The sequence below is a fragment of the Polaromonas sp. P4_F6 genome (assembly GCF_056401275.1).
In genome coordinates, this window is the sequence record NZ_JBFUJQ010000001.1 from 54487 (window position 1) to 109754 (window position 55268).

Annotated in this window: 54 protein-coding genes and 3 tRNA genes (2 of these 57 only partly in view); 22 read left to right on the forward strand and 35 right to left on the reverse strand. The window is 64.9% G+C overall.

The genetic code is table 11. The features are described from left to right. From AC1DUN_RS00295 to AC1DUN_RS00330, 8 genes are all read right to left on the reverse strand, one after another. Nucleotides 1-154, reverse strand: partial view of a GFA family protein gene (locus tag AC1DUN_RS00295; protein ID WP_477712225.1) — the beginning only. Its footprint begins 224 nt before the window's first position; the window shows 154 of its 378 coding nt (coding positions 1-154); the start codon lies at nt 152-154; its stop codon lies beyond the left edge, outside the window. A gap of 29 nt (nt 155-183) precedes the next feature. Beyond that, nucleotides 184-648 (reverse strand): hemerythrin domain-containing protein, encoded by a 465-nt coding sequence (locus tag AC1DUN_RS00300; RefSeq protein ID WP_477662285.1) that lies wholly within the window; start codon nt 646-648, stop codon nt 184-186. Nucleotides 649-803: 155 nt separating this feature from the next. Further along, nucleotides 804-2255: a DHA2 family efflux MFS transporter permease subunit gene (locus tag AC1DUN_RS00305; RefSeq protein WP_477712226.1), complete on the reverse strand. Its 1452-nt coding sequence runs from the start codon at nt 2253-2255 to the stop codon at nt 804-806. Between the two features lie 57 nt (nt 2256-2312). Next, the gene (locus AC1DUN_RS00310; protein WP_477712227.1) at nt 2313-3110 is read right to left on the reverse strand and encodes an SDR family NAD(P)-dependent oxidoreductase; all 798 of its coding nucleotides are present in this window, start codon (nt 3108-3110) and stop codon (nt 2313-2315) included. Between the two features lie 250 nt (nt 3111-3360). Further along, a complete protein-coding gene (locus AC1DUN_RS00315; protein WP_477712228.1) occupies nt 3361-4140 on the reverse strand; it encodes a DUF899 domain-containing protein in 780 nt (259 codons plus the stop codon). A 31-nt stretch (nt 4141-4171) separates the two neighbouring features. Next, a complete protein-coding gene (locus AC1DUN_RS00320; RefSeq protein ID WP_477712229.1) occupies nt 4172-4549 on the reverse strand; it encodes a VOC family protein in 378 nt (125 codons plus the stop codon). A 48-nt stretch (nt 4550-4597) separates the two neighbouring features. Continuing rightward, on the reverse strand, nt 4598-5053 hold the full coding sequence (locus tag AC1DUN_RS00325; protein WP_477712230.1) for an SRPBCC family protein: 456 nt from the start codon (nt 5051-5053) through the stop codon (nt 4598-4600). Next, nucleotides 4945-5403, reverse strand: a complete 459-nt coding sequence (locus tag AC1DUN_RS00330) for an ArsR/SmtB family transcription factor (protein WP_477712231.1) — start codon at nt 5401-5403, stop codon at nt 4945-4947. The genes AC1DUN_RS00325 and AC1DUN_RS00330 overlap by 109 nt, the downstream gene beginning before the upstream one ends. A 211-nt stretch (nt 5404-5614) precedes the next feature. On the opposite strand from AC1DUN_RS00330, the gene AC1DUN_RS00335 reads away from it, so the two are divergent. Next, complete coding sequence (locus AC1DUN_RS00335) at nt 5615-5998, forward strand: EF-hand domain-containing protein (RefSeq protein ID WP_477712232.1); 384 nt, start codon at nt 5615-5617, stop codon at nt 5996-5998. 75 nt (nt 5999-6073) lie between these two features. Here the strand turns inward: AC1DUN_RS00335 and AC1DUN_RS00340 are convergent, their stop codons facing one another. Next, complete coding sequence (locus AC1DUN_RS00340; protein ID WP_477712233.1) at nt 6074-7630, reverse strand: ABC transporter substrate-binding protein; 1557 nt, start codon at nt 7628-7630, stop codon at nt 6074-6076. 234 nt (nt 7631-7864) lie between these two features. Here AC1DUN_RS00340 and AC1DUN_RS00345 point away from each other — a divergent pair, with 234 nt between their 5' ends. Together AC1DUN_RS00345 and AC1DUN_RS00350 are read left to right on the forward strand one after the other, a co-directional pair. Continuing rightward, nucleotides 7865-8746 carry a helix-turn-helix domain-containing protein gene (locus AC1DUN_RS00345; protein ID WP_477712234.1) on the forward strand — a complete coding sequence of 294 codons (882 nt, stop codon included), beginning with the start codon at nt 7865-7867 and terminating at the stop codon, nt 8744-8746. A gap of 33 nt (nt 8747-8779) precedes the next feature. Beyond that, nucleotides 8780-9235 (forward strand): VOC family protein, encoded by a 456-nt coding sequence (locus tag AC1DUN_RS00350; RefSeq protein ID WP_477712235.1) that lies wholly within the window; start codon nt 8780-8782, stop codon nt 9233-9235. A gap of 22 nt (nt 9236-9257) precedes the next feature. On the opposite strand, the gene AC1DUN_RS00355 is transcribed toward AC1DUN_RS00350, so the two are convergent. Together AC1DUN_RS00355 and AC1DUN_RS00360 are read right to left on the reverse strand one after the other, a co-directional pair. After that, nucleotides 9258-14429, reverse strand: coding sequence for a PAS domain S-box protein (locus AC1DUN_RS00355; RefSeq protein ID WP_477712236.1), 5172 nt, complete (start codon nt 14427-14429; stop codon nt 9258-9260). A gap of 367 nt (nt 14430-14796) precedes the next feature. After that, the gene (locus AC1DUN_RS00360) at nt 14797-15735 is read right to left on the reverse strand and encodes a rhodanese-like domain-containing protein (RefSeq protein ID WP_477712237.1); all 939 of its coding nucleotides are present in this window, start codon (nt 15733-15735) and stop codon (nt 14797-14799) included. Between the two features lie 148 nt (nt 15736-15883). Here AC1DUN_RS00360 and AC1DUN_RS00365 point away from each other — a divergent pair, with 148 nt between their 5' ends. Continuing rightward, nucleotides 15884-18220 carry an ATP-dependent DNA helicase gene (locus tag AC1DUN_RS00365; RefSeq protein WP_477712238.1) on the forward strand — a complete coding sequence of 779 codons (2337 nt, stop codon included), beginning with the start codon at nt 15884-15886 and terminating at the stop codon, nt 18218-18220. Between the two features lie 324 nt (nt 18221-18544). On the opposite strand, the gene AC1DUN_RS00370 is transcribed toward AC1DUN_RS00365, so the two are convergent. The 5 genes from AC1DUN_RS00370 to AC1DUN_RS00390 all read right to left on the reverse strand — a co-directional run bounded on the left by AC1DUN_RS00370 (nt 18545) and on the right by AC1DUN_RS00390 (nt 21503). After that, nucleotides 18545-19252: a hypothetical protein gene (locus tag AC1DUN_RS00370; protein WP_477712239.1), complete on the reverse strand. Its 708-nt coding sequence runs from the start codon at nt 19250-19252 to the stop codon at nt 18545-18547. Between the two features lie 365 nt (nt 19253-19617). After that, on the reverse strand, nt 19618-20433 hold the full coding sequence (locus AC1DUN_RS00375; protein ID WP_477712240.1) for a hypothetical protein: 816 nt from the start codon (nt 20431-20433) through the stop codon (nt 19618-19620). 97 nt (nt 20434-20530) lie between these two features. Further along, on the reverse strand, nt 20531-20752 hold the full coding sequence (locus AC1DUN_RS00380; protein WP_477712241.1) for a hypothetical protein: 222 nt from the start codon (nt 20750-20752) through the stop codon (nt 20531-20533). Nucleotides 20753-20973: 221 nt separating this feature from the next. Continuing rightward, complete coding sequence (locus tag AC1DUN_RS00385; RefSeq protein WP_477712242.1) at nt 20974-21147, reverse strand: hypothetical protein; 174 nt, start codon at nt 21145-21147, stop codon at nt 20974-20976. Continuing rightward, nucleotides 21144-21503, reverse strand: coding sequence for a hypothetical protein (locus tag AC1DUN_RS00390; protein ID WP_074576691.1), 360 nt, complete (start codon nt 21501-21503; stop codon nt 21144-21146). Before AC1DUN_RS00390 ends, AC1DUN_RS00385 begins: the two co-directional genes overlap by 4 nt. 398 nt (nt 21504-21901) lie before the next feature. On the opposite strand from AC1DUN_RS00390, the gene AC1DUN_RS00395 reads away from it, so the two are divergent. Together AC1DUN_RS00395 and AC1DUN_RS00400 are read left to right on the forward strand one after the other, a co-directional pair. Beyond that, nucleotides 21902-22516: a DUF502 domain-containing protein gene (locus AC1DUN_RS00395; RefSeq protein WP_477712243.1), complete on the forward strand. Its 615-nt coding sequence runs from the start codon at nt 21902-21904 to the stop codon at nt 22514-22516. 137 nt (nt 22517-22653) lie between these two features. Further along, nucleotides 22654-24009: a dicarboxylate/amino acid:cation symporter gene (locus AC1DUN_RS00400; protein ID WP_477712244.1), complete on the forward strand. Its 1356-nt coding sequence runs from the start codon at nt 22654-22656 to the stop codon at nt 24007-24009. 86 nt (nt 24010-24095) lie between these two features. On the opposite strand, the gene infA is transcribed toward AC1DUN_RS00400, so the two are convergent. The 4 genes from infA to AC1DUN_RS00420 all read right to left on the reverse strand — a co-directional run bounded on the left by infA (nt 24096) and on the right by AC1DUN_RS00420 (nt 29694). Then, nucleotides 24096-24353, reverse strand: coding sequence for a translation initiation factor IF-1 (gene infA / locus AC1DUN_RS00405; protein WP_007874777.1), 258 nt, complete (start codon nt 24351-24353; stop codon nt 24096-24098). A gap of 62 nt (nt 24354-24415) precedes the next feature. Next, a complete protein-coding gene (locus AC1DUN_RS00410) occupies nt 24416-24652 on the reverse strand; it encodes a hypothetical protein (RefSeq protein WP_074576687.1) in 237 nt (78 codons plus the stop codon). 469 nt (nt 24653-25121) lie between these two features. Beyond that, nucleotides 25122-26183 carry a response regulator gene (locus AC1DUN_RS00415; protein WP_477712245.1) on the reverse strand — a complete coding sequence of 354 codons (1062 nt, stop codon included), beginning with the start codon at nt 26181-26183 and terminating at the stop codon, nt 25122-25124. Continuing rightward, nucleotides 26167-29694: a hybrid sensor histidine kinase/response regulator gene (locus AC1DUN_RS00420; RefSeq protein WP_477712246.1), complete on the reverse strand. Its 3528-nt coding sequence runs from the start codon at nt 29692-29694 to the stop codon at nt 26167-26169. The genes AC1DUN_RS00415 and AC1DUN_RS00420 overlap by 17 nt, the downstream gene beginning before the upstream one ends. 169 nt (nt 29695-29863) lie before the next feature. On the opposite strand from AC1DUN_RS00420, the gene AC1DUN_RS00425 reads away from it, so the two are divergent. From AC1DUN_RS00425 to ureG, 7 genes are read left to right on the forward strand one after another with little or no spacing between them, the layout of a single operon-like run. After that, on the forward strand, nt 29864-30166 hold the full coding sequence (locus tag AC1DUN_RS00425) for an urease subunit gamma (protein ID WP_007874763.1): 303 nt from the start codon (nt 29864-29866) through the stop codon (nt 30164-30166). Between the two features lie 46 nt (nt 30167-30212). Continuing rightward, nucleotides 30213-30830, forward strand: coding sequence for a HupE/UreJ family protein (locus tag AC1DUN_RS00430; protein WP_477712247.1), 618 nt, complete (start codon nt 30213-30215; stop codon nt 30828-30830). Between the two features lie 9 nt (nt 30831-30839). Continuing rightward, nucleotides 30840-31145 carry an urease subunit beta gene (locus AC1DUN_RS00435; RefSeq protein WP_477662309.1) on the forward strand — a complete coding sequence of 102 codons (306 nt, stop codon included), beginning with the start codon at nt 30840-30842 and terminating at the stop codon, nt 31143-31145. Next, nucleotides 31145-32863 (forward strand): urease subunit alpha, encoded by a 1719-nt coding sequence (gene ureC, locus AC1DUN_RS00440; RefSeq protein ID WP_477712248.1) that lies wholly within the window; start codon nt 31145-31147, stop codon nt 32861-32863. Before AC1DUN_RS00435 ends, ureC begins: the two co-directional genes overlap by 1 nt. Nucleotides 32864-32895: 32 nt before the next feature. Further along, complete coding sequence (gene ureE, locus AC1DUN_RS00445; RefSeq protein WP_477712249.1) at nt 32896-33543, forward strand: urease accessory protein UreE; 648 nt, start codon at nt 32896-32898, stop codon at nt 33541-33543. Nucleotides 33544-33550: 7 nt separating this feature from the next. Further along, the gene (locus tag AC1DUN_RS00450; RefSeq protein WP_477712250.1) at nt 33551-34267 is read left to right on the forward strand and encodes an urease accessory protein UreF; all 717 of its coding nucleotides are present in this window, start codon (nt 33551-33553) and stop codon (nt 34265-34267) included. Between the two features lie 40 nt (nt 34268-34307). Further along, nucleotides 34308-34979, forward strand: coding sequence for an urease accessory protein UreG (gene ureG / locus AC1DUN_RS00455; RefSeq protein WP_074576668.1), 672 nt, complete (start codon nt 34308-34310; stop codon nt 34977-34979). 56 nt (nt 34980-35035) lie between these two features. On the opposite strand, the gene AC1DUN_RS00460 is transcribed toward ureG, so the two are convergent. Together AC1DUN_RS00460 and AC1DUN_RS00465 are read right to left on the reverse strand one after the other, a co-directional pair. Beyond that, complete coding sequence (locus AC1DUN_RS00460) at nt 35036-35344, reverse strand: hypothetical protein (RefSeq protein ID WP_007874756.1); 309 nt, start codon at nt 35342-35344, stop codon at nt 35036-35038. Between the two features lie 440 nt (nt 35345-35784). Then, nucleotides 35785-35874: transfer RNA gene (locus AC1DUN_RS00465), tRNA-Ser, on the reverse strand. Between the two features lie 245 nt (nt 35875-36119). Between AC1DUN_RS00465 and AC1DUN_RS00470 the strand changes: the two genes are divergently transcribed. Beyond that, nucleotides 36120-37319 (forward strand): acyltransferase family protein, encoded by a 1200-nt coding sequence (locus AC1DUN_RS00470; protein ID WP_477712251.1) that lies wholly within the window; start codon nt 36120-36122, stop codon nt 37317-37319. 134 nt (nt 37320-37453) lie between these two features. Beyond that, on the forward strand, nt 37454-37762 hold the full coding sequence (locus AC1DUN_RS00475; RefSeq protein WP_477712252.1) for an I78 family peptidase inhibitor: 309 nt from the start codon (nt 37454-37456) through the stop codon (nt 37760-37762). A 22-nt stretch (nt 37763-37784) separates the two neighbouring features. Here the strand turns inward: AC1DUN_RS00475 and AC1DUN_RS00480 are convergent, their stop codons facing one another. The 6 genes from AC1DUN_RS00480 to AC1DUN_RS00505 form a co-directional block, all read right to left on the reverse strand. Then, on the reverse strand, nt 37785-38000 hold the full coding sequence (locus AC1DUN_RS00480) for a hypothetical protein (protein ID WP_477712253.1): 216 nt from the start codon (nt 37998-38000) through the stop codon (nt 37785-37787). Nucleotides 38001-38017: 17 nt separating this feature from the next. Beyond that, on the reverse strand, nt 38018-39208 hold the full coding sequence (hemW, locus tag AC1DUN_RS00485; protein WP_477712254.1) for a radical SAM family heme chaperone HemW: 1191 nt from the start codon (nt 39206-39208) through the stop codon (nt 38018-38020). Nucleotides 39209-39216: 8 nt separating this feature from the next. Then, complete coding sequence (gene rdgB, locus AC1DUN_RS00490) at nt 39217-39837, reverse strand: RdgB/HAM1 family non-canonical purine NTP pyrophosphatase (RefSeq protein WP_477712255.1); 621 nt, start codon at nt 39835-39837, stop codon at nt 39217-39219. A 13-nt stretch (nt 39838-39850) separates the two neighbouring features. Continuing rightward, nucleotides 39851-40579, reverse strand: coding sequence for a ribonuclease PH (gene rph, locus AC1DUN_RS00495; protein WP_477662319.1), 729 nt, complete (start codon nt 40577-40579; stop codon nt 39851-39853). A gap of 99 nt (nt 40580-40678) precedes the next feature. Next, entirely contained in the window at nt 40679-41581 is a 903-nt protein-coding gene (locus tag AC1DUN_RS00500; protein ID WP_007874749.1) for a PP2C family protein-serine/threonine phosphatase, read from the reverse strand. Further along, nucleotides 41578-42585 (reverse strand): serine/threonine protein kinase, encoded by a 1008-nt coding sequence (locus AC1DUN_RS00505; RefSeq protein WP_007874747.1) that lies wholly within the window; start codon nt 42583-42585, stop codon nt 41578-41580. The genes AC1DUN_RS00500 and AC1DUN_RS00505 overlap by 4 nt, the downstream gene beginning before the upstream one ends. A 77-nt stretch (nt 42586-42662) precedes the next feature. Between AC1DUN_RS00505 and AC1DUN_RS00510 the strand changes: the two genes are divergently transcribed. From AC1DUN_RS00510 to AC1DUN_RS00525, 4 genes are all read left to right on the forward strand, one after another. Beyond that, complete coding sequence (locus tag AC1DUN_RS00510) at nt 42663-43580, forward strand: YicC/YloC family endoribonuclease (RefSeq protein WP_477712256.1); 918 nt, start codon at nt 42663-42665, stop codon at nt 43578-43580. Between the two features lie 46 nt (nt 43581-43626). Next, complete coding sequence (gene gmk, locus AC1DUN_RS00515) at nt 43627-44247, forward strand: guanylate kinase (protein ID WP_074576638.1); 621 nt, start codon at nt 43627-43629, stop codon at nt 44245-44247. A gap of 41 nt (nt 44248-44288) precedes the next feature. Further along, the gene (rpoZ, locus tag AC1DUN_RS00520; RefSeq protein ID WP_007874743.1) at nt 44289-44492 is read left to right on the forward strand and encodes a DNA-directed RNA polymerase subunit omega; all 204 of its coding nucleotides are present in this window, start codon (nt 44289-44291) and stop codon (nt 44490-44492) included. A 109-nt stretch (nt 44493-44601) separates the two neighbouring features. Continuing rightward, nucleotides 44602-46848, forward strand: coding sequence for a RelA/SpoT family protein (locus tag AC1DUN_RS00525; protein WP_477712257.1), 2247 nt, complete (start codon nt 44602-44604; stop codon nt 46846-46848). Between the two features lie 18 nt (nt 46849-46866). Here the strand turns inward: AC1DUN_RS00525 and greB are convergent, their stop codons facing one another. From greB to hrcA, 5 genes are all read right to left on the reverse strand, one after another. Then, nucleotides 46867-47436 (reverse strand): transcription elongation factor GreB, encoded by a 570-nt coding sequence (greB, locus tag AC1DUN_RS00530; protein ID WP_477712258.1) that lies wholly within the window; start codon nt 47434-47436, stop codon nt 46867-46869. A gap of 44 nt (nt 47437-47480) precedes the next feature. Further along, nucleotides 47481-47732, reverse strand: a complete 252-nt coding sequence (locus AC1DUN_RS00535; protein WP_477662322.1) for a hypothetical protein — start codon at nt 47730-47732, stop codon at nt 47481-47483. 158 nt (nt 47733-47890) lie between these two features. After that, nucleotides 47891-47967 (reverse strand) — tRNA-Arg (locus AC1DUN_RS00540). Between the two features lie 27 nt (nt 47968-47994). Further along, nucleotides 47995-48071 (reverse strand) — tRNA-Ile (locus AC1DUN_RS00545). A 45-nt stretch (nt 48072-48116) separates the two neighbouring features. Further along, nucleotides 48117-49136, reverse strand: coding sequence for a heat-inducible transcriptional repressor HrcA (gene hrcA, locus AC1DUN_RS00550; protein WP_007862828.1), 1020 nt, complete (start codon nt 49134-49136; stop codon nt 48117-48119). A 48-nt stretch (nt 49137-49184) separates the two neighbouring features. Between hrcA and AC1DUN_RS00555 the strand changes: the two genes are divergently transcribed. The 3 genes from AC1DUN_RS00555 to rapZ are packed head-to-tail and all read left to right on the forward strand — an operon-like array spanning nt 49185 to nt 52588. Beyond that, nucleotides 49185-50060: an NAD kinase gene (locus AC1DUN_RS00555; RefSeq protein ID WP_007862829.1), complete on the forward strand. Its 876-nt coding sequence runs from the start codon at nt 49185-49187 to the stop codon at nt 50058-50060. 18 nt (nt 50061-50078) lie between these two features. After that, nucleotides 50079-51722 (forward strand): DNA repair protein RecN, encoded by a 1644-nt coding sequence (recN, locus tag AC1DUN_RS00560; RefSeq protein WP_477712259.1) that lies wholly within the window; start codon nt 50079-50081, stop codon nt 51720-51722. Further along, nucleotides 51722-52588: an RNase adapter RapZ gene (gene rapZ, locus AC1DUN_RS00565; RefSeq protein ID WP_477712260.1), complete on the forward strand. Its 867-nt coding sequence runs from the start codon at nt 51722-51724 to the stop codon at nt 52586-52588. Before recN ends, rapZ begins: the two co-directional genes overlap by 1 nt. A 25-nt stretch (nt 52589-52613) precedes the next feature. Here rapZ and mutY read toward each other — a convergent pair whose 3' ends face one another. Together mutY and AC1DUN_RS00575 are read right to left on the reverse strand one after the other, a co-directional pair. After that, nucleotides 52614-53672, reverse strand: a complete 1059-nt coding sequence (gene mutY, locus AC1DUN_RS00570) for an A/G-specific adenine glycosylase (RefSeq protein ID WP_477712261.1) — start codon at nt 53670-53672, stop codon at nt 52614-52616. 3 nt (nt 53673-53675) lie between these two features. Next, on the reverse strand, nt 53676-55268 hold the 3' portion of the coding sequence (locus AC1DUN_RS00575; protein ID WP_477712262.1) for a dynamin family protein. 387 nt of this gene lie beyond the right edge of the window; the window shows 1593 of its 1980 coding nt (coding positions 388-1980); its start codon lies off the right edge, out of view; its stop codon occupies nt 53676-53678.

Below are 55268 nucleotides of genomic sequence, written 5' to 3' on the forward strand. Positions count from 1 at the left end.
TGGTGACATGGAACTGTTCGGGCGTGTAATACGCCAGTAATGCCCCGCGCTTGCTGCAGAACGAGCAGGTGCAGCGTGTGAGTTGCGCGGGGATGTCGCCTTCGATGCGAAAGGCGTTTTTGCCGCAATGGCAGCTTCCGGTGATGGTGGCCATGGGCCGTCTCCTGCCGTGAACCGGGCGCCTCAGGCGGCGGCCATGAGTTCCTGTTTGCGGGCGCTGATCTGCGCGCCCAGCTCGGTCATGTCCAGCCGGGTGGCGCGGGCCTTGGGGAAGATTTCGTTCTGCTCTTCCTTGACGTGGTGCTTGACGTATTCGGACATGACCTTGATCTTGGCGTCGAACATTTCACCGTCGGGCTCCAGGCCCTCGACCTGGGCGATCAGGTCCTTGAGGGTGGCGTGCTCGACGCTGGCCTCGGGAATCAGCTCATGGTCCTTGAGGGCGGCCTTGACGGCGGGGTAGAAAATTTCTTCCTCGACCTGCGCATGCACCGTGAGCTCCTTGCAGATCTGGGTGACCAGTTCCTTCTTTTTGGCGGGGGAGCGGCTTTTTTCGTACTGTTCAAAAAGCTCGCTGACCAGCTTGTGGTCGGCCCTGAGCATGGCGGTGGCTTCCTTGTGCACGGGTGTGGCCTTGGTGGTGGGCATGGTATTTCCTTTAATGGGGTGGTGCGGATGGGTCGCAACCCGGGGCGGGCTGTTACGCGATTCTTGGGAAGCGACCGCCGCCTCGGGGTAGGCCAAGCTTGCCAGCGCATGTAGGAAACCGCGCGCCACGGCGACGGCGGCCTTGGCCCTGCGGCCTAGCCCGGCGAATTGGCGGGCGAGGGTTCGCCGGCCCCGCCCAAGGCCGCGCCGGGCCTGAGCAGCACAGCGCCCAGCACGGCGGCCACGGCCGCGAAGACCGCGCCGATCACAAAGGCCAGCTGGTAGCCGCCGTTGAGCGCCGCGGTCGCGTCCAGCCCGGCACCGCCCAGCGACGTGGTGCGCGCGGCCGCGAGGCTGGCCAGCACGGCCAGGCCCAGGGCGCCGCCCATCATGAAAGAAGTGTTGACCACGCCGGAGGCAATGCCGGATTCGCTGGGGTCCACATCGCTCATGGCGGCCAGCAGCACGGGGTTGAAGGCCATGCCGGCCCCCAGGCCCAGCAGCAGCATGCCGGGCAGCACGTCGAGCGCGAAGCTGCCGGCCACGGGCGCGCGCGCGAACAGGGCCAGGCCCACGGCGGCCAGCAGCAGGCCCACGGCCAGCGGCGCGCGTATGCCGAAGCGCATGACGATCTTGGCCGACAGGCCCAGCGAGAAGGCGGCCATGATGAGGTTGGCCGGCAGAAAGCCCAGGCCCACCTGCAGGGCGCTGTAGCCCAGCACCAGCTGCATGTAGAGCGCCGAGATAAAAAACCAGGCGAACATGGCGGCCGCCCAGAGCACACCGACCACATTGGCGGTGGCGACGTTGCGCAGGCGGAACAGGCCCAGCGGCATCAGCGGCGTCTGTACCTTGGATTCAATCGCCAGGAAGACGGCCATGAGCACCGCGGCCGCGCCCAGCAGGCCCAGGGTCTGGCCCGAGAGCCAGCCGGCCTCGTTGCCGTTGACGATGCCGTAGACGGCCAGCATCAGCGAGCTGGTGACGGTGACGGCGCCGCCCACGTCAAGCCTGGCGCCCGTGGCCTGGCCCTTGCCGCCGGGCAGCAGCAAGAGGCACAGCGCGAAGACCGCGCCGCCTATGGGCAGGTTGACCAGAAAAATCCAGTGCCAGCTCAGCGAGTCGGTGAGCACACCGCCCAGCAGCACGCCTATGCTGCCGCCGCCGGCGCAGACAAAACCGTAGACACCCATGGCCTTGGCGCGCTCGGCCGGCTCGGTGAAGAGGTTCATGATCAGCGAGAGCGAAATCGCCGACACCACCGCGCCGCCCAGGCCCTGCACCGCGCGCGCGACGATGAGCAGCGCCTGCGAGTTGGCGATGCCGCAGGCCAGCGAGGCCAGGGTGAAGAGGCTGAGCCCCGCGAGGAACAGCCGGCGGTGGCCGTACAAGTCACCGAGCCGGCCGCCCAGCAGCAGAAAACCGCCGAAGGTCAGCATGTAAGCGTTGACCACCCAGACCAGCGAGGTTTCGGTGAAATGCAGGTCGGTGCGTATGGAAGGCAGGGCGACGTTGACGATGGTGGTGTCGAGCACGATCATCAGCACCCCGAGGCACAGAACCATCAGGGCCCACCAGCGCTTGCGGCTGTCCATGTGTTGTCTCATTGGCGATTTCTCCTCTGCTTGAATGAATGTCTCAGGTCAGGTTCACATCAATCCGGATCAATCCAGCACCGTGCCGCTGGTCAGGTTCACGACGGTGCCCGTCATCGCGCCGGCCGCCGCCGAGGCCATGAACACCGCCGTATCGGCCACCTGCGCCAGGGTGGGCAGGCGCTGCGTCAGCGTGGCCGCAGCGGCGCCGGCCAGCCAGTCGTCCATCCCCATGCCGGCGCTGCGGGCGTTGGACCTGAACACCTCGCCGGTGTAAGAGCCCATCTCCACCGCTTCAGGAATGGCGTGCGGCCTGAGACAGATGACGCGTATGCCGCCGGGCGCGAGTTCGGCGGCAAGCAGGCGCGAAAACCATTCCGTGGCCGCGGATGTTACGCCATTGCCGATAAAGCCGCTGCCCGTCATTTTGGCGCCGGGCGTGGACAGGGTGAGGATGACGCCGGACTTGTGGCGGGCCATGTGCCGGGCCACGGCCTGGGCGGTGATGAAGTAGCTGCGCAGGTAGGCATTGATGGGCAGCGCGAAGTCTTCCAGCGCGAGCTGGGCAAAAGGCGTGCCCTGCACATGCGGGATGCCGACGGCATTGAGCGCGATGTCGATGCGGCCGGCGCGGGCCGCCACGCTGTCGGCATGGCGGTGCACGGCCTGCTCGTCAAGCGCATCCAGCGGCGTGACCTCGGCCGCGCCGCCCGCCGCCGCGATGTCGCGCGCGACGGCCTCCAGCCGGGCCGGTGTGCGCCCGGCCAGGAACACACGGGCGCCCTCGCGCGCAAACGCGCGGGCAGTGGCGCCCCCGATGGCACCGCCGGCGCCGTAAATGACCGCGACCTTGTCCTTGAGCTGCATGGGTCCTCCTAGTCTGTGATGGTCAATTGCTATTAATTTGGCAGCACCTCACAGGCATGCCTAATGGGCTACAGCCATTTCTCTCTTGAGGGTATTTTGGATTTCCGATGGGCCGGACGGTTGCCGGTGCGGTGCTGAGCTACGGCCTGACCGATACCGACCTGCGCTACGAGGGCAACAGCAAGGCGCGCTTTCACGTCAAGCTCAGGGGACCGTCGGCTTTCCTCAAGTTGCGTTTCCAGAGGGCCCTTCATGCAACGGGAGCCTCGGCGTGGCAACAGGCCGGGGCGGCCTGCGCCGTGGGCTCCACCGCGCCGTATTTGTCGTGGTGGCGCACCCAGGCCATGGGAAAGGGCTGGCCATCTTCGTCGCGCCCCTTGGACGTGAGGTCCATGTACTGGTAAGTGCCCACCAGGGCGTCCGCGCCGCGGGCGTAGCTTGAATAGGTGTGGAAAACGTTGCCCTGGCCGTCGCGCGCGAAGACGCTGAAGCCGTGCAGGTCCTCCATGCCGCCGACGTCTTCCATGCGGTAGTTGTAGTCCACCTTTCCGCCCGCGAGTGCTTCGGGTGTGAAGGAGACGTGGTAGTCGTAATTGAAATCGCCGCCAAAGGAGGACACCCACTTGAATCGCCAGCCCATGCGCCGCTTGAAGGCGGCGAGCTTGTCCAGCGGCGCACGCGAGACCACGGCCAGCGTGATGCCGCGCGCGGCCAGGTGCGGCAGGGTGGCGTCGATGTGGTCCGCCAGAAACGAGCAGCTGCGGCAGCCCTCTTCCCAGTCCGGGCCGAACATGAAGTGGTAGACGATGAGCTGGCTGCGCCCGTCAAACAGCCCGGCCAGGCTTTCGCTACCGTTAGCGCCGTCGAACACATAGGCCTTGTCGACCGCCACCCAGGGCAGGCGGCGCCGCTCGGCGCTCACCAGGTCGCGCTGGGCGGTGAGTTCTTTTTCGCGGGCCAGCAGCAGGCGGCGGGCGGCAAGCCATTCTTCTCGGGACACGATGGCGTGCATGGCGGTGTGGGTGTTCACGGGCGGGACTCCTTGGGAGGGATGGGAGGAATCAGCGGTTGAGGATGTGCAGGATGTTGCCGTCCGGGTCCTTGAACCAGGCGCCCTTGAAGTCACCGGCCACATGGGCGTCGCCCTGCAAGGTCATGCCGGGCAGGTCGTAGTGCTCAAACACCACGCCCTTGGCCTTGAGGGCCTTGAGGACGCCGTCGAACTCGTCGCCCACCGACCAGGTACAGGCGGTCGCCTGGTTGGTGCCCGCGAACTGCGAGACGTAGACGACCAGGGTGGCGGTGCCGCTCTGGTAAGTGAGCACGCCCTCTTCCGTGCTTTCCAGCGGCGTGAGGGCCAGCTTGCCCTCATAGAACTTGCGGGCGGCGGCCAGGTCCTTGACGGCGATGGTGGGCATGGCGTTTCGGTTGGCGAGCATGGTGGACTCCTTTCAGGGGGATGCGCTCCAGGCGGCGGACGGCGCGGACTATGCAGCGGGGAAAAGTTTGTCGAGTTTGAGGAAGGCGCCGGCCCAGCCCTGGTTGTGGCTGTCGCGTGCGGCCTGGTCGAAGAATTTTTCATGCATGAACACGAGCTCAGTGCCGCCGCCCGAGGGCCGCAGCGTGACAGTGACCCGCGACACACGTTCGGGCGTGCTCTGCCAGCCCCAGTCGAACACCAGCTTGTGGGGCGGCTCCACTTCCAGGTAGGTGCCGGCCACGTTGTGGGTCTCCTGGCCCGGCACGCCGAAGCGGATGTGGTAACGGCCGCCCACGCGCACGTCCATCTCGGCCAGGGTCACCACGCCGGCCGGGTCGGGGCCGAACCACTGGGCTAGCGCTTGCGGGTCGGTCCACGCGCGCCAGACTTTTTCGCAGCTGGCGGGGTAGTGCCGGGTGAAGTGGACGGAGGTCGGCTTGCCTTGCGTTGCGCTTCTTTCCATGGCGGGTTCAGCTCCTCTTGGTGGTACAGGTAGCGGCCCAGCGCGTCCAGGCGCTCGGACCAGAACTTCTCGTAACGGGACAGCCACATGGCGGCCTCCTGCATGGGCTCGGGCGACAGGGCCAGGTTGACGACACGCCCGTCCTTGGCGCGGGTCACCAGGCCGGCATCCTCGAGCACGCGCAGATGCTTCATGAAGCCGGGCAAGGACATGCCGTGCGGCTGGGCCAGCTCGCCGACGGAGAGATGGCCGCGCTCCAGGTCTTGCAGCACCTTGCGGCGTGTCGGGTCCGCCAGCGCGGCGAACACGGCGCTCAGGGCCTCATCGGCATTGTCTTGATACTTAACCATTTGGCTTAGTATTGAGCAAGCGGCCGTGGGCTGTCAACCGGGGCCCGGAACAAAGATGTTTTTTTGTGTGATCGCGCCGCCCGCCGGCCTGCAAAGAAGTGTGTCCCCGGCGCACGCGCAGGTAAAGCGGCGCAACACCCTGCAAGAACACTGGTATTGGGGGCGGGGGTAGCATCCAATGATGCCTATGACCTACTTACACAGGAAGCCCATGAAGCAGCCCACGACAAAGACCCTCCCCATCCGCGCGCCTTCCAGCCCGGCCCGCTCCCGCATGGTGATGCTGGGGTCTTTGCTGGCCCTGGCCGCCGCGGCCGCCCTGCTGGCCGCCCAGGCGCAGGCCCAGACGGCGGAGCCGGCGGCAGCGGCCTCCGCGCCCCCCGTTGCCGCACCCGCGGTCGCCAAGTACGACCCCAAGGACCTGGAGCGCGCCTTCAAGTTCATGGACAAGAACGGCGACGGCAAGATCAGCCGCGATGAGGCTTCGAACTTTCGCGGCGTCTCGAAACACTTTGACGAGGCCGACCTCAACAAGGACAACTTTCTCTCGCGCGAGGAATTCGACAACGCGATGAACCAGAGCCGGCAACCCTGAGGAACCCCTCGCCCATGAAAAAAGCCGTGCGGTTTGCAGCCGCACGGCTTTTGTTTTTCTGGACGCTGGTTGCGATCAGTTCTTGAGCTTCACGTTCCAGAAGAAGGGCCACAGCGCGGGCTGGTAGTTTTCGAGTTTGGTGGACTTGGCCGACAGGCTGTTGAATTTGCCGATGTCGATGTAGGGCACCTCGTCGTACACCAGCTGCTGCACCTTGCCCCACAGCGGCCCGCGCTTGGCCGGAAGCGGGATGTGGTTGAACTCGAGCAGCGCGGCCTGTTTGGCCGGGGTGTTCCACCAGCCCGGCGCGCCGTCGCCGAGTTGCGGCGGCGAGAGCATGGGTTCGGGCAAGAGGCCTGAGTGCGTGACGTAGATGTCCCAGGCGGAGGAGTCGTTGCGGCGCTGAACCAGGGTGGACCAGTCGACCACGGTGAGCTCGGCCTTGATGCCGGCGCGCTTGAGCTGCTCGGCCATGACCACGGCCATGTTGTAGTGGAAGTCGTACTGGCGGCTGGTGAGGATGCGCACGGTCTCGCCCTTGTAGCCGGCGGCTTCGGCCAGGCCCTTGGCCTTGGCGGGATCACGCTGGTTGTAGCTCTCGCTGCCGGCGGCGGAGTAATACGGCGAGCCCTGCGGGAAGTGGTTGGCCTCGGCCGTGAAGAAGCGCGTGTCGCCAAAACCGGCGGCCATCATTTCGCCGGGGCCTATGGCGGTCTGTATCGCCTGGCGCATGCCCTTGTTGGCGTTGATGCCCTCGCGGGTGTTGAACACCAGGTACGGGAAACCGAAGGCCGGCGTGATCACGGGCGCGGCGCGGCCGCCGGATTTTTCGAGACGGGCCAGCGCGTCTATGGGCAGCAGGTCGGCGAAGTGGAACTGGCCGGACAAGGCGCCTTCAACGCGCGTGCCGGGCGTGGGCACGGGGATGAAGCGCAGTTCCTCGATGAAGGCCTCGCGCTTGCCGCCGTAGCCGTTGGCCGGCTCCTTGCGCGAGGTGTAGCCGTCAAAGCGCGTGAGCACCACGAACTGGTCGGTGCGGCGCTCCTTGAACTTGTAGGGGCCCGTGCCTATGAAGTCGCGCAGCGGAATCTGCACGGCCTCCTTGGCCATGATGGCGGCCATGCCGCTGGGAAGGGCCAGCTGCGCGAGCAGCGGCGCGTAAGGCCCCCTGAGCGTCAGCTCCACCGTGAGGGGGCCGGCGACCTTCAAATCGACGATTTCCTTGCCCACGGCCTTGCCGCGCGGCGCCTCCTTGATCCAGCGCTTGAGGCTGACGACCACGTCCTCGGCGTCGAGCGCGCGGCCCGAGTGCAGCTTCACGCCCTTGCGCAGCGTGATGGTGACGACCTTGCCGTCAGCCGAGAAACGCGGCATGCCGTCGGCCAGCATGGGCACGACATTCCATTTGGCGTCAAAGGTGTAGAGCGGCTCGTACACGTGCTGCATGATGGTGCCGACCAGGTCGGTGGTGGCCTGCATGGGGTCGAGCGAGGGCGGTTCACCCACCATGGCCAGGTTGGCCACAGAGGCCGGCGCCTGCGCCAGCGCGGGTGCGGCGCCCTGCAGAACGGCCATCAGGCCAAAAACCAGGGCCGGCAGCAGCCGGCACGTATGCGGGCGATGGTTAACCATAAAGCACTCCTAAGTGAAAGTAATTTTCAGAATCCGTAGGATATTTGGCTAAATGTGACTTTATGTAAGTGAATACCCTGGGTGGCGTGCACTTATTCTGAAATTAAATTTCTCATCTAGCGCAAATCAAGCCTGCGGACCGCAAAGCCCGCAGGCTGAGCCGCCGCATGCCCGGCGGCATGGCGCAGGGACCTGCCAGGGCCTAGACTGAAGGCCAACCATCGCTTCCAAGCCATGCAACGCGCACCCCATCCCCTGCTGGCCCACTTCGTCAAGACCGCGTGGGCCAGCCTGCCCGCCGCAGGTGATGTGAAGCCGGCGCGCGAGCACGTGCTGCCTACCGGCCTGATGCACCTGGTGTTCCGCCTCTCGGGGCCGGGCGTGCGCATCTTCGACCATGCCGCGGACGGCAAGGGCCGGCCGCTGGGCCAGGCCCTGGTGGGCGGGCCGCGCGCGGGCTTTTATGCCAAGGAGGTGGGCGCGCCCTCGCATTCGGTGGGTGTGCAGCTGCTGCCCGGCGCGGCGCAGGCGCTGCTGGGCCTGCCGGCCGATGCGCTGGCCGGGCAGCATGTGAGCCTGGAAGACCTCTGGGGAAACCATGCGGAGCTGGCGCGCGAGCAACTGCTGGCGGCCGCCACGCCGCAGCAGGCCTTGCGCCGCCTGGAAGCCCTGCTGCTGCAGCGGCTGCGCGCCGGCCCGGCGCAGCCGGCGCACCCGGTGGTCACGCAGGCCTTGCGGCAGTTCGAGGCGGGCATGGGCGTGGAGGACGCGGTGGCCCGCAGCGGCTATAGCCACCGGCAGTTCATACGCCTGTTTTCACAGGCCGTGGGCCTGGGGCCCAAGCTGTATTGCCGGCTGCAGCGCTTCCAGAAAGCCCTGCCGCTGCTGCAGGGCCCGCTGGGCCTGGCCGCCGTGGCCATGGAAGCGGGCTACAGCGACCAGCCGCATTTGAGCCGCGAGTTCCGCGAATTCGCCGGCCTCACGCCCGAGCAGTACCGGCTGGCGCGGCCCGTGTCGGCCAACCATGTGCTGGTGCCTCGGTCTTGCGCGTTCCCTTCATCCCCTTCGCGGCCGCATGTCAATTTTGTTCAAGACCGCGCGGCGGCCGGCCTCTAGACTGGCCGCATTTCCTTTCAGGAGTTCCCTCAGATGGCGATTCACGAACTGTTTGCGTATATCCGCGTCAAGGATGCCGAAAAAGCATTGGCGTTTTACACCTCGGTGTTCGGGGTGGCCGAGAAGTTTCGCCTGACCGAGCCCAGCGGGCGCATAGGCCACGCCGAGCTGGAATTCGGCAGCACCACGCTGATGCTGTCGGACGAGTTCCCGGAATACGGCATGAGCGCACCCGCGCCGGGAACGCCGGCAAGCATGATCCTGCACCTGCATGTCGACGACTGCGATGCGGTGATCGCGCGGGCGCTGCAAGCCGGCGCCGCGCTGGAGATGGCCGCGCAGGACCAGTTTTACGGCGAGCGCTCGGGCAGCTTTCGCGACCCCTTCGGCCACCGCTGGAGCGTGGGCCACAGCATTGAGACGCTGACGCCCGAGGAGATGCAGCGCCGCTACACCGCGCTGCTGGAATCGGAATCGCCCGGCGCCTAGTGGCCAGCGGCTGTTGGCCGCGCTACTCGAGTTCTATTTCAGGCGGGCGCGCCAGGCCCAGCACGCGCCGCAGGGTGGCCAGCAGTTCCTCGTTGGAGGTCTTGGCCTTGACCAGCACCGCGGTGGCGCGCGCGGCCTGGGCCCGGGTGGCTTCCATCGCGGAGAACACCACCACGGGTGGCGGCGACTCCAGCGCCTCGATGTCGGTGAGCAGGTCCCAGCCCGAACCTTCCTTGAGATTGATGTCGAGCAGGACCAGGTCAAAGGGCTGGCTCTCCAGCCGCGCGCGGGCTTCCTGCAGGGTTGCCGCGAAGACGAAGGTCGCGAAGTCCTGCGCGATGGTGGCCGCGATGCGCTGGATGTCGGGGTCGTCCTCGACGTGCAGGATGACGGGTTTGTTTTCGGCCGCACCCTCGATGGCGCGGCGCACGCCCAGCACCAGCTGGTTCTCGTCTATGGGCTTTTCCAGCCAGTCCGAGACGGTCAGGGCCTGGTCGTTGAACTGCACCTTGCCTTCGCCGGCCCAGGCCGAGATGACGACCACCGGCACGTCGCGCGTGAGCAGCCGCCCGCGCAGCTGGCGTATCAGCGCGATGCCGTCCTGGCCGGGCAGCTTGAGGTCGACCGTGATGGCGTCGTAGTGCCGCCGTCCCAGTTGGGCCAGTGCCTCCTCGGCGCTATAGACCGGGTCGGAATCGAAGCCGCCCTTGTCCAGCATCATGCCGATCAGGCGGGAGATGTCGTGGTCGTCCTCGCAGATCAGCACGCAGGGCCTGTCGCCGGTCATCTCCACCGGGCGCGTGGGTGGCGGCTCCACCCATTCTGGCAGTTCGAAGTAGAAGGTGGTGCCCTCGTTGGTATGGGTTTCAAAGCCTATGCTGCCGCCCAGGCGCTCGATGATGGCCCGTGAAATGTTCAGGCCCAGCCCGGTGCCTCCCTTCTGGCGCGTGTCGGAGGAATCGGCCTGGGAAAATTTCTGGAAGATGCGCTTGCGGAACTCCTCGGGAATGCCGGGCCCGTGGTCGCGCACTTCGACGCGCACGCCCCCGCTCGCGCTGCGCCCCACATGGATTTCCACCACGCCGTCGGACGGGGAAAACTTCATCGCGTTGGACAACAGGTTGGTGACGACCTGCGTGAGGCGGTCGCCGTCGGCCCTGACCATCAGTTCCTCGTCGGGGAACTGCAGGCTCAGGCTCACGTTCTTGGCGGCGCCGTAGCCCTCGTTGGCGGCCAGCGCCTGCTCCAGCAAGGGCTTGAGTTCTATCACCTGCAGGTCCAGGGTCATCTTGCCGGACTCAATTTTTTCGATGTCCAGGATGTCGTTGATGAGCCGGATCAGGCGCTCGCAGTTACTCTTGGCGATGCCCACCAGGGTCTTGACGGCCTCGGGCAGCTGGCCGGCGACACCGCCGGAGATCAGGCCCAGCGAGCCGCGTATCGAGGTGAGCGGCGTGCGCAGCTCGTGGCTGACCGTGGAGACGAATTCGCTCTTCATGCGGTCTATGCGCTTAAGCTCGGTAACGTCGTTGGCCAGGGTGTAGAAGCCGATCACCTTGCCCTCGTCCTTGCCTTCGCCGTAGCGCGGGAAGTAATTGACCACGTAGTCACGCGTGCCGCCGCGCGCGGTTTTCTGCGCGCGCTCGTAGACCACCGGGTAGCCCTGCAACACCTCCTCAACCCGGGGCCTGATCAGTGCGTACATCTCCTGGCCCACAATTTCCCGTATGGTCTTGCCTTCGAGCTGCGCGCTCGTCATGCCGAAGACTTCCTCATAGGCGCGGTTGTGAAAACGCAGGTACTGGTCGGCGTCGGCGTAGGTGATCCACGCCGGTATGGTGTCGGTGATTTCGCGCAGTTGCGCTTCGCTGGTGCGCAGCGCCTCGGTGACGCGGCGCATTTCGGTCATGTCGCGGCCGGTTCCCCGGTAGCCGGTGAACTTGCCGTTGGCATCGAATTTCGGCACGCCGCTGATGCTGAAATAACGAACCCGGCCTTTGGAATCGCGCCGTGTGGTTTCAAGATCGCGGAAAACCTCGTGCCGCTGCACCAGGGCCTTGTAGTGGGCCCACCCCTCGTCGCTCATCTGCATGTGGTCGAGCTCCCAGGGGGTCTTGCCGTAGGCTGATTTCCGCACACCCGAAGCGGTGGGAGCCTCACCGGACACCTCGACAAAGCGGAAGTTCTCATCCTGCTCCCAGAACCAGTCGGAGGACAGCGCGGTGAGCGCGCGGAAACGCTCCTCGCTTTCGCGCAGCACCTGCTCGGTCTGCTTGCGTTCGGTGATGTCCTGGATCTGCGCAATGAAGCGCAGCGGCTTGCGGTCCTCGTCGCGCACCAGGGAGCAGCTCATATAACCCCAGACGATGTGGCCGTCCTTGTGGATGTAGCGCTTTTCCGTGTGGAAGGATTCGATCTCGCCGGCCAGCGCCCGCCTGCGCTGCTCCAGATCCCATTCGATGTCGTCGGGGTGGGTCAGGTCGTGGATGGTGCGCGCCAGCATCTCGGCCTCGGAATAACCGAGCATCTGGCAGAAGGCGGTGTTGACCTTGAGGCGGCGTGAGTCTATGCCTATCAGCGTCATGCCGATCGCGGCATGCTCAAACGCGTTGCTGAACTGCTGGTCGTTGAGCATGAAGGCGTCGTTGTCGCTGCTCAAGGGCGCGCTGCTGGGCGCCTCCAGCGTCGAGAAGCCCGATTCGTGCTCCATGTCGACGGCCTGGGCGCCCTGAGCCCCCTGCCCGCCCTGCCCGAGGCCGGCCTGGTCGCCGCCCAGCGAGAAATAAAAGGTGCTGCCCTCGCCGACCACCGACTGCGCCCAGATCTTGCCGCCGTGCCGGTCGATGATGCGCTTGGCCGTGGCCAGGCCTATGCCGCTGCCGGCGAATTCCTCGGGCGAGTGCAGGCGCTCGAAGTTGCCGAACAGCTTGTYGACGTAGGCCATGTCGAAGCCGGCGCCCTTGTCCTTCACGAAGAACACGGGCTGCGCGTCCTTGCCGCGCTGGCGCCCGACCTCGATCTCGACGCGCTCCTTCTTGGCGCTGAACTTCCAGGCGTTGGCGAGCAGTTGCTCCAGCACCTGGCCCAGCATGGCCTGGTCGCCTCGCGCCGCCATGCCGGGCTCGATCGCGATGTGCGCCTCGCGCCCGGCCTCGGCGTCCTTGAGCCGCTTGGCCACGCGCAGCGCCTCGGCGCTGATGTCCACCGTGTCCCAGACCATGCTGGTGCGCGACAGGCGCGTGAGGGCCAGCAGCCCGTCGGTCAGCTCGCCCATGCGCCGCACGCTGCTGCGTATGCGCTCGAGGAAATGCATGGCGCGCTCGCCGGCGGCGGGCGGCATGTGTTTTTCCATCAGCGCGCAAAAGCCGTCTATGGTGCTCAGCGGCGTGCGCAGGTCGTGCGCGACGGAATAGGAGAAGGCCTCCATCTCCTTGCTGGCTGCCTCCAGTTGCGCCGTCCTGCGCAGGACGCGGTTTTCCAGGTCGACGTTGAGCCGCACGATTTCCACCTCGGCCTGCTTGCGCTTGGTGATGTCGGAGATGGAAGTGACAAAGCCGATGGGCTTGTCGCTCTTGCCGTCAAAGAGAGGCTGCACGTTAATGAGGCCCCAGAAGGTGCTGCCGTCGGGCCTGCGGTAACGCTGCACGACGTTGTTCTGCGCCTGGCCGCTGGTGACGGCGCGCACGCTGGCCCATTCAACTTCGGGCATGTGGGTGCCGTCCTCGCGCAGGCGCTCCCAATCCGGCGCCGCCGAGGTCTGGCCCTTCATCTGCGCCATGGTCTTGCCGAAAATGCGCTCCGCGCTGGCGTTGCAGTCGATGATTTTGCCTTCGGCGTCACGCAGCATCACGCCTTCGGCAAGCGCCCCGACCACCGCCCGGAAACGCGCGTTGCTCGTGCGCAGCGCGGTTTCGGTCTGCTTGCGCTCGGTGATATCGCTTCCCACGCCGCGGTAGCCTTCGAAGGCTCCGTTGTCACCAAACACCGGCTCTCCGCTGACGCTGCGGTAAATGACGCCTCCATCCGCCTTGGTCAGCTGGTACTCAAAATTACGGAACGGCAAATGCGCCTGCAAGGCGGCTTTGTGCTCCTCCCACGTGCCGACAAGCGGCGCGGAGTTGGGCAGGTCCCATCGGCATAGCCCTTCCCCGATGACCTGGGTTCCCAGGGCAAAGCGCTGCGGATCGTTGGAGACAAAGACGTTGCGGAAGTTTTTGTCCTGTTCCCAGTACCAGTCGGACGAGAGCTGGGTGAGGCTGCTGAACCGCGTCTGGCTGCTGCGCAGGCTGTCCTCGGCGGCCAGGCGCTCGGTGATGTCCTCGGCCGTGATCAGGATGTGGGTGACCCTGCCGCCGCCGTCCTTGAGCGGCAGCTTGCGCATGTGCACGCGTATCCTGCCGCGGTCCCGCGTCATGATGACCCGGTCCGGGAAGTCCTGCATGATGCCGGTGTTCGCCACTTCCACGTCGGAGACATTGATGCGGTCCGCGTGGTCCTGCGGCCAGAGGTCGTGCACGGTGCGGCCCATGGCGTCCTCGCGCCGTATGCCGTAGAGGCTTTCGGCGGCCTTGTTCCAGGCCACGATGCGCAGGCCGTCCTGCACCGACTTCAGGTGCACGGCGACCGGCATGTTGTCGACGACGTCGTCGAGGAAGCGCGCGGCCTTGCGCTCTTTTTCCTCGATGCGCCTGGCCACCGTGGTGTCCCGCGTGATGCCGCGGTAACCGGCGAACTCCTGCTGCTTGTTGAACACCGGCACGCCGCTGGCGGAAAAATAGTGGGCCACGCCGTCGCCCAGCACCCGGATGTACTCGAAATCGCGGAAGGCCTGGCGCGCCTCCAGCACCGCGCGGTGGTGATCCCAGGACATGCTCAGGGGGTAAGCGCCCTCCAGCTCCCAGCGCTGCTTGCCGATGGCGCTGCTGAGGTCCGGGTCCGCACTGCTCCTGCCCGCGCTGCCCACGCTACGCTCGGCGGCAAAGGCGGTGAAACGGTAATCGGCGTCCTGCTCCCAATACCAGTCCGCTGAAATGGACGCCAGGCTGCGCAGGCTGTCCACGTCGTCCTGGAGCACCTCGGCGGCGCGGCGCTGCTCGGCGACCTCCTGCATCAGGGCCTTGTTGGCCTCTGCCAGCGCCAGTGCCTCGGCCTGCAGGCGTTCGTTGGCCTGGGCCAGGGTTTCGTCGCGCTTCACGGCCTGACCCCGGTGAGCGGGCCCGCCAACACGTCGCCGGTCCCTCCCGCCGCGCCATGCGGGCGGTGGGCTGCGGTCAATTCGCCTGGCGAAGAGGGCTTCATGCGCTGCTGTTTACTTTCTTGGCAAAGGCGAGGTGCCTTCATGCATTTTGCACGGCGTTTGCGAAACCGAGTGTGCTGCGCCGCTGGAAAATCCGCCATAGGACAACACCCTGTCTTCTTTTGGGTGCGGCAGCCCTCGGCACATGCCAGATTTGAAAACTTAAGACCTCTTTTTTAGTGGGCCGGCTGAAACGGCCTGGGCACAAGAGCTTAGCGCCCCCCTCCCCCGCAAGGCAAAGGTACTTTTACCCTTTCCCGCCCATTCACACGGCGTGCGGGTATTCCAGCGACAGTCCGGCCGCTTGCCAGGCGTCTATGCCGCCATGCAGCGGCCGCACGTTCTTGAAGCCCGCCGCCATCAGTCGCCTGGCCACCTGGGCGGCCGAAGCATCGTTGGGACAGGCGCAATACACCACCACCGGCACGTCGTGCGGCAGGTCCAGCGTGGCCATCTTGCGGTCCGGGTCCGACCACAGCAGGGCACCCGGGATGATGCCGCCCGCGCCGCGGCTCAGTTCGGTGCGCACGTCGAGGATCACAGCCGGTTGCTCGCCGCGCGTGAGCTGCAGCAACTCCTGCGGTGTGATGCGCGCCATGCGCAGCTGGCGGTAAAAGCGCTGGCGCTGCCACCATTTGTGCGCCAGGAAGAGCGCGAAGGCGGCCAGCAGCACCATCAGGCCTATGCGGCCCATCTGCTCGAAGACGGCCAGCACGTCGGCCACCGCGTCGTGAAACAGCATGCCTATGGCCAGCCCCACGCCGGCATACAAGGCCGCGCCTATCGCATCAAAGAACAGGAAGCGGCCGAAAGGCACGCCGGTGCGCCCCGCCAGCGCGGTGGCCAGCGAGGCGAAACCCGGAATGAACTTGGCCAGCACCAGCGACCTGGCGCCCCAGCGCGTGAAGATGGACTCGGTCTGCCGCACGCAGGAATCGGGCGACAGCGAAATGCGGCACAAGGTCTTGAGCACGCGGCTGCCGTAACGCTGGCCGGCCCAGTACCAGAGGCAGTCGGCCATCAGGCAGGCCAGCACGGCCGTCGCGAGCAGGCCGCCGGCCGAATACCGGCCGCCATAGCTCAGGGCGCCGGTGAGTATCAGCACCGGGTAGGCCGGCACCGGCAGGCCGAGCTGCTCCAGCACGATATTGAGGAAAACAGCGGCCAGGCCGTACTGCTCCAGCCACACAACAATTTGGTCCATGGGCGCCAATGTAGACGGCTGCGGTGCATCGGTAAATGGCGGGCGCGGTAATGTTCTGTTTCCACGAGGGGAACAATCTCCGCGAGGGGCGGCTGCGCTACCATGAAGCCCTGCCCCCCATTCCCGACTTCCAGAGAGCGCACCCCGATTGAAATACCTTGTGGCCGTCAGGGCCCTGTGCGAGTTCACCGCCAAGCATGGCGACCTGGACTTGCGCTTTACCCCCTCGCCTTCGGCCCAGGAAGGCATGGCCGGCCATGCGCTGGTCGCGTCGCGCCGTGGGGAAAGCTACCAGTCGGAAGTCAGCCTGGAGGGCGACTACAAGTCGCTGACCGTGCGCGGCCGCGCCGACGGCTACGACCCCGAGCAGAACCAGCTCGAAGAGGTCAAGACCTACCGGGGCGACCTGCATGCCATGGCCGACAACCGCCGCCACCTGCACTGGGCACAGCTGAAGGTCTACGGCTGGCTGCTGTGCCAGGACAGGAATTTGCCCGACATCAACCTCAGCCTGGTCTATTTCGACGTGGCCAGCACGCAGGAAACGCCGCTGACCGAGTACTTCACGGCGGCCGCGCTCAAGGACTATTTTGAAGCGCAGTGCGAACGCTTCCTGGCCTGGGCCGAGCAGGAACTGGCACACCGCCGGGCGCGCGATGCGGCGCTGACGGCGCTGGCGTTTCCGCATCCCACCTTCCGGCCCGGCCAGCGCGAACTGGCCGAGGCCGTCTACAAGACCGCGCAGGCCGGCAGCTGCCTGATGGCGCAGGCGCCCACGGGCATAGGCAAGACCATAGGCACGGTGTTTCCGCTGCTCAAGGCAGTGCCCAAAAAGCAGCTCGACAAATTGTTTTTCCTGGCCGCGAAAACCCCGGGCCGCCGGCTGGCACTGGACGCGCTGGACCGCATCAAGGGCAGCACCCAGGCCCTGCCGCTGCGCGTGCTGGAACTGGTGGCGCGCGACAAGGCCTGCGAACACCCGGGCAAGGCCTGCCACGGCGATGCCTGCCCGTTGGCCAAGGGTTTTTACGACCGCCTGCCGCAGGCGCGCAGCGACGCCGTGAAGCACGCCGCCACGCACGGCCCGCTGGACAAGGCCGCGCTGCGCGAACTGGCGCTGGCCCACCATGTGTGCCCCTACTACCTGAGCCAGGAGCTGGTGACCTGGTCGGACGTGGTGGTGGGTGACTACAACTATTACTTCGACACCAGCGCGCAGCTGCACGGCCAGGCCCAGGGCAACCAGTGGCGCGTGGCGGTGCTGGTGGACGAGGCGCACAACCTGGTGGAACGCGCGCGGAAAATGTATTCGGCCACGCTGAGCCAAGCGCAGCTGCAGCAGGTGCACGCCGGCGCGCCGCGCGCGGTGCGCGGCGCGCTGGAGCGGCTCAACCGCGGCCTGCAGGAGCTGCAGCAGGCGCAAAGCGAGCCCTACGAGGTCCATGCCGAGCTGCCCGCGCCCTTCCTCAAGACCCTGGGCCAGGCCCTGACCCAGATCACCGACTTCCTGCTGGCCAACCCGACGCGCATGGACGGCGAGCTGCAGGACTTTTATTTCGAGGCCCTGCATTTCTCGCGCATGGCCGAGGCCTTTGGCGAGCATTCGCTGTTTGACGTGACGCTGCAAACCGATACCGGGCCGGGCGCATTTGGCCAGGCGTTGGGCCAGCCGCTGGTGCTGCTCAATATCCGCAACGTGGTGCCCGCGCCTTTTCTGGCGCCGCGCTTTGCGGCCGCGCAGTCGGCGGCGCTGTTTTCGGCCACGCTGAGCCCGCAGAACTACTACGCCGACACGCTGGGCCTGCCGGCCGGCACGGTGTGGACCGAGGTGGAATCACCCTTTCTGGCCGAACAGCTGCAGGTCTCGGTGGTCAGCGACGTCTCCACGCGCCTGCAGCACCGGGGCGATTCGCTTTCACCCATCATCGACCTGATGGCGCGGCAGTATGAGGGCCGGCCCGGCAACTACCTGGCGTTCCTGAGCAGCTACGACTACCTGCAGCAACTCCTGGCGCTGTTCCGCCAGCGCTATCCGCAGATTCCGGTGTGGGAGCAGACGCGCGGCATGGAGGAAGCCGCGCGCGACGCCTTCCTCGCGCGCTTCACGCCGGCCTCGCAAGGCATAGGCTTTGCCGTGCTGGGCGGCTCCTTCGCCGAGGGCATAGACCTGCCGGGCGAGCGCCTGATAGGCGCTTTCATCGCCACCCTGGGCCTGCCCCAGGTCAATGCGGTGAATGAGCAGATCCGCGAGCGCATGGGCGCCAACTTCGGCGCGGCCCAGAGTTATGACTACACCTACCTCTACCCCGGCCTGCAGAAAGTGGTGCAGGCGGCCGGCCGGGTGATACGCACGACCTCCGACCGCGGCGTGGTCTACCTCATAGACGACCGCTTTACCCGGCCGGAAATACAGAGCCTGCTGCCGGGCTGGTGGAAAGTGGCGCGCCTGCGCGCGCGGCGCAGGGAAGCCGCCGACGCGCTGTAAACAAAAAGCCCGCATTCGCGGGCTTTTTGTTTGGGCGGCCAGGGGGCCGCTCAGCTTGCGGGCCTAAAACACGCCCAGCAACATGAGGATCAGGATCACGCTGAGGGGGACACCCAGTAGCCAGGCAATGATGGGCATTTGTTTCTCCTAAAAGTGGTCAGGGTTGAAGAGACAAATCCAATGTAGGCGGCGGGCCGCGCGCACCGTGCCAGCCGGCAGGCCCGCTGCAAGTAGGGCATGGCTGACGCGCGTGTAGTTGTGCAGGCAGCTGCTTGCAGGCCAGGGCCGTACCCAGGCAGCCGGGGGACTGCGGCCCGGGAAGGACTAGCGCTGGCTTAGCTGCAGCACGCCCAGCATGCTGGCCAGCGGCTGGGTTTCGGGCAGCACGTAGACGATGCCGCGACTTTTTCCGAGGACGGGGCCGACCACGGTTTCGTAAAAGCGGACCGGCACCACCACACAACCCATGGAGATGCGGTTGTCGTCGGGCGTTTCCGAGGCCAGGCGCTCGGCGCGGCGCTCGGCCGGGGGCGCGGGGCGCAAGCGGTGTATGGCGAGCTTGGCCGCGTAATCAATCCAGACAATGGCCTCGCCCTGCAGGTTGTGGCCGGGCTCTGAAACAAAGCGGCCGGCCGGCGTGGTGCGTTCGTCCTCGCGCAGGCTGGCCACGCTGCGCTGCGCCATGCCGGGCACGCCGTGGTCGCCGGGTGCCAGGCCGGTCAGCGCGGGCGATGCGCCGCGCAACTGCCCGCCAGCCTCGAACACAAAAATGCGCCCGCCTTTTTTGTCGACGATCACAAAGGGCAGGCCTTCGTTGTCGTGCGCCTGCACCACCCAGCGCAAGGCCTGGCGTGCATCAGCAGAGGCGGAAACCAGCACCATGCCGGTGTCGGGACTTGCGGCCGGCGCTGCGGCACTGTCGGTGTAGGGCGCCAGCGGCGCGGCGACGGAAAACAAGGGCGCGGCGGCAAGAACGGCGAGGGCCGCCGTGCGGGCGATTTTTGCTGCGTGTTTCCTGCCTGCGAACAACATCCGGGGTCCTGTGCGTGGCACCAAAAAGTGCGCGAACGCACATCCAAAAAACCGGGGTCGCTGTGTGTGGAGCGCACCCCGGCGCGGTTGCACCATGTTAGCGATGCAAGCAATTGTGCTCAACGGAGAAACCCTGAAGCGCTTCGGATACTCGCTATGACTTGTATAGCAATGAATCCTTTTGAAATGCCGAAGCGAAGCGGTTTTAGCAGGCCAACGGAAGCACCCGCGGGGGCATGTAACAGTCGCCAGAGGCGGCATTTTTTGGCGCGGCAGATGCCTGCGCGCAACACCGGGCGGGACACGGCGCTGGTGCCCGTTACAAGTTACAAATCAGGAGAGAGAGAATTGGCCGAACGGAAACCTCAGCCGGCGGGCACCGTGCCCTGCTTCACCGCGAGTTCATGCGCCGCCGGAAACACCTCGGCCAGCGGCTTGACTTCGGGCAGCACATAGACCACGCCGTAACTCGCGTTGAAGGCGGGCTTGAGCACGTTTTCATAAAACTCCACCGGCATGTTGATGCAGCCGTAGGAGATCCGATTGTCTTCCGTGGTGGGCGATGCGAGGCGCTCGAGCCGGCGCTCCTTGGGCTCCAGCGTGCGCACGCGGTGCATGGAGACGGCCGCGTCGTAGTCGACCCAGACCACGTCCTCGCCCGTGGCGTTGCGCCCGGGTTCGGCGACGAAACGGCCCGCGGGCGTGGTGCGTTCCTGCGGCTGCACCAGGGCGATGGGCCGCCCGCCTATGCCGTCCACCGAGTCGTCGCCGCGCGCCGCGCCTATCAGCACCGGCGTGGCGCTGCGCAGCTTGCCGGAGGGCTCGAAGACAAACACCTTGGTGTTGATCTTGTCGAGGATCACAAAAAAGAGTTTGCGGTTGTCGCCGGAGCTGACAACCCAGTTGGCCACTTCGCGCGCTTCGTTCGAAGCCTCCTCGCCGCCGAAATCCGCCGTGCGCGGCGTCATGGGCGGGGGTGCCGCGGCTTGAAGGCCGGCGGCCGCCAGCGGGGCCACGGGATGGGGCCGAAAGAGCGGCAGGACCAGCACCGCGATGGCGGCGCCCCACAGAACGCCCTGCTTGATGCCGTCAAGAATATCGGAATGTCGCGTGTCCACCGGCGCGGTGTCCGATCCCTCAGCAACGGGTTGCTGCAGAAAATCAGGCGGGGAGGCAGCCATGGTCAGGAATAAAAAAATGTCGCGTCCCACATAAAACGCTCCGGGCCGCCAAGGCGATCCGGAGCGATTTCATGCGCAGATGCATGAGTGGCCTGGCTTAGTTGCGGTCAGCTTGTGCGGGACGCTCGGTCGGGGTGACGGCCATCTCCGTGCCGCTCGACGGCGAGGTGCTGGGGCTGGTGCTGCCCTGGTTCTGCAGGGTCTGGTCTGCCGGCGTGCTGGGCGTGGTGGTGCTGGTGTCCTGGGCATAAGCCAGGCCAATGGCGCCAACCACGGCGGCTGCGGCAACGGCGGAAGCCAGGGTTTTCGATGCTCTCATGGTGTACTCCTAAGGTCATGCCCATCACAGGCAATCGGGTTGGTAAATCGCCGGCCGTATTGCCGACTGGGTTCAATTTACGGTAGGGAGCAGAGCCTGTTTCGTCGGTCTGGTACAGCGCGCCGTGTAGGACAAGCGAGGTCACAAAATGCTACGCGCCTCACAGGCGCATGCAGGATGGCACATGCGGGAACAGCTGCTTACCCCCGGAGCGGTCGCCGCTATTCGATGGGGTTGTTGCCGTGCAGGCCGTGTTCGGCCTTGATTGCGAGCTGGAGTTTTTCAAGCTCGTCGATGAGCTGGCCTATCTTCGCGAAATCCTTGACCGGGGCCGCCTGCAAGGCCTGCAGCCGGGCGCGCAGGTCCGCGTAGTCGGCCTCCAGGTCGCGCCTCATGCCGGCACCGGGCCGGGCTTGAAGCCGTTGACGGAGCCGCGCTTGTCGCTACCGCCTTCGGCGGCCTTGGCTGCGGGCGCGACGAAGAGCTCGGCCTGCAAGTCTTCCTCGCTGCGCGGCCCGTATTGAAGGTCGGGGCCGACCAGGCGCTGCAGCTCGCCGTAGCCGGTGGCCAGGGCCGTGTCGTAGGCCGCGAAGGTGATGTCGGAGCAGGAGATCGATTCAAACACCCGCGGGTCTTCGCGGCTTTCAAGAATGCGCCAGCAGAATTCGCCGGGGGCGGGCTCCTCGACGGTGAGGGCCAAAGAACGAAGAGGGACTTTGAGTTGTGCGTTGACCAGTGTGGAATGGCTCATGAAACAGGAATCCTCAAAAATATCCGGACAGGCCGGACGTGGCCTTGCAGACGCAGCTTGGAGCGCCGCAAAAAAATATCAAGGGGTGCAAACGTAACTTTCCGCGCAGGGGCCGCAGGCTGCTCAAACGGCCGGCGCGGCAGGCACGAAGCAAGCACAGGGACAAGGGCGCGCCGGCCCGTGTCCGGTGTCGTCTCTGCAGCTGCGTGGGCGTTCATATCAGGTGTTCGCAATGACGCCAGTTTAAGCATGGAAATATGACAAGCTGCGGTGATTAGTACCCGAAAAACGTAGGAAAAGGCCGACAGGCGCCCAGCGGCCTGAGCGTCAACTTAAATGGTTATATTGCAGGGCATGGCCGGCCCCGCATCGTGCGTGCCGGCATACACCAAGAAGCCATGAAAAGCCTTTACAAATATTTCTTTCGCGGCCTCATCACCATCCTGCCGGTGGCCCTGACGGTTTACCTGCTCTACATCTTCCTGGCCTGGATGGAGACCGCGGCGCTGTGGATTCTGCGGCCGCTGATCGGCAGCTTTTACATCCCGGGCCTGGGCCTGGTGTTCGGCGTGCTCAGCATCCTGGTGATCGGCTACCTGGTGTCCAAGCGGAGCGTGCGCAAGCTGCTGTCTTTCGCGGAAATGCCTTTCACCAACCTGCCGGTCGTCAAAAGCATTTATTCCTCGCTCAAAAGCTTCGCCGACTACTTTTCGCCTTCGGGCAAGCAGGGCGAGCAAAGCGTGGTGATACTGCGCATGCCCGGCCACGCGATGGAAATCGTGGGCCTGATCACGCGCCGCAGCTTTGCCGACCTGGGGCCAGGCTTCCTGCCCGGCGATCGCGTGGCGGTCTACCTGCCCATGGGTTACATGATAGGCGGCTACACGGTGTTCGTGCCGGCCGACTGGGTGCAGCCCATAGACATGTCGGTGGAGGAAGCCATGCGCTCCTCGCTGATCGCCTGGATGGCGCGCCCGCCGGCCACGGGCGACGGCGGCACGCCGGCCGGCTGAGCGCCGCGTCCCCGCGCGGGCGGGCGGGCGGGCCGCGTAAAGATTGTGATCTGTGGTTTCCCACATGGACAAATCGTGTGGCGGGGCTATATTTGATGACCCGACCACCACTGCGCGCAGCCTGACGCGTCCCGGCCATGACAACAACGACAACAGAGACAACCAAGCGCAAGCCGCCCCTTTACAAATCACTCTATTTCCAGGTGATCTGCGCGGTCGTCGCCGGCGTGCTGCTGGGGCATTTTTACCCCGACGCCGGCAAGCTCATGAAGCCACTGGGCGACGGCTTCATCAAGCTCATCAAGATGATGATCGCGCCCATCATCTTCTGCACCGTCGTGATCGGCATCGCCGGCATGGAGGACATGAAGAAGGTCGGCAAGACCGGCGGCCTGGCGCTGCTGTACTTTGAGATCGTCAGCACCTTCGCGCTGATCATCGGCCTGGTGCTGGTCAATGTGTTCAAGCCCGGCCAGGGCATGAATGTCGATGTGTCCACGCTGGACACCAAGGCCATTGCCGCCTATACCGGCCCGGGCAAGATGGTCGGCACCACCGACTTCATCATGAACATCATCCCGTCCACCGTGGTGGACGCCTTCGCCAAAGGCGAGATTTTGCAGGTGCTGCTGATCGCGGTGATGTTCGGCTTCGCGCTGCACCGTTTCGGCGGGCGCGGCACGCTGGTGTTCGACTTCGTCGAAAAAACCTCGCACGTGCTGTTCACCATCGTCGGTTTCATCATGAAGGTGGCGCCCATAGGCGCGTTCGGCGCCATGGCCTTCACCATAGGTGCTTACGGCGTGGACAGCCTGGTGTCGCTGGGCAAGCTGATGGCCGCCTTCTACGCGACCTGCCTGCTCTTCATCTTCGTGGTGCTGGGCACCATCGCGCGCGTCCACGGCTTCAGCATCTGGAAGTTCATCAAATACATCAAGGAAGAGCTGCTGATCGTGCTGGGCACCTCTTCATCCGAATCGGTGCTGCCGCGCATGATGGAAAAGATGGAGAACCTGGGCGCGAAAAAGACCACCGTGGGCCTGGTGATCCCGACCGGCTACTCCTTCAACCTGGACGGCACCTCCATCTACCTCACGATGGCGGCGGTGTTCATCGCGCAGGCCACCAACACGCCGATGACGCTCACGCAGGAGCTCACGCTGCTGGCGGTGCTGCTGCTGACCTCCAAGGGCGCGGCCGGCATCACGGGCAGCGGCTTCATCGTGCTGGCCGCCACGCTGTCGGCCGTGGGCACCGTGCCCGTGGCGGGGCTGGCGCTGATCCTGGGCATAGACCGTTTCATGTCGGAAGCGCGTGCGCTGACCAACCTGATAGGCAACGGCGTGGCCACCATCGTGGTCGCCAAATGGACCAATGACCTGGACACCGATAGGCTTAAGGCCGGGCTCGACAACGAGAGCTGGGTCGAGGCCCAGGAGCCCGAGGTGCTGATCAACAAAAAGACCGAGCACATGGCGGCCGGCCGCCACTGAAAACACGCCCCCAATGACAAAGCCCGGCAGGCGGAGATTCCTCTCCACCTGCCGGGCTTTGTGCTTTTTCGCCGGCGAAGGCCGGTTTAGCGGGCCTGGCGCGGCGCCGGGCCCGGGCCGCGGCCTGCGATGTGGCGGAAGGTGATCCGGCCCTTGCTCAGGTCGTAGGGCGAGAGCTCCAGCGACACCTGGTCGCCGGCCAGGATGCGGATATGGTTTTTGCGCATCTTGCCCGAGGTGTAAGCCACAAGCTTGTGGCCGTTCTCGAGCGTGACGCGAAAGCGCGAATCCGGCAACACTTCGTCGACCAGCCCATGCATTTCAATCAGTTCTTCTTTGGCCATGATGTAACTCCTAGGGAATTGAAAAAGTTGTCCGTGATGTCTGTTGTCAGGGCTGGCAAGGCTTATGCGCAGGCCGGCGTTGAGCGCTCGTGGATCCAGCGCAGGGCATGTTCCGTCGCGTATTGCACGGCCGAGGCCGCGCTGTCGAAGAGGCCGCTGAAGCGCAGCACGCGGTCGTGCGTGGCGCTGCCGCGGCCGGAGCGGATGGAGACCGATGCAGCGTAGCCTTCGCCTTGCTGCTTGGCCAGTGGTGAGACAAGGTACTTGCCCACCGCGATTTTGGTGTGATCTACGTTCATAAAAAGTCCGTGCCGGGTTATGTGTCCCGGCTTGATAAATAAGGAGAATCGGCTTGCGAGCAAGCCGGCGGGTGTTCGGTGTCCACCCGCCTGGCCCTTGTCAGGGGCTGGGCTGGTTGAGCCATGCGTGGGCACTGTCGGGAAGAGTGCTCGCCGGAAAAACGGAACAGTGCTGAGAGGGTTCAGGGCTGTATGGGCACTGAAAACACTGTGGATTCGGGCTCTGGGAAGCGCCGCTATTGAGAAGGAAACCTGTTGGGAAAAGGTCTCGATGTAAAAAGCTGATGCTTTACCGAAGCTCTTATTGTAACCGCCCGGCGGAAATCGCGCTTTTGACCCCCATAGGTGCGGGCCAGCCCCCTCTTCTTACAAGCATGATCCCCGGAACCGGCTTCGCCGGGCCGGAGGGCGGGCGGCCCCCTCGGGGGGCAGGGAGCTACACGCAGTGAGCGACCGTGGGGGCCATACTCTAGCCTTCAAATTGAGGATGCAGCTGGCGTATGCGGTTCATGGCCATGCCCGCGGCGGCGGTGCGGGTTTCCACGCCCAGCTTGGCGTAGACCCGTTCAAGGTGCTTCTTCACGGTGGCCGGGCTGGAGCCCAGGATGTCGCCGATGTCGCGGTTGGTCTTGCCCTTGACCACCCAGTACAGCACTTCGGCCTCGCGGGCGGTGAGCTTGAAGCTCAGGCTCATGGCCTCGACCACCGCATCGTCGGAAATCTCGCGCATCACGATCAGCCAGTCGCCCCGGCCGGCGGCGTCGCCGCTTTCGCCGCCGTCGCCGGTCTGCTGGTGCAGCCGGAAGGTCAGCCGGCGCGGGCCCATTTCCACCGCCAGGCGCGGCGGCTCGACCTGGCGCTCGGCGTCCGCGAGGTGGCTGCGCAACCAGGCCAGCACCGGCTCGGGCGTTTGCGGCGCCGAGGTGCCGTAGTAGCGCATCAAAAGCTCGCGCGCCAGCGGCGTCTGCCAGATCAGCCGGCCGTCGGCCGCGCCGCCCATGCGCACCGTGATGCTGGCATAACCGAAGGCGTCCAGCGCGTTGCGCGCCTGGCCGGCCTGGCGCGCCTCCTGGCGGGCGCGGCGCGCGCCCTGCAGGTGCACGCCCATGCGCGCCATGACTTCCTTGGGCTTGATGGGCTTGGTCACATAGTCCACGCCGCCGGCCTCCAGCGCGGCCACCAGGTGCTCGGTTTCGGTCAGGCCGGTCATGAAGATGATGGGAATGTGGGCGGTCTCGGCCATGGCCTTCAGGCGCTTGGCGACTTCAAAGCCGTCCATGCCCGGCATCATCGCGTCCAGCAGCACGATGTCGGGCCTGGCCTGCAGCGCGCGCTGCAGGGCGGCCTCGCCGCTGGTGGCCACCAGCACGGTATAGCCCGATTCATCGAGGGCATCGTGCAGCACCGAGAGGTTGTCGGGCACGTCGTCCACGATGAGCACGACGTCGCTGTTGGCCCGGTCCAGCGTGCGGTCCAGGCAGCGGCTCGGCGGGTTCAGTGTGGTGGGGGAATCTTCAAGCACGCTGCTCATGGCTGGCCTCCTGGTTGGCGAGCTGGCGGCCCATGGCCTCGAACTGGAACTGCCGCGCCAGCACGCGCATGTCTTCAACAAACGCGGCGGTGGCGGGCTGCTGCCGCTCTATCTCCGCCAGCATGTTCATGATGCCGCGGTAAAAACCGAGGCTGACCACCTCCTGCAACGCGGCCAGCTGCGGGGCGTGCGGCAGCACGCGCCGCGATGGCGCGGCAGCGGGCACAAGCTCCTCGGCCGGCTCGTCATAACGCCAGGCGAGCGACAGGCGCCGCTCCAGCCAGGCGATCAGCTCGGTGTGGCGCACGGGCTTCAAGATGAAGTCTTCGGGAAGAATGCCCGCGTCGTTTTCCATGCCTTTGTCAAAGGCATTGGCCGAGACGACGGCCAGGTGTATGCCCTCATGGCCGGAGCCGCGCACGCGGCGCAGCGTCTCCCAGCCGTCTATGCCCGGCATGGCCAGGTCCATGAAGATCACGTCGGGCTGGTAGCCGGCGGCCAGCAGGTCCAGGCAGTCGTGGCCGCTGGCGGCGGTGCGCAGCTCAAAGCCCATGGGCTGCAGCAGCTGCACCAGCAGTTCGCGGTCGGGCTCTTCGTTGTCGACCACCAGCAGCTTGCGGCGCGCGCCCTCATAGCCGCGCGGCCGGCGCCGCGCCGGCACGGCGGCGGCCTCTTTGGCGGCACCCGCCGGCAGGTGCACCTCGGGCAGGAACAGCCGTATGCGGAAGATGGAACCCTGGCCCGGCGTGCTGACCACCGTCATCTCACCGCCCATCAGGTCGGTCAGCATCTTGGCAATCGTCAGGCCCAGGCCGGCGCCCGGCGTGCCTTCGGCGCTCTGGCCGGCCGCGGTGCCGCGCGCGAAGGGCTCAAAGATGCGCGCGAGTTCCGCCTCGCGCATGCCGGGGCCGGTGTCCTCGATGTCGATGTAGGCCATCTCGCGCGCATGGCGCAACCGGAAAGTCACCTGCCCCTGCACCGTGAACTTGATGGCATTGCCCAGCAGGTTGATAAGGATCTGGCGCACGCGTTTTTCGTCGGCGCGCACCAGCTCGGGCAGGTTGCCGCTGGCCTCGAAGTGAAAGGCCAGGCCCTTGGCCGCGGCCTGCAGCTCGAACATGCCGGCCATCTCGTGCACACAATCGGCGAAATGCATGGGCTTGACGTTGAGCGTGAGTTTGCCCGCCTCGATGCGGGCGATGTCCAGCGTGCCTTCGATCAGCGACAGCAGGTGCTCGCCGCCGCGCTTGATGACACTGACGGCCTGCTTGCGGTGCGGCGGTATCGCGCTGTCCTCGCCCATGAGCTGCGCATAGCCCAGGATGCTGTTGAGCGGCGTGCGCAGCTCGTGGCTGATGGCGCTGATGTAGCGGCTCTTGGCCTGGTTGGCCTGGTCGGCATGGTGGCGCGCTTCTTCGGCCACGCGCTTGGCCTGCTGCAGCGCCTCGTCGGTCTGGCGGTGCGACTCGATCTCGCGCATCAGCAAATGCGTCTGGCGGTTCGATTCTTCCTGTGCCACCTGGCGGCTCTTGTGCGCCAGCACCAGCCACCAGGCGACCAGGCCGGCGATCACCAGCAACGCCATATAGGCCTTCAGAAAGCCCGACTTCAGGGCCGGCTCGGAGGGCGTGAAGTCCGACAGCGCGCTGATTTCCTGGTGGTAAAGCAGACCGAACACGCTGGCCAGCAAGGGCACGATGATCAGCATCAGCAGCAGGAAGTGGCCCAGGCCGGTGTCCAGGTACGGCCAGGCGCGGCGCGGCAACAACCAGCGCAGCGCGCCCGACCATTGCGCCGAGAGGCTGGCGTGCGGCTTGCACAGGTCGCCGCAGCGCGCATCCAGCGTGCAGCACAGCGAGCAGATGGGCCCCTGGTAGGCCGGGCAGTGGGCCATGTCCGGGCCTTCGTAGGCGCGCTCGCAGATCACGCATTGCTGCAGCGCATAAGGCTTGTAGGCGCCCTCACCAACCGCCACGGCCGGGCCACGCGCGATGTAGTAACGGCCCTTGGTGGCCCAGGCGATCAGCGGCGCCGCCACAAAGGCCGTGCCCATGGCGATCACCGCCGAAAAGGCCTGCGCCATCTCGCCGTACAGCCCCAGGTGCGCCGTGATGGACAGCGCCGAAGCCAGGGCCATGGCGCCCACGCCGACCGGGTTGATGTCGTAGAGGTGGGCGCGCTTGAACTCTATGCCCGGTGGGCTCAGGCCCAGCGGCTTGTTGATGACCAGGTCGGCCACCACGGCCATGACCCAGGCGATGGCGATGTTGGAGTACAGGCCCAGCACGTCGCCCAGCGCCTGGAAGACGTTCATCTCCATCAGCATGAAGGCGATCAGCGTGTTGAACACCACCCAGACCACGCGGCCCGGATGGCTGTGCGTGATGCGTGAGAAGAAATTTGACCAGGCCAGCGAGCCGGCATAGGCGTTGGTGACGTTGATCTTGAGCTGCGACACGACCACGAAGAGCGCGGTGGCGGCCACGGCCATGCCGTAGTGCGGGAACACGTATTCATAGGCCGCGAGGTACATCTGGTTGGGGTCCACCGCGCGGTCCAGCGGCACCATATTGGTAATCGCCAGGTAGGCCAGGAAGGCGCCGCCCAGCATCTTCACCACGCCCAGGAAGACCCAGCCCGGCCCGCCGGCCAGCACGCCGCCCCACCAGCGCCAGCGCCTGGCCGGCGTCTGCACCGGCATGAAGCGCAAATAGTCGGCCTGCTCGCCCATCTGGGTGATCAGCGCAATGCCCACGGTCAATGCGGCACCAAACAGGTGCAAATCAAACTCGCTGCCCACGCCCTTCTCACCGCCATAGTGCAGCACGCCCGAAAAAGCACCAGGATCGCGCAGCAGCACAAACACAAAGGGCACGACCAGCATGACCAGCCACAGGGGTTGGGTCCAGACCTGCAGGCGCGAGATCACGGACACGCCGTGGGTGACCAGCGGGATCACCACCAGCGCGCAGATCAAATAGCCCCAGCTGGGCGGAATGCCCAGGGCCAGGTCCAGCGCGTAGGCCATGACGGCCGCCTCCAGCGCGAAAAAGATAAAGGTGAAGGAGGCGTAGATCAGCGAGGTCAGCGTCGAGCCTATGTAGCCGAAGCCGGCGCCGCGCGTCAGCAGGTCCATGTCCACGCCGTAGCGCGCCGCGTAAATGCTGATGGGCAAGCCGGCCAGGAAGATGATGAGGCCGGTGGCGACGATGGCCCAGAAGGCATTGGTGAAACCGTACTTGACCAGCAAGGTGGCACCCACCGCTTCCAGGATCAGAAAGGAGGCCGCGCCAAAGGCGGTGTTGGCGACCCGCCATTCCGACCACTTGCGAAAGCGCTGCGGCGTAAAGCGCAGCGCGTAGTCTTCCATGGTTTCGCTGGCGACCCAGCTGTTGTAGTCGCGCCTGACCTTGATGATGCGCTGCAGCGGCGGCGCCTCGCCCGCCATGGGCGCGGCCGCCGCCGCTTCGGGCGGCAGTGGCGGCTGCAGGGGCGTGAGCGGGGCGTCCATGGGAGGGGCAGATGCGCCGGGCGCGTAGTGATTGAGCGTCCTCAGGTGCATGTTCTGTGCCATGCGCCTGGGCGGCCTGCTCCAGGCTGGACCGTAGGCAGCGTCTTATGGCACCATTCTTGCACCCCGGCAAGATCCCCAAGCCGGCAGCCCGCCCCGAGAGAGCACCATGGAATTGACACCCCGCGAGAAAGACAAGCTGCTTATTTTTACGGCAGCCCTGCTGGCCGAAAGGCGCCGCGCGCGCGGCCTCAAGCTCAACTACCCCGAGTCCGTCGCGCTGATCAGCGCCGCCGTCATGGAAGGCGCGCGCGACGGCAAATCCGTCGCCCAGCTCATGAGCGAAGGCCGCACCGTGCTGACCCGCGCCGACGTGATGGACGGCATCCCCGAGCTGATCCCCGACATCCAGGTCGAAGCGACCTTTCCCGACGGCACCAAGCTGGTCACCGTGCACCAGCCCATTGTCTGAACGCCTCTGAACGTCGCCAACAACACCCATCCCACAGGAGATTGCCGTGAGTTTTTTTGCCCTGCCCTCGCCCCGCGCATTGCGCGCCTTGCTGGCCCTGGCGGCCGCGCTGCCCGCGGCGGCCTTCGCGCACACCGGCGTGGACGGCCACGCGCACCTGGATTTTTTCACCGGCTTTCTGCACCCGCTGACCGGCATGGACCATCTGGCGGCCATGGTGGCCGTGGGCCTGTGGAGCGCGCTGGTCGCGCGCCGCGCCGGCCCTGAACTGCTGTGGGGCCCGCTGGGCTTTGCCGGCATGCTGCTGGCGGGTGCGCTGCTGGGCCTGCAGGGTGTGCAGATCCCGGCGGTCGAGCCCATGATTGCGGCCTCGCTGCTGGTCACCGGCCTGCTGGTCGTGACGCGCTGGCATGTGCCCGGCATCGCGGCCGCGCTCATCGTCGGCGTGTTCGCCGTCTTTCACGGCCTGGCCCACGGTTATGAACTGGCCGAAGCGCCCAGCGCCTGGGCCACCCTCTCGGGCATGCTGGCCGCTACCGTGCTGCTGCACCTGGTGGGCCTGGGCGCCGGCTGGGCGCTGCGCGGCGCGAGCGCATGGCTGCCGCGCGCGGCCGGCGCAGTCGTCGCCGTCTTCGGCGTGACCCTGCTGGCCCAACTGGCCTGAAGGCACGCCATGATTCCCGGAGAACTCATCACTGACGGCCCCGACCATGTGCTCAACGCGGGTCGGCGCACGCTGACCGTGGTTGTGCAGAACACGGCCGACCGGCCCATACAGGTCGGCTCGCATTACCACTTCGCTGAAACCAACGGCGCGCTCGGCTTTGACCGCGACGCGGCGCGCGGCATGCGGCTGAACATCGCCTCGGGCACGGCCGTGCGTTTTGAGCCGGGCCAGCAGCGCACGGTGGAACTCGTGGAATTCGCGGGCGACCGCACGGTTTACGGCTTTCGCGGCCTCGTACAAGGAAAGCTCTGATGGCAACGATTGGACGCCGCGCCTACGCGGAAATGTTCGGGCCCACGGTCGGTGACCGCCTGCGCCTGGCCGACACCGAGCTGCTGGTCGAAGTCGAGGCCGACTACACCTTGCGCGCCGGCAGCTACGGCGAGGAAGTCAAGTTCGGCGGCGGCAAGACGATACGCGACGGCATGGCCCAGTCGCAAAAGACGCGGGCCGAAGGCGCCATGGACTGCGTGATGACGAATGCGCTCATCATCGACCACTGGGGCATCGTCAAGGCCGACATAGGCCTCAAGGGCGGGCGTATCGCGGCCATTGGCAAGGCCGGCAACCCCGACACCCAGCCCGGCGTCGACATGATCATCGGCCCAGGCACCGAGATCATCAGCTGCGAAGGCATGATCGTCACCGCCGGCGGCATCGACTCGCACATCCACTTCATCTGCCCGCAGCAGATCGAGGAAGCGCTGACCGCCGGCATCACCACCATGCTGGGCGGCGGTACCGGGCCGGCCACCGGCACTTTTGCCACCACCTGTACGCCTGGCCCCTGGAACATCGAGCGCATGCTGCAGGCGGCTGACGCCTTCCCGATGAACCTGGGTTTCCTGGGCAAGGGTAATGCCAGCCTGCCGGCCGCGCTGCATGAGCAGATCAATGCCGGCGTCATGGGCCTGAAGCTGCATGAAGACTGGGGCACCACGCCCGCGGCCATCAGCAACTGCCTGGACGTGGCGGAAGAAACCGACACTCAGGTCGCCATTCACAGCGACACGCTCAATGAATCCGGATTCGTCGAGAACACGATTGCCGCGACCAAGGGCCGCAGCCTGTGCGCCTTCCACACCGAAGGCGCGGGCGGCGGCCATGCGCCCGACATTTTGCGCGTGGTGGGCGAGGAGAACTTCCTGCCCTCCTCCACCAACCCAACCATGCCCTATACCGTCAACACGCTGGACGAACACGTCGACATGCTGATGGTGTGCCACCACCTGGACGCCGGCATCGCCGAAGACCTGGCTTTTGCCGAGAGCCGCATCCGCAAGGAGACCATCGCCGCCGAGGACGTGCTGCACGACCTGGGCGCGATCAGCATGTTCAGCTCCGACAGCCAGGCCATGGGCCGCGTCGGCGAGGTCATCATCCGCACCTGGCAGACCGCGCACAAGATGAAGCTGCAGCGCGGCAAGCTGCCCGGCGACAGCGAGCGCCACGACAACTTCCGCGCCAAGCGCTACATCAGCAAATACACCATCAACCCGGCGATCGCCCACGGCATCTCGCACGAGGTCGGCTCGGTCGAGCCTGGCAAGTGGGCCGACCTGGTGGTCTGGAAACCGGCCTTTTTCGGCATCAAGCCCTCGGTCATCCTCAAGGGCGGCTTTATCGCCATGGCGGCCATGGGCGACCCGAACGCGTCCATCCCCACGCCGCAGCCGGTGCACTACCGCCCCCAGTTCGGCGCCTTCGGCGGCGCCATCGCCAAAGGCTCGCTGACCTTTGTCTCGCAGGCCGGCCTGAACGCCGGCGTCAAGGAGCGCTTCGGCCTGGCCAAGACCCTGAGCGCCGTGAAAAACGTGCGCGGCGTGCGCAAGCAGCACATGGTCCACAATGCCTACTTGCCCAGGATGGAAGTCGATGCCCAGACCTACCTGGTGCGTGCCGACGGCCAGCTGCTGGGCTGCGAGCCGGCGACCAGCCTGCCGATGACGCAGCGGTATTTCCTGTTTTAAGTCTTGTTCCCAATCTTTGTTGTGAAGGCCTCATGCTCCAGGTTTCCAAAGTGATTTCTCAGGGCGCGGGCCTGGCCCCCGTGCTCGTCAAACGCGCCGCCACCCTTGAGCTCGACTGGGACGTGCGCCAGAAAAGCCGCTTTGACGCGACCGACTCGCAGGGCCGCCAGCTGGGTGTGTTCCTGCCGCGCGGCACGCTGGTGCGCGGCGGCGATGTGCTGCTGGCCGAAGACGGCTCCATGGTCAGAGTGATCGCCGCGCCGCAGCCAGTGCTGCGCATCACGGCCTGCACCTCGCACGGCTCGCCTTTTGACCTGACGCGCGCGGCCTACCACCTGGGCAACCGGCACGTGCCGATAGAGCTCAAGCCCGACCACCTCAAGATAGAACCCGATCATGTGCTGGCCGACATGCTGCGCGCCATGCACCTGATCGTGAATGAGGCTGAAGAAGCCTTTGAACCCGAAGGCGGCGCCTACAGCTCGGGCGGCCATGGGCACGGCCATGACCACGATGGACATGGGCACAGCCATGAAGCTGTTGCCGCGGCCGCCGCGCCGGCACCCCATGTGCACGGGCCAGGCTGCAACCATGGCCACGATGACCACGACCATGACCACGCGCATGGGGCCAAACCCGTGGCCGTCCAGGTCCACAAGCACAAACCCCATAGCCACTAGGCTTGCCGTGGACGCGCCCACAACGCCCGCAGCCCCTACGGAACAGCTTGCGGCGTCCAGCCTGCTGCAGCTGATCTGGCTGGCCTCGCCCGCCTTGCCGGTGGGCGGCTTCTCGTATTCAGAAGGCCTGGAAGCTGCTGTCGAATGCGGCGAGGTCACGACGGAAAGCCAGGCCGCAAGCTGGCTCAGCGACCAGCTCCATTTGGCCCTGGCCCGCGGCGACCTGGCGGTGATTGCCCAGGCCATTTCAGCCTGGCGCGAAGGCAGGCTGGCGCGCATCGCAGGCCTGAATGCCTGGCTGCTGCAAACCCGCGAGACCAGCGAGCTGCGCGCCCAGACCGAACAAATGGGCCGCTCGCTGCTCGAATGGCTGCGCAACCATGAAGGCGCCAGCGCCGCGCATATAGAAGCCTGCGCCGCGCTGCAGCCGACCTACCCCGTGGCTTTTGCGCTGGCGGCCTCACAGACCGAAGCCGGCGTGCGCGACTGCCTGCTGGCCTATGCCTTTGGCTGGGCCGAGAACATGATGCAGGCCGCGATCAAGTCCGTGCCCCTGGGCCAGAGCGCCGGCCAGCGCATACTGGCCCGGCTGAGCCGCGACATACCGCCCGCCGTGGAAGCGGCGCTGCGCCTGCCGGACGGCGAGCGCCAGGCTTTTTCCCCCATGCTGGCGATTTTGTCGGCCCGCCACGAAACCCAGTATTCGCGGCTGTTCCGCTCCTGAGCCGATTGACACTGCCCATCTTCTTTTTCAAGGTATTCCCATGAGCTTGCACCACATCGCCAACCGCAGCAAAAAGCTTCCGCCCCTGCGCGTGGGCATAGGCGGCCCGGTCGGCTCCGGCAAGACCACGCTGCTCGAAATGCTGTGCAAGGCCATGAAGGCCAAGTACGACCTGGTGGCCATCACCAACGACATCTACACCAAGGAAGACCAGCGCCTGCTGACCGTGAGCGGCGCGCTGGCGGCCGAACGCATCATGGGCGTGGAGACCGGCGGCTGCCCGCACACCGCGATTCGCGAGGATGCCTCCATCAACCTGGAGGCCATAGACCGCATGCTGGTGGATTTTCCCGATGCCGACGTCGTGTTCGTTGAATCCGGCGGCGACAACCTGGCCGCCACCTTCAGCCCCGAATTGAGCGATTTGACGATTTATGTGATCGATGTGGCGGCCGGCGAGAAGATTCCGCGCAAGGGCGGCCCCGGTATCACCAAAAGCGACTTGTTTGTGATCAACAAGACCGACCTGGCGCCTTATGTGGGTGCAGATCTCGAGGTCATGAAAAAAGACACCATCCGCATGCGCACCACGGCCAAGGGTTTGAAACCATTTGTAATGACAAACCTCAAAACCCAGGCCGGCCTGGCCGAGGTGATCAGCTTTATTGAAACCCGGGGCATGTTGCCGCAAAACCAGGCCGAAGCCGCCTGAAACGGGGGCAGCCGCCACGGTGCCGCCGGGCGGCTTGAAGGCTCACGCCAGCGAATTCAGGTGTGGAATTCGCTGGGATGCACGGTTTCGTACATCTTGCCTTCGTGGAAAAACACCACCATCCAGTTGCCGAATTTTTGCGACGGATGAGAGGGAATGACCTCGTTGAGCGCCAGCGTGATCGACTCCTTGACCGGGAGCGCCACCTCCCGGACCTCGGGCGATACCGCATCGACGCTGATCAACATGAAAGTGCCCTTGTCCTGCATATCGACCCGCGGAAAGGACCAGCGGGCTCCGGTTGCCTTGACAAAAGCGGTAGCCACCTTCTCGGCGACTTCGGGGTGGAAAGCAGGAACTGTCATAGGATTTAAGGCGTCCTTCTACGCTGTAACGGAATGTTTCTATGATGGCCCTGCCCACGCTTCTCGTCACTGCCCTGAAAAAGGTTTTCAGAATTGGGCGGGAATAGTTCCAGGAAATAATTCCGTTTTTTCGGGTCTGTTTGTTGCATTGGAAACGTAAGGCGTACTTTGCCCGGCCCCAGCGCGATTTGGTGAGGCTTTTTGGTTGCAAATCGTCCATCGGACGCAGTCCTGCAAAAAAACCACGCAACTGAGGGCGAAAGCGCCCGAAATGGCCCCACAAACCACCAGGCCCCGGCAAACACAGCCGCCGCGCGGGCCGTGAGCCTTGTTATCGAATCAGGGAATGTCTGCGCACCGGGGTGCGGTTGCAGCCATGAGAGGATGAACCGGGGTGTGCAATGGGGATGGCATTAACGCCTGTGCCACTTGCTTGAAAGTGGCGGAAGCGGTGAGATTCGAACTCACGGAGGACTTGCATCCTCGGCAGTTTTCAAGACTGCTGCATTCAACCGCTCTGCCACGCTTCCGAGTCGGGTAGTTTAACCGCATCGTTTGTGGGAACCGCCGGATCAGATGTTGGGGACGGCGTCGCATTCGTAACTGCCGAAAGGCAAGTCGACCGAGGCCAAAAGACTCAAGGCGAACTGTTCCATGGGGGAAGGGACGATAGCGCCGGAATGGCTCTGAGTTAATGCTAGTCTTTGGGCATGCATCGGCGCGGGCTGCCCGGCTTCAAAATGGGATGCATCGATTAACCTTATTTGCCCCCAGCATGAGCCCTATCAGCCCAGTTCCAGTTATTTTGATTTTTGTCCTGGCTTGGGTAACAACCTGGCTCCTCGCCAGGCGTTTTGCGGTGATTCTCCCGGCCGGGCGGGTTGCATCTATTGATGGGCTGCGAGGATATTTGGGATTCGCCGTCTTCTTACATCATGGGTCCATCTGGTTCTTCGCTGTCCGGACGGGACAATGGGACACGCCGCCTTCCAACCTGTACCTGCACCTGGGGCAAAGCAGCGTTGCGGTATTTTTCATGATTACCGGTTTTTTGTTCTTCTCAAAATTAATTGAATCGAAGGCTCAACCCATCGACTGGACTGTCCTTTATATTTCACGTCTTTTCCGGCTTTTACCCCTCTATTTGGTTGCTGTGGGCGTGACATTTTTTATTGTGGCCGTCATGTCGAACTGGCAATTGCGCGTGCCTGCGGAGTCCCTTGCACTTGGTGTAACTCGCTGGCTTGCTTTTACCATGGCAGGAGCGCCTGAGTTAAACGGCGTAGCCGAAACTCCGCTTATCACCGCAGGCGTCACTTGGACACTTCGCTATGAATGGGCTTTTTACTTGATGCTCCCACTTCTTGCATTGTTGGTGAGGGTTCGACCTCCCATCGGGTACCTGATTTTGGCGCTGGCCTCGGCTCTTGCGTTTACGTGGTTTTTGGATTTTGATCTCTCATATGCGAAGCCATTTATGGGTGGCATGGTTGCCGCCGTCCTGGTTCGCAACGAAAAATTTCGCATTTTCGCTTCAACAAAGATCGCCACGCTGCTGGTGTTGGCCTGTGCCGTAGCGACCGTCGTGATTTACCCTGTAGCCAATGATTCGATGCCTTTGCTGCTCTTGACCATTGCATTTACCCTCATCGCTGGCGGAAACACGTTGTTTGGGCTCTTGACCAATCACACCTCCCGCGTGCTGGGGGAAATGGCATATGGCATCTATCTGTTACATGGAATCTTGCTGTTCGTGGTGTTCCGTTTTTTTATTGGATTTCGTGCGGCGGCAAAGCTGGATGCAGTCGAGCACTGGATGTGGATTGCACTGTGTACTCCCGTTCTCATTTCGATTTGTTTTTTAACGTTTCGTCGCCTGGAGCAACCCGCAATGCGCATTTCTCGCGGGGCGGCGGCCTGGGTGAAAACAAGCCGTATCTCCATCGCCAAGACTGTCCTTGGCCGGCGTGTTTAGTTACCTGCGCCTACAAGAAGTACCGGTAGACATCCCATTTTCCATAACGTCATCAGGGCTAAGCTTTGAACGACCAATCTGTATCAAGGTCAAGCCGCAAAGAATTCCGCCGCAGCTTTTCGAAAGGATCCGCCATGCGCTTACCCATACTGGTAGCCCTTGCCACCACCTCCCTGTTGATATCGGCCTGCAACAGCACCCCCGCCACCGGCCAAGCGCCGGATCCCGCACCCGTGGCGGGCCGCTGCAACGCCGCCCCCGTCCAATTCGCCGTAGGCCGCAACGCAGATGCCGCATTGGAGAACGAAGCACGGACGCGCGCCGGCGCAAAGACCGTTCGGGTGCTCAAACCCAACCAGGTTGTGACCATGGAGTTCAATGCCGAGCGGCTAAACCTCTCGGTGGATGATGCGGGCCGGGTGATGCGGGTTGCCTGCGGCTGATGCCACCGGGCCGAGCTGGACGCTAGCGCTTGTCCTTGGCGGCCTGCTGCTGAAGCTGCCGCTTGCGTTTGGCCTTGTTGAGCGACTCGGGCTCGGCGGGGCGGTTGCGCAGTGCTGCGGCGGCGCGCTCTTCGGCGGCTTTCTTGCGCTTCTTGTCGCGGAAGTGCACAAACAGCCGCCCCAGCCCGAAACTGATGGCGCAGCTGACAACCAGAAAAATAAGGGCGGGAGTTTCCATGCGATTCGGGCCTTGCGTTAGCCGGCCAGGAACAGTGACTGCAAGTCGTTCAAAAAATCAAAACCGCGCTCGGTCGGCTTGACGCGCGCGAAATCGCGTTCTATCAGCCCCTTGCGTTCGGCTTCTTCCAGGCCTTGCTGGATGGCGGTGATGGGCAGGCCGGTTTTTTCGGTGAAATCCTGCAGCTTGAAGCCCTCGCGCAAGCGCAGCGCATTGAGCATGAACTCAAACGGCAGGTCGGCGCGGCTGACTTCGGTCTCTTGCGTGACGGCTTCGCCGGCCAGGGATTTTTCCATGTAGAGCCTGGGTTCGCGAAAGCGCACCTGGCGCACCACGCGATGCGCAAAGCTGAGCTTGCTGTGGGCGCCTGCGCCTATTCCCAGGTAGTCGCCGAACTGCCAGTAGTTGAGGTTGTGAAAGCACTGGTGGCCGGCTTTGGCATAGGCCGAGACCTCATAGCGCCGCAGGCCGGCCGCCTCGGTCAGCTCGGTGATTTTGTCGAGCATGGCGTAGGCCGTGTCTTCCTCGGGCACCACGGGCGGGAATTTCGCGAAGTAGGTGTTGGGCTCTATCGTGAGGTGGTAGATGGAGATGTGGGGCGGCTGCAGGGCCAGGGCCTGGCGCATGTCGCGCTCCAGGCTCTCCATGGTCTGGCCGGGCAGCGCGTACATGATGTCGAGGTTGAAGGTGTCAAAGGCCTGCGCGGCTTCCTCGACCGCTGCAATGGCCTGGGCTCGGTCATGCACGCGGCCCAGGGCCTTGAGGTGCTGGTCGTCAAAACTTTGCACCCCGACGGACAGGCGCGTGACGCCGGCGGCGCGAAAGGCCTTGAAGCGGTCTTTCTCAAAGGTGCCGGGGTTGGCTTCAAGCGTGATCTCGCAATCGGCTTCGAGCCTCAAGCGCGCGCGTATGTCACCCAGCAGCCGGTCTATGGCCTGCGGCGAGAACAGGCTGGGCGTGCCGCCGCCTATGAAGATGCTGTGCACGGTGCGGCCCCAGACCAGGGGCAGCGCGGCCTCGAGGTCGGCGACCACCGCGCCTATATAACGCTGCTCGGGCATTTCGCCCACAGCTTCGTGCGAATTGAAGTCGCAATAGGGGCACTTGCGTATGCACCAGGGCAGGTGCACATACAGCGACAGCGGCGGCAACGCGGCCAGCTGCAGCGTGCCGCTGCGCATGTAGTGCTGGATGTCTTGCTGCGCCATGGCGGGCCTCAGGATGTGGGTAACCACTGCTCGCGCATGAGTTCAATCATGCGGCGCGCTGCCTTGCCTCTATGGCTATTGGCGTTCTTGACCTCAACGGGCAGCTGCGCGAAGGTTTTGCCGAACTCGGGGATAAACATCACGGGGTCGAAGCCGAAACCGTTCTCGCCTACGGGCGCCGGCGCGATCTGACCCGCGACGCGGCCGGAAGCAATCAAGGGCTCGGGGTCTTTGTCGGAACGAACGGCCACCAGCGTGCTGACCAGAGCGGCGCGGCGTTCAGCGGGCTGCGCCAGGTGGGCCATCTGCTCGAGCAAGGCCTTGACGTTGTTGTCGTCGCCCTTGGTGTAGCCGAAGCGCGTGGCGTAAAACGCGGTGTCGACGCCGGGCAGGCCACCGAAGGCGTCGACGCACAGGCCCGCGTCGTCGGCCAGCGCGGGCAGGCCGCTCAAGCGGGAAGCCTGGCGGGCCTTGGCGAGGGCATTTTCGACAAAAGTGCGAAACGGCTCTTCAGCCTCGGGCAGGCCCAGCTCGGCCTGGCTCACGAGTTCCAGGCCCAGGGGCGCGAACATGGCCTTGAGCTCGGCGAGCTTGCCGGGGTTGTTGGAGGCCAGTACGATTTTTTTCATGGGCGGCGGGCTATCAACCGGCCAGTGCCTGCTTTTGCAGGCCGACCAGCTCGGTGATGCCTTTTTCGGCGAGCACCAGCAGCGCGTCCATTTCCTTGCGCGAGAAGGCCGCGCCTTCGGCCGTGCCCTGCACTTCGACGTAATTGCCGGCACCGGTCATGACGACGTTCATGTCGGTGTCGCAGGCGGAGTCCTCGGTGTATTCGAGATCCAGCAGCGGTGTGCCCTGCACGATGCCGACCGAGATGGCGGCGACGTGGTCGATGATGGGGCTTTGCGTGAGCTTGCCGCCGGCGATGAGGGTGTTGACTGCGTCCTGCGCGGCGACAAAGGCGCCGGTGATGCTGGCGGTGCGGGTGCCGCCGTCGGCCTGGATGACGTCGCAGTCCAGGTGGATGGTGCGCTCGCCGAGTTTCTTCAAGTCAAACACCGAGCGCATGGAACGGCCTATCAGGCGCTGGATCTCCTGCGTGCGGCCGCTTTGTTTGCCGCGGGCGGCTTCGCGGTCGCTGCGGGTGTGGGTGGCGCGAGGCAGCATGCCGTATTCGGCGGTGACCCAGCCTTCGCCGCTGCCTTTTTTGTGGCCGGGGACTTTTTCTTCAACGGACGCCGTGCACAGCACCTTGGTGCCGCCGAACTCGATCAGCACCGAGCCTTCGGCGTAAGCGGTGTAGTGGCGGGTGATGCGCACGCTGCGCAGGGCATCGGCGGCGCGCGCGCCGCTACGTTCAAACTGGCTCATGGGAATGGCTTTCTGGCAAAAACGCCGGGGGATCAGCGAAGTGAAAAAACAGGGAAAAAGCGGGATGGCCGGCCGGCACCTGCAAAAAGGCCGCCGGTATCAGGCTTTTCTGGCGGCCGAGCGGCGTATGGCTTCGTTGATCTCGGCGATCGAGCGCTCTATGGTGGCCTCGTCGAGGTCGTCGACCACCGAGTCGAGCACACCGGCCTGGATGGTGGAGGCGAACACGCCGTCCATGATGCTGTCGGTGGAAACGCCGCGGGTGGATTCGAAGGCGTCCGGCGTTTCCCATTCCATGGCCAGCACGGTGACGTTGTCGCTGTGCTCGCCGCCGGTGCGCAGGGCGTTTTCGACCAGGTCGGGCACCGCGTCGGACACGCCTTTGCTGGCCAGCTGGCGCACGATCTCGGCGTCGCTGAGGCTGCCCCAAAGGCCGTCGGAGCACAGCAGCAGCTTGTCGCCCTGCTGCAGGGTGACGGGGCCGGCGACGTCGAAGACGGGCTTGGTGGGCGAGCCCAGGCAGGTAAAGAGGATGTTGCGGTTGATGCGCTCGAGCTTGATAACGCCGGCGCTTTGCTGCTCAAGGTAGGAGTGGTCGCGGGTGCGCGTGAGCAGTTCACCGTCGCGCACGACGTACAGGCGCGAATCGCCGCAATGCACCCAGGTGGCGCCCGTGCCCTGCAGGATGGCGGCCACCAGCGTGGTGCGCGGGGTGTCCAGCATGCCTTTTTCACTGGCGTAGCGGATGATCTGGTGGTGCGCCGCCATCAGGGCGGTGGAGAGGAATTCGGTGGTGTCCTCAATGACGGGGCGCGCTTCCTTCTGGTAGAGCGCCGAGATGGTCTGCAGGGCGAGCTGGGCCGCCACTTCGCCTTCAGGGTGGCCGCCCATGCCGTCGGCCAGCACGAAGAGGCCCGATTCGCGCGTGTAGCAATAGCCCATGCGGTCTTCGTTCTTCTCGCGCCCGCCTTTGCGGCTGACCTGAAAGACTGAGAATTTCATTTGAATTTGGTCGCGTAGCCGGTGGCCTTGCGCGCGGATTTTTTGGTGTCGGACACCATGTTGTCAAACTGCAGGCGAACCTTTTCGCTGACGGTGAGCTTGGTGTAGCGGCGCTCGCCTTCCCGGCTCAGCTCTTTTTGCAGGGCGAAGACCGACTGGGGCCGTGACAGCGGATCGAGGGACATGCACCACTCTACAACCTCAATGAGGTTATCGGAATAGACGCCGCGCAGCCGCGACAGGGCAAGCGACAGACGGTCTTTTTCGAGGCGCTGGGGCGCGTCGTTGGGCGGGTAGCCCTGCATGGTGGCGTAAATGCAGGCGCCAATCGCGTAAATATCGGTCCAGGGGCCCATGGAGGAGTCGCGGCGGTACATCTCGGGCGCGGCGAAACCGGGCGTGTACATGGGGCGGATGAAGTTGCCTTCCTTGCTCAGCACCTCGCGGGCGGCGCCGAAATCGATCATGACGGCGCGGTTGTCGTCGGTGATGAAGATGTTGGCGGGCTTGATGTCCAGGTGGAGCATCTTGTGCTGGTGCACGATGCGCAGGCCGCGCAGGATCTCGTCGAACAGCGAGCGTATGGTCGATTCGCGGAAGACCTTCTGCTTTTTGAGCTCGCGGGCCGTGATGATGAAGTCCTGCAGGGTGCCACCCTCCAGGTAGTTCATCACCATGTAAACGGTTTCGTTCTCGCGGAAGAAGTTCAGCACGCTGACCACGGAGCCGTGCGAAATCTGGGCGAGGGATCGGCCTTCTTCAAAAAAGCTCTTGAGGCCGAGGCGGTACAGCGAGAGTTTTTCGGGCTGGACCTGGGGAAGCAGTTCACCGGGCGAGCGGCTGGCCAGGGAGGACGGCAGGTACTCCTTGATGGCGACCTGCTGGCCCTCGTTGTCGACGGCCAAGTAAACTACCCCGAAGCCCCCGGCCGAAAGCTTTCGCACAACACGATAGCCACCAATCACGGTGTCGGGCGGCAATGGTGCAGGCTTGACCTTTGACATAATTTGGGGTTGCCCAGGCGTGACAATGTCAACCTGGGTCTTGTTTCTCTCTCTAGTCTAGTAAAGCGTATCTAAAAATGTCAGTTTACAGCATGACGGGTTATGCAACCGTGCAATCAAGCATGGCGCAATCCGCCCCGGAAACTGAATCGGGCCCTGACGCCAGCTCCCGTCTGGGCGTCGAAATACGCTCTGTCAACAGCCGCTTCCTGGACCTGGCTTTCCGCCTGCCCGACGAGTTGCGGCAGGCCGAACCGGCGCTGCGCGAACTGCTGACGGCCAAACTCAAGCGCGGCAAGGTCGAAGTGCGGGTTTCGCTGGAAAGCGCCTCGTCGGGCAACCTGCGCGCGCCCTCCTCGGCTACCTTGCAGCGCCTGGGTTCGCTGGAAGACAGCATCAAGTCCTGGCTGCCGCAGGCCGGGGCGCTGAGCGTCGCAGATATTCTCAGAATTGCGACGAATGAAGACAAAAAACCACACGACTACAGCGAGGAGCTGCTCAAGCTGGCCAAAAAGGCCCTCAAAGAGCTGATGGCGGCCCGTGAACGCGAGGGCGCCCGCCTGGCCGAGATGCTGCTGGACCGCACGGCGCAGCTGCGCGCGCTGGCTGCGCTGGCGGTGCCCATGGTGCCCAAGCTGGTGGAGCAGCAGAAAAACCGCTTCCTGGAGCGCTGGAAGGAGGCCATGGCCCTGTCCGACGGCAGCACGCTGCCGGAAATCGCCCAGGACCGGGCCCTGACCGAGGCCACGGCCTTCGCCATACGCATAGACGTGGCCGAAGAAATTACCCGCCTGTCCTCGCACCTCGATGAAATTGACCGCCTGCTGGCCAGCGGCGGGGAGCTCGGCAAGCGCCTGGATTTCCTGATCCAGGAGCTGCACCGCGAAGCCAATACACTGGGCTCCAAATCCGCCTCCCTGGAACTGACCCGCATTTCGGTGGACATGAAGGTGCTGATCGAGCAGATCCGCGAGCAGGTCCAGAACATCGAATAGCCCCCGGCCACCCCTCATATATATAAGTACTCACCGCCCCGAACGCATGGACTATCCCGGAAACCTCTTTGTCGTGGCCGCCCCCAGCGGGGCGGGCAAATCCAGCCTGGTCAAGGCCTTGATGGAGCTGGATTCAGGCATCCAGCCCTCGGTGTCGCACACCACCCGCCCCCCGCGCGGCCAGGAAAAACACGGCAGGGAGTACTTTTTCCTGTCACCCGAGGAATTCGACGGCATGGTGGCGCGCGACGCCTTCCTGGAATGGGCCCATGTGCACGGCCACCGCTACGGCACCTCGCGCCAGACCATTGAGGAGCGGGTGGCCCACGGCGCCGACGTGATCCTGGAAATCGACTTCCAGGGCGCCATCAACATCAAGCGGATTTTTTCCAATGCGGTGCTGATCTTCATCCTGCCGCCCAGCTGGGAAGAATTGCGCTCCCGCCTGCAGCGGCGCGGCGAGGACAGCCCCGAGGTCATCGAGCTGCGGCTCAAAAATGCCGCCCTGGAGATGGCTCAGGCCCGGGAATTCGACTTCGTTATAATCAACGAGTTGTTTGAGCGGGCGGTTTTCGACCTGAAAACCATTGTGCATGCCCAGCGGCTCAAGTTTTCGGCCCAGCGGCGTGCCCGTGCCGAGACCTTCCAGGCCCTTCAAATTCCCTGATTTCAGCGCTTTTTCCCTTATCGATCACACCGGAGATCACCATGGCCCGCATTACCGTCGAAGATTGCCTCGAGAAAATCCCGAACCGCTTCCAGCTGGTGCTGGCCGCCACCTACCGCGCGCGCATGCTCAGCCAGGGCCATGCCCCCAAGATCGAAAGCAAGAACAAGCCCGGCGTGACCGCCCTGCGCGAAATCGCCGAAGGCAAGATCGGCCTGGAAATGCTGAAAAAAGTCCCCACCTGAGACACCGTTCAGCTTCGCAAAAAGCACCGAATATCGGTGCTTTTTTCATTTTCACCCCCCAAAAGTCCATTTTTTTCACGTTTTATTCATGCCGCGATACATTTAAGGCATGAGCGCCATGCTTTCGCCTGTTGTTGCCAGCAAATCGACCCCGGCCGCCGCCAACGCCGCGGCCGCGAGTTTTGCCGCGCTCACGGCCAGGCTGGACTACATGAGCGCCGCCGACATCGACAATGTCCGCCGCGCCTACCGTTTTGCCGACGAGGCCCACCTGGGCCAGTTGCGCAACAGCGGCGAGCCCTACATCACCCACCCGATCGCCGTGGCGCAGCAGTGCGCCGAATGGAAGCTCGATGCGCAGGCCCTGATGGCGGCGCTGCTGCACGATGCGATTGAAGACTGCGGCGTCACCAAGCCCGAGTTGATAGACCGCTTCGGTGCCCCGGTGGCCGAGCTGGTGGACGGGTTGACCAAGCTCGAAAAGCTGGAATTCAATACCCGCGAGGAAAACCAGGCCGAGTCCTTTCGCAAGATGCTGCTGGCCATGGCGCGCGACGTGCGGGTCATCCTGATCAAGCTGGCCGACCGCACCCACAACATGCGCACGCTGGGCGATGTGCCGCGCGCCAAGTGGACGCGCATCTCGCGCGAAACCCTGGACATCTACGCCCCTATCGCCCATCGCCTGGGCCTGAACACCACCTACCGCGAACTGCAGGACCTTTCCTTCCAGCACCTGCACCCCTGGCGCTACGCCACCCTGACCAAGGCGCTGCAAAAGGCGCGCGGCCGCCGCCGCGACGTGATCAAACGGGTGCAGGGCGAGGTCGAATCGGCTTTTTCCAATGCGCAGGTGCCCGTGGTCATCTCGGGGCGCGAGAAGACGCTGTATTCCATCTACCGCAAGATGGACGAAAAACACCTGTCCTTCGCCCAGGTCACCGACCTCTACGGCTTTCGGGTCGTCGTGAGGGACCTGACCGCCTGCTACACGGCCATGGGCGTGCTGCACCAGCTCTACAAACCGCTGCCCGGCAAGTTCAAGGACTACATCGCGATCCCCAAGATCAACGGCTACCAGTCGCTGCACACCACGCTGGTCGGCCCCTTCGGCACCAACATTGAGTTCCAGATGCGCACCGAGGCCATGCATGTGGTGGCCGAGTCCGGCGTGGCGGCCCATTGGCTCTACAAGGCCACCGACCCGGACAGCGACGCCTCGCAGCGCCTGGGCACGCAGTGGCTGCAGTCGTTGCTCGACATCCAGCAGGAAACGCGCGACGCCGCCGAGTTCTGGGACCACGTCAAGATCGACCTGTTCCCCGAGGCGGTGTATGTGTTCACACCGAAAAGCCAGATCATGGCCATGCCGCGCGGCGCGACCATCGTCGACTTCGCCTACGCCATCCACAGCGACGTGGGCCACCGCGCCGTGGCCGCCAAGGTCAACGGCGAGCAGGTGCCGCTGCGCTCCGAGTTGCACAACGGCGACGTGATCGAGATCATCACGGCATCGGTTTCCAGCCCGAATCCGGGCTGGCTGGGCTTTGTGCGCACCGGCAAGGCGCGTTCCAAGATTCGCCACCACCTCAAGACCATGGCGCTGTCGGAATCGCAGGACCTGGGTGAAAAAATGCTGGCCCAGGCGCTGCGCGCCGAGGGCATAGAGCGCGAGCGCCTGCCCGAGGACGACGAGGCCCACCACGCCACCTGGGAAAAAATCCTGCGTTTTACTGGCAACCGCTCGCGCGCCGACCTGCTGACCGACATCGGCCTGGGCAAGCGGATCGCCAGCATGGTTGCCAAGCGCATCGTGACCCTGCTGGCCGAGACCGGCGAAAAACCCAATGCGCTCTTGATGAGCCGCGAGCGCTACACGGCCCACGAGTCGGTGTCGCAAGGCGGCCTGGTGATAGACGGCAGCGAAGGCGCCTCGGTGCAGTTCGCGCCCTGCTGCCGGCCCATCCCGGGCGACGGCATCGTCGGCTACCTGGGCCGCGGCGAGGGCCTGGTGATACACACCGACGACTGCGCCGTCGCCAAGCGCCTGCAGCACCGCGACAGTGAACGCTTCATCGCGGTCGACTGGTCGGACGAACCGGTGCGCACTTTTGAGACCAACCTGCTGGTCACGGTGTCCAACGGCAAGGGCGTGCTGGCCAGGGTGGCGGCCGCGCTGGCCAGCGCCGAAGCCGACATCACCCACGTCGACATGGAGCAGGAACCTTCGCACGACGCGACCGACCTGCGCTTTGGCGTGGCGGTGCGCGACCGCGTCCACCTGGCCTCCGCCCTGCGTAGCGTCAAGCGCACGCCTTCAGTCTTGAGGGTTCAGCGCGCCAAATCAACCGGTTAGAACGGCTCTTAGGGGCAGTTAGCCGGCCGTGCGCTCATCGGGCGCCGGGTAGTCGACCTTGAGCACTTCCAGCGTCTGCACGCCTTGCGGCGTCACCAGGCTGACCTCATCGCCCACGCGCGACTTGAGCAGCGCCCTGGCCACGGGCGATATCCAGCTGATCTGCCCCAGGGCGCTGTTGGCCTCGTCGATACCGAGTATGGTCACGACGCGCTCGACGCCCTCGTCATCGGCATAGGTCACGGTGGCGCCGAAGAAGGCCTGGTCACTGCCGTGGTGGATGGAGGGATTGCTGACTTCCGCTATTTCCAGCCTTTTTGTCAGGAAGCGGATGCGCCTGTCGATTTCGCGCAGGCGCTTTTTGCCGTAATGGTAGTCGCCGTTCTCCGAGCGGTCGCCGTTGCTGGCGGCCCAGTGGACAACCTCGACCATCTTGGGCCGCTCGTTGTCTATCAGGTCCAGCAGCTCGCCGCGCAGGCGCTCGTAGCCCTGCGGCGTGATGTAGTTTTTGCCCCCGCCGGGCAGGGGCGCGAGCGCGGGCTCATCGTCCTCGGACTCGTCGGTTTCTTTGGTAAAGGCTTTGTTCATGCTCCGGCCACCTTAGCATTCATGGCCGCCAGCCGCGAATGCCCCTAAAAATCTTCCATCCTCAGGACCAGGGGATTGTCAGGCGTGTAGCTCGTGCCCGCCACGACCAGGTCGGCGGCCCGCGCGTGGATCATCTCGGCATCCAGCTCATAGGCTTTTTTCAGGGAGTCTCCCGGCGCGGCGCCGAAAAACTCCTGCATCACCTCGCGTGAAATCTTCACGGGAATCGCCTGGCCCGCATGCGAAATCCCAAAACTGAGCCACTCGCCGTGGTCCTCGACCTTCAGTGCTTCCATGTCTCTCCTCCGGAATGAGCATCCAGAATAACGGAGCACCCGCCGGCCGTACAGCCCATCCGGAGTCGCGGAGCCCCAGGAAAACCACTAAAACCCAGGCAGAAAGAAAAATAGCCTAGAGGGGTGAGCCTCTAAGCTATTGAAATCACTAATGAAAGTGGTGCGGCTGGCAGGAATTGAACCCACGACCCCTTGGTTCGTAGCCAAGTACTCTATCCAACTGAGCTACAGCCGCTAAGCCTCAAATTATAGCTTATTTAAATGGTAGGGCGTGAGTGACTTGAACACTCGACCAAAGGATTATGAGTCCTCTGCTCTAACCAACTGAGCTAACGCCCCACACAAGAGGGAGATTGTAAGGGTGTCTGAGGCCTGTTCTCGGGCCTACTTGCTGTGGCTGAGCGCGGTACTGACCAGTTTGGAGGTGATATCGACAATCTGGATCATTTTTTCGTAGGGCATGCGCATGGGGCCTATGACACCCAGCGTGCCCACGACCTGGCCGTCGACTTCATAGGGCGCGGTCACCACCGAGAGCTCCTGGTAGGGAATGACCTGGCTTTCGCCGCCTATGTAGATGCGAACACCCTCGGCGCGGCTGGAGACATCGAGCAGGCGCATCAGTTGCGCCTTTTGCTCGAACAGGTCGAACAGCTTGCGCAGGTTGCCCATGTCGCCGGAGAAATCGCTGACGGCCAGCAGGTTGCGTTCGCCGGAGATCACGACCTCGTCGCGCGATTCGATGGCCTCGGAGCTGACCTTGACCGCGGCCTGCATCAAGGTGGCGATCTCGCCGCGCAGCGCCTCGACTTCGTTTTTCAGGCGCTCGCGCACTTCCTCGATGGCCATGCCGGCGTAGTGTGAATTGAGGAAATTGGCGGCCTCCACGAGCTGCGACTGGGTGTAGTCGGCCTCGGTGAAGATGACCCGGTTCTGCACGTCGCCATCGGGCGACACGATGATCACGAGAAAACGTTTTTCCGACAGGCGCAAAAACTCGATATGGCGAAACACCGAGGTCCGGCGCGGCGCCATGACCACCCCGACGAATTGCGACAGGCTGGACAGCATGTGCGCCGCGTTGCTGAGCACCTTCTGCGGCTGGTCGGGCGCCAGCCGTGGCGCGCCTATCTGGCCGGCGGCGGCGAACGGGTCGCGCTGCGTGGTCAGCATGGTGTCGACGAAGAGGCGGTAGCCGCGCGCCGTGGGAATACGGCCGGCCGAAGTGTGCGGGCTGACGATCAGGCCGAGCTCCTCGAGGTCGCTCATGACATTGCGTATGGTGGCGGGGGACAGCTCCAAGCCCGAGGCCTTGGACAGCGTGCGCGAACCCACCGGTTGCCCGTCGGCAATGTAGCGCTCCACCAGCGCCTTGAGAAGCAACCGCGCACGATCATCAAGCATGCCGACATTCTACGAAGCCTGGGCCGGATGTTGTGATGTAATTTGCCGATGAAGTCGCAATTCCGCCATGTCGCCCTGATCGGCAAGTACCACGCGCAAGGTTCCCGGTCGGCGCTGGAGGATATCGCGCATTTCCTGGGCACCCAGGGCTGCGAGGTGGCGATAGAGCAGGACACCGCCAGCAACACCGGCCTTACGCAATTCCCGACGCTGGACGCGGCCGGCATAGGCGCCCAGTGCGACCTGGCCCTGGTGGTCGGCGGCGACGGCACCATGCTGGGCATAGGCCGGCTGCTGGCGCAGTTCGGCATCCCGCTGGTGGGCATCAACCAGGGCCGGCTCGGCTTCATCACGGACATCGCCTTCGAGGGCTACCAGAACACGCTGATTCCCATGCTGCGCGGCGAGTACGAGGAAGACCGCCGCTGGATGATGCAGGCCAAGGTGGTGCGCGACGGCCGCTGCGTCTTCAGCGCCACCGCCATGAACGACGTGGTGGTCAACCGCGGTGCGACCGCCGGCATGGTCGAGCTTCGCGTGGAGGTGGACGGCCGCTTCGTGGCCAACCAGCGCGCCGACGGCCTGATCATCGCCTCGCCCACCGGCTCCACGGCCTATGCGCTGTCGGCCGGCGGCCCGCTGTTGCACCCCTCGATTGCCGGCTGGGTGCTGGCGCCGATTGCGCCGCATACCCTGTCGAACCGGCCCATCGTGCTGTCCGACTCGGGCGAGATCACGATTGAAATCGTCGCCGGCCGGGACGCCAGCGCCAATTTCGACATGCAGTCGCTGGCCAGCCTGCTGCACGGCGACCGCATCACCGTCAGGCGTTCGGAGCACCAGATGCGTTTTCTCCATCCCAAGGGCTGGAGCTACTTTGACACCTTGCGCAAAAAACTCCACTGGAATGAAGGCGGGGCCTGACCGGCCCGCATCCACCTTATGAGCCTCAAAAGCATCTCGCTTCGCGATTTTGTCATCGTCCACGAACTCGAGCTGGACCTGTCCGGTGGGTTCACGGTGCTCACCGGTGAAACCGGCGCCGGCAAATCCATCCTGATCGACGCGCTGCAACTGGCGCTGGGCGCGCGCGCCGACGCCGGTGTGGTGCGTGAAGGCGCGGCGCGCTGCGAGATCAGCGCCGAATTCGACAGCCCCCCAAGCCTGGCCCCCTGGCTGGAACAGGCCGGCTTCGACGGCGGCGACACCCTGCTGCTGCGCCGGACGGTAGACGCGCAGGGCAAAAGCCGCGCCTGGATCAACGGCAGCGCGGCCACCGCCACGCAGCTCAAGGAGATCGCCGACCAGCTGGTCGACATCCACGGCCAGCATGCCTGGCAAAGCCTGACGCGCCCCGACGCGGTGCGCGGCCTGCTGGACTCTTATGCGGACGTGTCCACGGACGAGCTCTCGCGCCGCTGGCAGCAGTGGCGCCTGGCGCAAAAGACCCTGGTGGAAGCGCGCGATGCCCAGGACAGCCTGCAGCGCGAACGCGAGCGCCTGGCCTGGCAGATCGGCGAAGTGGACAAGCTCGCGCCCGGCGCCGAGGAGTGGGACGAACTCAATGCCCAGCACGGGCGCCTGTCGAATGCCCAGGCCTTGCGCGACGCGGTGCAGGCCGCCGTCGACGCCCTGCAGGAGTCCGACGACAACGCCAACGCGCTGCTGGGCCGCGCGATCACCGCATTGCAAAACCAGGCGCACATAGAACCCGAATTCAAGGCCATGATCGAGGTCCTGAACGGCGCGCTGGCGCAGATGGAAGACACCGTGCACTCGCTTAACGGCTATGCCCGCCATGCCGAGCTGGAGCCGCAGCGCCTGGCCGAGCTGGACGAGCGGCTGTCGCTGTGGGTCAGCCTGGCGCGCCGCTACAAACGCACGCCGGCCGAGCTGCCGGAGTTGCTGGCCTCCTGGCAGGCCGAGCTGCAAAAACTCAATGCCGCGGCCGACCTGGCCCAGCTGGAAAAGAACGAGGCCCAGGCCAAGGCAGCCTACCTCGAGGAAGCCGGACAGGTGTCCAAGGCCCGCGGCAAGGCCGCGCCCAAGCTCGCCAAGGCCATCACGCAGGCCATGCAGGGCCTGGGCATGCAGGGCGGCAAATTCGACGTGGCGCTGGCCAGCCTGGAGCAACCGGCCCAGCACGGCCTCGAACAGGCTGAATTCCTGGTGGCCGGCCACGCCGGCAGCACGCCGCGCCCGGTCGGCAAGGTGGCCTCGGGCGGCGAGCTGTCGCGCATCGCGCTGGCCATTGCCGTCACCACCAGCCAGCTCGGCCAGGCCGAAACCCTGATTTTTGACGAGGTGGACTCGGGCGTGGGCGGCGCCGTCGCCGAAACCGTGGGCCGCCTGATGAAGCAGCTGGGCAAGGACCGCCAGGTCATGGCCGTGACCCATTTGCCCCAGGTGGCGGCCTGCGCCGACCAGCACCTGGTGGTCGCCAAGCGCGCCGAAAACGGTGTCACCCTGAGCGCCGTGGACCATGTCAACGGCGAACAGCGCGTGGCCGAAATCGCCCGCATGCTGGGCGGCGAGCGTCTCTCCGGCACCACGCTGGCCCACGCCAAGGAAATGCTGGGGCAGTGATGGCGGCGCTGGAAATGGTCCTCATCACCGGCATGTCGGGCTCGGGAAAATCCGTGGCCCTGCATGCGCTGGAGGACGCCGGTTATTACTGCGTCGACAACCTGCCGCCGGAGCTGCTCACGCCCTTCGTTGCGCTGGAGCAGCAGCACGGCGCGCAAAAGGTGGCGATTGCCATGGACGTGCGCAGCGCCACCTCGCTGCCGCTGGTGCCCCAGCAGCTTCGCCAGCTGCGCGAATCCGGCGTGGTGGTGCAGTCGCTGTTCCTGGACGCCAACACCGAAACCCTGGTGCGCCGCTTTTCGGAAACGCGCCGGCTGCACCCGCTGTCGCGCATAGACGCCTCCGACCAGCACCGCGCGCTGGTGGACGCCATTGAGCTGGAGCGCGAGCTGCTCGGCGAAATGCGCGAGCAGGCCCATGTGCTGGACACCAGCATGATCCGCTCTTCGCAGCTTCAGGGTTATGTGAAGTCGCTGATTTCCGCGCCCATCACGCAGCTCACGCTGGTGTTCGAGTCCTTCGCGTTCAAGCGCGGCGTGCCGCTGGACGCCGACTATGTGTTCGACGTGCGCATGCTGCCCAACCCGCACTATGAGTCAGGCCTGCGCCACCTGACCGGGCGAGACCAGCCCGTGGCGGACTACCTCAGGGGGCATGCCGAAGTCGGTGAAATGTTCAGCCACATCGAGCAATTCCTCAAGCACTGGCTGAACGCGCTGGTGCGCGACCACCGCAGCTATGTGACGGTCGCCATAGGCTGCACCGGCGGCCAGCACCGTTCGGTTTACCTGGTCGAAGAACTGGCAGTGACCTTCAGCCCGTACTGGCGCACACTGAAGCGGCACCGAGAGCTGGACGCCGGCTAGGGTTTTCCGGAAACAGGAGCCGGCCTCAGGCGTCCTGCGTGAGCAGCTTGCGTATGGGCGCGGGCAGGCCCAGGCCGGGCCAGGCATCGGGGCTGAACCAGGCGCCCGGCCGCTCTTCCGACACCATGGCCTGGGGCAGGGCCTGGCCGGCGCCAAAGCCCGCAACCCACGGCGACAAGTACAAATCCTTGTGGGTCAGCACATGGACAAACTGCGGCAGCGGGTCGAGCCGGGATTGCAGCGAAGCCGGCAACACCGCCTTGAGTTCGTCATCGCTGTCGAACACCGGCAGGCAATACAGCCCGCCCCAGACACCCCGGCCCGGGCGCCTTTCCAGCCAGACGGAACCGTCGGGCCGCTGCGCCCACAGCAGGCTCAGGCCCTGGGCGCTGCGCTTGAGCTTGCGGGTCTTGACGGGGTATTTTCCGGGCTCACCCTCGGCGAAACCGCGGCACAGCTTCTGGACGGGGCACAGCAGGCACTGCGGCTGGCGCCCGGCGCAGATAGACGCACCCAGGTCCATCAGCCCCTGGGTGTAGCGCGGCATGGCTTCGGAGAGGTTTCGCTTGGGCAGCAGCTCCGTTGCCAGGTTCCACAGCGCTTTTTCATTGGCGCTTTGGGCCAGGTCGGCGGAAAAACCCAACACCCGCGTGAGCACCCGCTTGACGTTGCCGTCCAGGATGGCGACGCGCTCGCCGAAACAGAAGGAGGCAATCGCGGCCGCTGTCGAGCGGCCTATGCCGGGCAGGGTCTGGAGCTGCTCTGCCGTGCCCGGAAATTGCCCGCCGTGCAGGGCCACCACGTCTTTTGCGCAGCGGTGCAGGTTGCGCGCGCGGCTGTAATAGCCCAGCCCGCTCCACAGGCCCAGGACCTCGTCTTCGCTCGCGGCGGCCAGCTGGGCGACCGTGGGGAAACGCTGCAGGAATCGCGCGTAGTAATCGAGCACGGTCGCGACCTGAGTCTGCTGCAGCATGATTTCGGACAGCCAGACGCGATAGGGATCCCGCGTGTTCTGCCAGGGCAGGCTGTTGCGCCCGTGAGTGCTTTGCCAGCGGACGATTTCCGCAGAAAAACCAGCAGGCAAGGTTCAGGCTGCCTCGGGCAAGGCCGCATTCCTGGCGGCCGCGGCGGCGCCCTGCGCCTTGTCCTGCGCCGAGGGGCCGCCCATCAGGTGGGCGGTCAGCTCGGTGAGCTTGGTGTCCAGTTCGTTGAGCACGCCTTCCTGCTCGTCGATCTCGGCGATGCGCTCGTCCAGGCCCGACGCGGCCTGCTGGATGCGCTCAATTGCCTCCAGCCTGCGCCCGAAATTGCGGCGCCGCTCGCGCAGCTGTGCGTCCAGCTGTGACGCCGCCGACTTGTTCCAGAGCTCGACCTCGCCCAGCGCGGTTTCATAGACCACGCGCAGGCGCGTGGCCAGCGCGCGCACCAGGCGCTCGGAAAAGTCCGCTTGCGACAGCTTGATCACGTTGCCGAGCCCGAGGTACTGCAGGTGGCTGCGCTCTATCTGTTCGAGGTCATGTTCGTAACGGATCAGCTCCGGCTCCTTGGGCGCCTGCAGCGAGAAGCTGAATTCGGAATTGAGCTGGCGAAAGGACGCGGTCAGCATGGACTGGATTTCGCCGCTCAGCACCTGGGATTTCTGCAGGCCCTCGCGCAGGCGCGAGAAGGTCTGCCCATAGGCTTTTTTGACACCCAGCTTGATGCCCGGCTGTTTCAGCGCATTCGTGAGCTCGGCCAGTTCGGCCTTGAGGGTGGGCGTGCTGAGCAGGTTGAACAGGTCGCGCAGCATCTTGAGGTGCACCGAGCGCACCGCGTGGATCTTGGAGCCGCTGGTGTCGAACTCGGCCTGCTCCTGCTCGATGCGGCTGCGCATGTGCTTGATCACCGAAACGTTTTTGCCGCGCAGGCCGCGCAGCTCGATCATTTGCTCGGCCAGGTCGCGCCGGCGTATGTGCATGGCACGCCCGGCCTCCGTCCTGAGTTCGCCGATGCCGGCGGCCACCGCCGAGCGCAGGATTTTCTGGCGCTGGCCCATCACGCCCTGGCCCAGCGCCGCTTCAAGCGCCGGCAGGTGGCTGGCCTCCAGCAAGGCCTTGTCGCGGGTCACCTTGGCCACCAGGCCCTTCTGGGCCGAGACGGGAATGACCTGGGACTCAGGCAGGCCGAGGATTTCGGCCGAGGTCGCGCGTTGCCGGTCGATCTGCGCCTTGACCTGCTCGGGCGTGCTCAGCGCATCCCAGAGCGTGTCTATCTTGTTGAGTACCACCAGGCGGGCATCGCTGCCGTCGCCCTCGGTGATCAGGTGCTCGCGCCAGATCGACAGGTCGGACTTGGTGACACCGGTGTCGGCCGCCAGGATGAACACCACGGCATGCGCCTGGGGAATCAGACTCACGGTCAGTTCGGGTTCGGCGCCTATGGCGTTCAGGCCTGGCGTGTCGAGGATCACCAGGCCCTGCTTGAGCAGCGGGTGCGCGATATTGATGAGCGCGTGGCGCCATTTGGGCACTTCGATCAGCCCGTCGGAGCCGGCCAGAGGGTTGTCGTCAGGGCTGTTGTCGTGCCAGAAGCCGAGCGCGCGTGCCTCGTCCTTGGTGACGTGCCGCACTTCGGCGACTTTTTCCAGTGCCTGGGCCAGCTGCGCGGGGTCGTTGACGTCCAGGTCCAGCCGCGTCCACTT

Bases quoted from the DNA above. Each gene is read 5' to 3' on its own strand.
- rpoZ (WP_007874743.1), top strand. From the start codon at position 44,289: ATGGCCCGCATTACCGTCGAAGATTGCCTCGAGAAAATCCCGAACCGC.
- AC1DUN_RS00395 (WP_477712243.1), top strand. From the start codon at position 21,902: ATGAAAAGCCTTTACAAATATTTCTTTCGCGGCCTCATCACCATCCTG.
- AC1DUN_RS00305 (WP_477712226.1), bottom strand. From the start codon at position 2,255: ATGAGACAACACATGGACAGCCGCAAGCGCTGGTGGGCCCTGATGGTT.
- rph (WP_477662319.1), bottom strand. From the start codon at position 40,579: ATGAGCCAGTTTGAACGTAGCGGCGCGCGCGCCGCCGATGCCCTGCGC.
- AC1DUN_RS00330 (WP_477712231.1), bottom strand. From the start codon at position 5,403: ATGGTTAAGTATCAAGACAATGCCGATGAGGCCCTGAGCGCCGTGTTC.
- AC1DUN_RS00340 (WP_477712233.1), bottom strand. From the start codon at position 7,630: ATGGTTAACCATCGCCCGCATACGTGCCGGCTGCTGCCGGCCCTGGTT.
- greB (WP_477712258.1), bottom strand. From the start codon at position 47,436: ATGAACAAAGCCTTTACCAAAGAAACCGACGAGTCCGAGGACGATGAG.
- AC1DUN_RS00370 (WP_477712239.1), bottom strand. From the start codon at position 19,252: ATGTTGTTCGCAGGCAGGAAACACGCAGCAAAAATCGCCCGCACGGCG.
- AC1DUN_RS00345 (WP_477712234.1), top strand. From the start codon at position 7,865: ATGCAACGCGCACCCCATCCCCTGCTGGCCCACTTCGTCAAGACCGCG.
- AC1DUN_RS00415 (WP_477712245.1), bottom strand. From the start codon at position 26,183: ATGAGCAGCGTGCTTGAAGATTCCCCCACCACACTGAACCCGCCGAGC.
- hemW (WP_477712254.1), bottom strand. From the start codon at position 39,208: ATGGCGCAGCAAGACATCCAGCACTACATGCGCAGCGGCACGCTGCAG.
- AC1DUN_RS00310 (WP_477712227.1), bottom strand. From the start codon at position 3,110: ATGCAGCTCAAGGACAAGGTCGCGGTCATTTACGGCGCCGGCGGTGCC.
- AC1DUN_RS00360 (WP_477712237.1), bottom strand. From the start codon at position 15,735: ATGGACCAAATTGTTGTGTGGCTGGAGCAGTACGGCCTGGCCGCTGTT.
- rdgB (WP_477712255.1), bottom strand. From the start codon at position 39,837: ATGAAAAAAATCGTACTGGCCTCCAACAACCCCGGCAAGCTCGCCGAG.
- AC1DUN_RS00460 (WP_007874756.1), bottom strand. From the start codon at position 35,344: ATGACAGTTCCTGCTTTCCACCCCGAAGTCGCCGAGAAGGTGGCTACC.
- infA (WP_007874777.1), bottom strand. From the start codon at position 24,353: ATGGCCAAAGAAGAACTGATTGAAATGCATGGGCTGGTCGACGAAGTG.
- AC1DUN_RS00535 (WP_477662322.1), bottom strand. From the start codon at position 47,732: ATGGAAGCACTGAAGGTCGAGGACCACGGCGAGTGGCTCAGTTTTGGG.
- AC1DUN_RS00425 (WP_007874763.1), top strand. From the start codon at position 29,864: ATGGAATTGACACCCCGCGAGAAAGACAAGCTGCTTATTTTTACGGCA.
- AC1DUN_RS00390 (WP_074576691.1), bottom strand. From the start codon at position 21,503: ATGAGCCATTCCACACTGGTCAACGCACAACTCAAAGTCCCTCTTCGT.
- AC1DUN_RS00500 (WP_007874749.1), bottom strand. From the start codon at position 41,581: ATGAAATTCTCAGTCTTTCAGGTCAGCCGCAAAGGCGGGCGCGAGAAG.
- AC1DUN_RS00320 (WP_477712229.1), bottom strand. From the start codon at position 4,549: ATGCTCGCCAACCGAAACGCCATGCCCACCATCGCCGTCAAGGACCTG.
- AC1DUN_RS00475 (WP_477712252.1), top strand. From the start codon at position 37,454: ATGCGCTTACCCATACTGGTAGCCCTTGCCACCACCTCCCTGTTGATA.
- AC1DUN_RS00335 (WP_477712232.1), top strand. From the start codon at position 5,615: ATGAAGCAGCCCACGACAAAGACCCTCCCCATCCGCGCGCCTTCCAGC.
- AC1DUN_RS00380 (WP_477712241.1), bottom strand. From the start codon at position 20,752: ATGAGAGCATCGAAAACCCTGGCTTCCGCCGTTGCCGCAGCCGCCGTG.
- AC1DUN_RS00435 (WP_477662309.1), top strand. From the start codon at position 30,840: ATGATTCCCGGAGAACTCATCACTGACGGCCCCGACCATGTGCTCAAC.
- AC1DUN_RS00385 (WP_477712242.1), bottom strand. From the start codon at position 21,147: ATGAGGCGCGACCTGGAGGCCGACTACGCGGACCTGCGCGCCCGGCTG.
- AC1DUN_RS00470 (WP_477712251.1), top strand. From the start codon at position 36,120: ATGAGCCCTATCAGCCCAGTTCCAGTTATTTTGATTTTTGTCCTGGCT.
- AC1DUN_RS00410 (WP_074576687.1), bottom strand. From the start codon at position 24,652: ATGAACGTAGATCACACCAAAATCGCGGTGGGCAAGTACCTTGTCTCA.
- recN (WP_477712259.1), top strand. From the start codon at position 50,079: ATGAGCCTCAAAAGCATCTCGCTTCGCGATTTTGTCATCGTCCACGAA.
- hrcA (WP_007862828.1), bottom strand. From the start codon at position 49,136: ATGCTTGATGATCGTGCGCGGTTGCTTCTCAAGGCGCTGGTGGAGCGC.
- rapZ (WP_477712260.1), top strand. From the start codon at position 51,722: ATGGCGGCGCTGGAAATGGTCCTCATCACCGGCATGTCGGGCTCGGGA.
- ureG (WP_074576668.1), top strand. From the start codon at position 34,308: ATGAGCTTGCACCACATCGCCAACCGCAGCAAAAAGCTTCCGCCCCTG.
- AC1DUN_RS00400 (WP_477712244.1), top strand. From the start codon at position 22,654: ATGACAACAACGACAACAGAGACAACCAAGCGCAAGCCGCCCCTTTAC.
- AC1DUN_RS00325 (WP_477712230.1), bottom strand. From the start codon at position 5,053: ATGGAAAGAAGCGCAACGCAAGGCAAGCCGACCTCCGTCCACTTCACC.
- AC1DUN_RS00375 (WP_477712240.1), bottom strand. From the start codon at position 20,433: ATGGCTGCCTCCCCGCCTGATTTTCTGCAGCAACCCGTTGCTGAGGGA.
- AC1DUN_RS00480 (WP_477712253.1), bottom strand. From the start codon at position 38,000: ATGGAAACTCCCGCCCTTATTTTTCTGGTTGTCAGCTGCGCCATCAGT.
- AC1DUN_RS00555 (WP_007862829.1), top strand. From the start codon at position 49,185: ATGAAGTCGCAATTCCGCCATGTCGCCCTGATCGGCAAGTACCACGCG.
- ureE (WP_477712249.1), top strand. From the start codon at position 32,896: ATGCTCCAGGTTTCCAAAGTGATTTCTCAGGGCGCGGGCCTGGCCCCC.
- ureC (WP_477712248.1), top strand. From the start codon at position 31,145: ATGGCAACGATTGGACGCCGCGCCTACGCGGAAATGTTCGGGCCCACG.
- AC1DUN_RS00510 (WP_477712256.1), top strand. From the start codon at position 42,663: ATGTCAGTTTACAGCATGACGGGTTATGCAACCGTGCAATCAAGCATG.
- AC1DUN_RS00300 (WP_477662285.1), bottom strand. From the start codon at position 648: ATGCCCACCACCAAGGCCACACCCGTGCACAAGGAAGCCACCGCCATG.
- gmk (WP_074576638.1), top strand. From the start codon at position 43,627: ATGGACTATCCCGGAAACCTCTTTGTCGTGGCCGCCCCCAGCGGGGCG.
- AC1DUN_RS00350 (WP_477712235.1), top strand. From the start codon at position 8,780: ATGGCGATTCACGAACTGTTTGCGTATATCCGCGTCAAGGATGCCGAA.
- AC1DUN_RS00505 (WP_007874747.1), bottom strand. From the start codon at position 42,585: ATGTCAAAGGTCAAGCCTGCACCATTGCCGCCCGACACCGTGATTGGT.
- AC1DUN_RS00525 (WP_477712257.1), top strand. From the start codon at position 44,602: ATGAGCGCCATGCTTTCGCCTGTTGTTGCCAGCAAATCGACCCCGGCC.
- AC1DUN_RS00420 (WP_477712246.1), bottom strand. From the start codon at position 29,694: ATGGACGCCCCGCTCACGCCCCTGCAGCCGCCACTGCCGCCCGAAGCG.